Here is a 54,513-nt window from a genome sequence, read left to right as displayed (position 1 = left end):
CGCCTGGGCTGACGCAGCTGTCGCTAGCGGGCTATGGCGCTAGACTCTTGATCGGCAACGGCAACGGCAACGGCAACGGCAACGGCAACGGCAACGGCACAGCGCCGAGCTTGCCTCGGGGGGACGCCGGCGCGTCTCAAGCCACCTTGCGTAAGGCCTCGATCAATTCTCCCTTGCGCATGCTCGAGCGCCCGGCAATGTGCCGCTTGCGCGCACGGTCCATCAGTTCAGCCTTGGTCATGTCCTCCAGCCGCTGTCCGGGGCGAGGCACGCCATGCTTGGTCGCCACCGCGCGCCGGGCCGATGAAGCCCGCGCCCGCGCCTGGGCCTTGGCCGCAGGGCTTTTCTTCTGCCCGGAACCGCCTTTGCGCTCGCCGCCTCCGGACTGCTTGTTGACCGTGGCCCAGGCGCGGGCTTCGGCTTCGTCCTTGGACACGCCCTTGTCCTCGTAGCTCTGCTCGATGTGCTCGGCCTTGCGTTTCTGCTTGTCGGTGTACTTGTCTTTGTCTCCACGTGGCATGGTCGTTCTCCTCTGCGTCAGTGAGTCTGCCAGACCCCGTTGTTGCGCTCGCAATCGCTGCGCGCCTGGCCCAGGCTCGGGGTGTCGTAGTAATAGGTGATGATCCGCGCATCCTTGGGCACGGCTGGGCGGGTAGAGGGCTCACCACGTCCGGCGGCATCGGGGTTGGCCAGGGTCTCCTGGGTCAGCGGCGCGATGCAGCTGCCGACGCTGCCGTCGGCGCAACGCTCGACCCGGCGCTTCTGGCTGTTGAGCATTTCCTTGCTTTCGTTGCTGCACGACCAGGCGATCGCTTCGGCCGGCATGTTGCCGTAGCTGTAGCACGTGTGCTGCTGTACCGGCTTGACCGCCTCGCTGGAGGAGCGGGTGACCACATCACAGCCTTCGGCCAGCACCTGCCCGCTGGCCAAGGTGCCCAGCAGTGCCATGTACAGAATGAACCGCATGATGTACCTCCCGGGCGATGGCCCATCAGCGCTTGTCGAGGGCCGGCCTGGCCTGTTGGCGCAAGGCCTTGGCGCGCTTCTCGAGGATCAGGTAGGTGAACACCGCCAACAACAGCGGAATCAGGTAGTACAACGTTCGATAACCCAGCAGCGCGGCGACCAGCTCGCCCTGACCGAGCTGGCCATGGAGCAGGGCGAGGAACACGGCCTCCAGCACGCCGAGCCCTGCGGGAATATGGGCGACCACGCCCGCCACGCAGCTGATCAGCAGCACGCCCAATACCGACGGATAGAACAGGTCTGGTGGCAGCAGCAGGTGGATCAGTGCTGCCATCAGTGCCCAGTTGCTCGCGCCCAGGGCCACCTGGCACAGCGCCAGGCGCAGGCCCGGCAGGGTGACTTCGTGCCCGCGCAGGTCCCACGTTCGCCGCTTGGCGAAGGCGCAGGCGAACAGGTAAGTCAACGCGACCGCCATCATCAGTACGCCGATCAGGCGCAGACCCCCAGCCCCCACCGCCCAGTTTTCCGGCAGCTTGACCATGCCAAGGGCGAACACGGTGCCGGCCAACAACAGGTAGCCCATCCAGTTGGTCAACAGACCCAGGGTGAGGATGCGGGTGATGGTTGGCGTGTCGAGCCCCAGCCTGCCGTACAGGCGATAACGCAGGGCCACGCCACCGACCCAGGTGGTGAAGTTGAGGTTGAACGCATAACACACGAACGCCACCGGCAGCACCTGGCGGGCCGGCAGGCGATGGCCGGTGTAGGCCCGGGCGAGCAGGTCGTAGCTGGCGAACACCAGGTAGCTGCACAGGGCCAGCAGCAACCCCAGGGCCAGGGTCGAGGGTCGGTAGGCCAGCAGCGACTGGCGGACTTCGTTCCAGTCCAGGTTACGCGCCAGGGTGAACAGCAGCACCGGGACCAGCACCAGGAACAGCACGGTCAGCAGGCGTTTGCCCCAGGTCTTCCAGCGTGGCGTGGCCATCAGGTCTTACCCCCGTGGTAGCCGGCCGGGGCCTCGCTGTCGGCTTGCAACGACTGCAGGCGTTGCCGGTGCGCCGGGAACCAGCCGGCGATACGCGGGAAATAGCGGGTGATGTGGAAGCCCAGGAAGATCAAGGGTGCGCGCCACCAGTAGCCACGCACCATGCGCTCCAGCGTCACGGTCTTGCAGTGTTCGCGGGTGAGCTCGCTCAAGTGTTGGTAGAGCACATCGTTGAACGCACGGTCGCGAACCAGCAGGTTGGCCTCCAGGTTGAACGACAGGCTCAGTGGGTCGAGATTGCTCGAGCCTACGGTGGACCACTCGTCGTCCACCAATGCCACCTTGCCGTGCAGCGGGCGCTGGCAGTACTCGTGGATGTGCACGCCATCGCGCAGCAGGTAGTTGTAGAGCAGCCGCGAGAGCGCGCGCACCCAGCGCATGTCGGGCTGCCCCTGGAGGATCAGGGTCACCTCGACCCCGCGCCGAGCGGCGTTGCGCAGCTCGCGCAGCAGACGGTAGCCCGGGAAGAAGTAGGCATTGGCCACGACGATACGTTGCCTGGCTTCACGGAAGACCTGCAGGTAACAGACCTCGATATCGTTGCGATGCCGCCGGTTGTCGCGCTCCACCAGCACGGCGCTGGCCGGGCCCGCATCAATGCCGGTCGGCCGGACCTGGCTGGCGGTGTCCAGCACCGGTGCAAGCAGGCGGCAGGAGGATGCATGTACCTGGGCAACCACCGGGCCGGCGACCTCCACGGCGTAGTCCTGCTTGGCCTGCGGACCGAAGTCGCCGAGATGGTCGGCGCTGTAATTGATGCCGCCGATGAACGCGCGCTGCCCATCGATCACCAGGATCTTGCGGTGCAGGCGGCGGAACAGGTTGGTGCGCATGCCGGCCAGCCGGGGTTGCGGATCGAACGCATGGAAACGCACCCCGGCCTCGGTCATCGAGGCGATGAAGTCGTCGGGCAGGTCCGCGGTGCCATAGCCGTCCACCGCCACCTCGACCCGCACCCCGCGCCGCGCGGCGTCGATCAGGGCCTGGCGCAAAGGTTGGCCGACCTTGTCGTCATAGATGATGAAGGTCTCCAGGAGGATCTCCTCGCGTGCCTGGCCCATGGCCTCGAACACACGTGGGTAGTACTGCTCGCCGTTGATCAACAGTTCGACACGGTTGCCGTTGCTCCAGGACTGTTTCATAGCGTCACCTGCGCCACCAGTGGGGCATGGTCGGAGAGGTGTGACCAGGGGTATCGGGACAACACCCGCGCTTGGCAGGCTTGCGCATTGCGCAGGTAGATGCGGTCCAGGCGCAGCAGCGGCAGGCGGGCGGGAAAGCTGCGCGCCGGCCTGCCAAAGGCCTCGACCAGGTATTCTGAGAGCCGCGAATCCACTTTCAGGCGCCAGTCGTTGAAGTCACCGGCGATGATGACCGGCTCGTCCGGCGGCAGGCTGTCGAGCAATGCCAGCAGCAGGCCGACCTGGCGCTGGCGATGGGCCTCGCGCAGCCCCAGGTGCACGCAGATCGCGTGTACCTGCTCATGGCCAGGCACTTCGAGCAGGCAATGCAGCAGGCCGCGTTCCTCGTTGCCGTGGATTGTCACGTCGAGGTTGTCGTGGGCGCGGATCGGAAACTTGGACAGCAGGGCGTTGCCATGGTCGCCATGGGGATAGACCGCGTTGCGCCCGTAGGCGAACTGCGGCCACATGCTGTCGGCGAGGAATTCGTACTGAGGCGTCGTCGGCCAGGTCGGGTGGCGTTCGGCATGCCCGTGGTGGCTGCCATGCACCTCTTGCAGGAACACCAGGTCGGCCCCGGTGGCGCGCACCGCCTCGCGCAGCTCTGGCAGGATGAAACGGCGATTGAACAGGGTAAAGCCCTTGTGCACGTTGAGGGTCAGCACCGTCAGGCGGTGCACGGCGGTCACCTTGTCGATGATGCAGCGGGGAGTGGGCAGGGTCCCGTTCATAGAGGCTCCTGCGGCTCGACGCCAGGCTCGGTCACCAGCTCGCCGTCAAGGCCGAGCTTGGCCAGCAGGCGGCGGGCATCGTAGGGGGCATGCACTTTCTGGTCGTTGTCGAAGTAACAGTACACGTCACGGGATGCGCGTTTTGCAGGGGCCCGGCGTACGACGCGCCGGGCATCTTCCGGTTGGCCGCCCGCAGCCCAGGCCTGGATGCGCAGGCGCCAGCGGCGCAGTGCGCTGGCGGTGTAGCCGCTGCTGTAGAGCTCGACATCGCCATGCAGGCGCAGGTACACGAAATCGGCCGTGATCTCCTCGACATAAGGCCATTTGCCCGCGCTGTCAGCGACCACCAAGGCAATCTTGTGCTTGCGCAGCAGGTTGATAAAGGTGTCGCAGAGGAAGCTGGGGTGGCGAATTTCCACGGCGTGGCGCAGGCGCTGGTTGCCGCGGATGGCCGTGCCGCCGTTTTCTTGCAGGCGCTCGGCCGCCTGGCGGGCAAGGAGGCGGGCAGCGTTGCGATCACGCGGCAGCTTGGCCAGGAAATCGCTGAAGCGTTGCGCATCAAATTTCAGGCTCGGCGGAAACTGCCACAGGAATGGCCCCAGCTTGTCGCCCAGCATTAGCGGGCCCGATGCGAAGAAGTTGGCAAGCGGCTCGTCGATCTCTCGAAGCCTGCGCACATGGGTGATATAACGCGGCGCCTTGACCGAGAACACGAAGCCCTGGGGTGTTTGGTCACGCCAATGACCATAGCGTTCCGGTGTCTGCAGCGCGTAGAACGAACCATTGATCTCGATGCTGTTGACCGCTCGCGAGGCGAAGGCCAGTTCGTCGTCCTGGCGTAGCCCCTTGGGGTAAAAGTCCTTGCGCCATGGGCCATAGCGCCAACCGGAAATACCAATACGGATCTCGCTCACGAGAGCCCCCTGTGTTCGTGTACTTATCAGTAGCGACTGGTAGCGGCGCGAGAGGGTTCATCAGGATTGACGAGTGGCGCTGGCGGCCCTGGCGGAGCTTTGTTGGCGACAAGGCACCGCCGTTTGGTTCTTTCTATGACTGATAAGTCAGCGATCAGCCTCTCAACGTGTTGAAAGGGTTCCAAAAAAACGATCGGTGGTCAGCCTAGTTTCCGACAATGTGTCTTACTTAGATCTCAACGTGGGAGAACGTGATGAGAGAAAGAGGTCAGACGTATTGGGATTGGATGGATGCGCAGCTACATTGCCGTACGCACACTGAAATACTTGATACCGGCTGGACTATAGATGTCCAGGTGCGCCTTTCACGTGTTGGAACCACACAGTTGTTCATGGGCATCTATCGCCAGGACGGTGCATTGATCCACGAAGAAGCCTATGGGACGCGCCCGGGGCAGTCCATGACGACCGCCCTGCTATGGGGTGTTGCCAGGGCGCGTGAGCTGGCCTGTTCTCAATCCTCTTCCGATGCCGCTTCCCACTGACGGAACGAAGGACTGCCTAGCTACCGGCCAGCGCCTTGATCAACTGCTCGTTGAAGGCCGGAATATCGTCTGGCTGGCGACTGGTAATCAGATTGCCGTCCACCACCACTTCTTCATTTACCCAGTTGCCGCCAGCGTTGCGATTATCATCCTGCAAGGTCTTGTAGCTGGTCATCCGTCTGCCTTTGGCCAGATCACTCGATACCAGCAGCCAAGCGCCATGGCAAATGACCGCCAAGGGTCTGCTTGCCGAGTCGTGGCTTTTCACCAATTTCTGCGCTGCAGGCATCAGGCGAATGGTATCGGAGTTCTGTACGCCCCCCGGCACCACAATGGCATCGTAAAGATCAAGGTGGGCGCTCTCGAAGGTGGCGTCCACCGCAAACTCATCGGCAGGCTTGTCATGGTTCCAGCCGCGAACGGTTCCCTCCTTGTCACTCAGAATGTCGATTACCGCTCCATTTGTTTCGAGCGCTTCGCGAGGCCCCGTCAGTTCCACCTGTTCAAAACCATCAGTGACCAGGAAGGCAACGCGCTTGCCATTCAGTTGAGCAGTCATTTTTCGATCTCCGTTTTCGATGGGCCCTGGGAGGCGAAGGGCTGTGCTCCCGCCGCCCAAGGTCAAGGTGCGGTCATCCGTCAGATTGTTCCTCGGGTGCCACTTGGCCTTCCGGCCAGTCGGGTGCCTCGTGTTTCGGATCGGGCGGCGGTACCTTGTCGCCGGGGTCGTGCGGTATTTCATCGACATAAGGATCTGGATGATCGGGGCCTATCATGGGCTTTACCTCGTCAGCTAAAGCGCGGCCTTGCTTCGTGCTTGTACCGCAACTGTCCAATACCTCCCCAGGGCGAACGCTGTCGCCCTGGGGAACGCCTTTGCAATCAGCGTTCCTTGTCCATGCGTTGGCCTGGGTCACGTTGTTGGCCGCCGACTGTTCCGGTGTCGGAGAGGTTTTCCTTGTCCTCAGGCTGCTCCAGCGATTGCCCGCCTTGTCGCCCGGTGTCCTGGGATTGCGCCCACTCCTTGTCGGTCTTGTCATCAGGTCGTTGGCCACCTTTTTGCCGGTCGGTCATGTCGCCCGCCGAGCCGTGGCCCCCTTGCTGGCCGGCGTTGCCCACGTTGGTGTCGGCGCTACGGTCGCCGCCCTTGTCTTGATTGTTAGCCATGATGGCTTACCTCTGGTCGAACACAGGAAGGTCTGTGTTCAGTTATGACTGGGCCGTGAGTCATCGCACTGCAATGATTTTCCGATTTTCGGACCGGTTGCCTGAAGGACTGCGAGGCAAACATTTAGCGGGTGAACAACCGCGGTACAGTGCGTGGTTGGCGAGAAAAACTGGAACTTTGCTCGCCTTGCGCGCCTCCACCGCATGCCGGCGCGCAAACCGAGGTGAGCCATGAACAGCGAAAATGCTTTTGACGACGATCAACCGCAAGCCACGGTGCAACCGGGTGAGGGACAACCGCAAGTGCAGCCGGACGACCCGGACATCGAGGGACTGCCCGGTGAAACCAGGCCACCGGCCTGGAGGAGACCCAACGCATGAAATTCGACCGGTTTGCCCAATGGCTGGCCAGCCACAGTGGACGCCCGGTGACCTTCGTCATCGCATTGATGCTGATCATCGCCTGGGGCGTCAGCGGGCCATTGTTCCACTTCAACGACACCTGGCAACTGGTGATCAATACCTCGACCACGATCATCACCTTCCTCATGGTGTTCCTGATCCAGAACACCCAGAACCGCGACAACGATGAGCTGCACATCAAGATCGACGAGCTGCTGCGCACCACCAAGCGGGCGCACAAGGCCCTGCTCGACCTCGAAGACATGGGGCCGGCCGAACTGCATGCGCTGCGCAAGCATTACCAGCAGATCGGCGAGCACGACCTGGCGGCGCCGGGCAGTGACCTTGCGCAAAAGCACACGCCTGACTGACCCTGGAGGACGACATGGCCAGACATATCATCCACTACACCGGCCCGATCAACTCCGCGACCTGCGGCAATCTGATCAATACCTGCTCCAAGGCCCTGCAGCAGGGCGCCGAGCTGTTGCAAGTGAACATCGCCACCATGGGCGGCGAATGCAGCTACGGCTTTACCCTGTACAACTTCCTGCGCGCCTTGCCGGTGCCGGTGCATACCCACAACCTGGGCACGGTCGAGTCGATGGGCAACATCCTGTTTCTGGCCGGTGTTCACCGTACCGCCTGTGCCTGCAGCAAGTTCCTGTTCCATCCCTTCCACTGGACCTTGCACGGCTCGGTGGACCATGCGCGCATGGCCGAATACGCCATGAGCCTGGACTACGACCTGCGCCTGTATGCGCAGATCGTCGCCGAACGAACCGAAGGCGCCAGCGACGTGCTGGACGTGCCGCGTTACTTGATGGCCTATCCGCGTATCCTGGGGCCGGAGGAGGCCCTGGTCAGCGGGATGATCCACGCCATCGACGAATTGCCCATCGCTGCGGATGCGGTGCAATGGAGCGTGCATGCGTGAGTGGGGCAGGGGGCGATGGAATGCGTCTTGACGACGCTGTGCCAGCCCAAGCTCAATAGGGCTCCGATCCGCACAATGTCTCTATGGCCTCGACCAGGTCGTCGTACCCCACCGGTTTGCTCAGGTGCCGGTCGAAGCCTGATTGGCGTGAGCGGTACTGGTCGGCGCTGGCACCATAGCCGGTCAGGGCAATGGCCGGCGTGTAGCGCAGGTGCCCCAGGGCACGCAGCGCCTTGATCAGGGCGTGGCCGTCCATCACCGGCATGCCGATATCGGACAGGATGATATCGTAGCGCCCGCTGGCGGCGGCCTCCAGCGCCGCTTGCGGATAGCTATAGGCCTCGACTTGCGCGCCTTCCATCTCCAGCAACTGCTGCATGACCTCGAGTATTTCCACCGAGTCGTCCACCAGCAGCACCTTGACGCCGTCCAGGCGGCCGTCGCTGGTCTGCCCGGATGCCTCGTTCGGGGCCTGACGCCCGGGCGCGCACAGTGGCAGGCAGACCGTGAAGGTCGTGCCGCAACCCAGCCCCGGGGAATACGCCGCCACCGTCCCGCCATGGGCCTCGACCAGCTGGCGCACCAGTGACAGGCCGATACCCAGGCCGTCGCGGTTGCCGGACAGCTGTGGGGCGGCCTGGGTGAACAGGTCGAAAACGCTCTCCAGGCTGTCCTCGGTCAGGCCGACACCCTGATCGATCACCTCCAGGCGGGCATGGGCGTCCTGTCTGGCGAGTACCACGCGAATCTCGCTGCCTGCGGGGCTGAATTTCAATGAGTTGTTCAGCAGATTCCAGATGATCTGCTCGAGCCGCGTGCCATCGGCCTCCACGTGAACAGGCGCGCCATCCGCAGGCAGTGCCAGGCGCACGGCGCAAGGATGCTGTTCGTTAAGCACCACGGCATGGATCCCCTGAAGTACCGTGCCCAGGTCGATCACCTGGGTCTTGAGCTTGAGTTTGCCGGTGCGGATGCGAGCGACATCAAGCAGATCGTCGATGATCCGCGCTTGACTGGAGACCGCGTCGCAGATAACGCCGATGGCCTTGCTGGCAGCGCTGGCGGCTTTCACCGACGGCGACCGCCGCAGGATCTCGGCGTTGAGCTGGATCAGGTTCAGCGGGTGCTTGAGTTCATGGGACATGACGGCGAAAAACTCGTCCTTCATGTGACTGGTGCTCTGCGACTCGGCCAGTTGCTTGCTCTGCTCGTCGTGCAGGCGCTTGTGGCCGGTGAGGTCGCGGGCGATCTTGACGTAGCCCCGCAAGCTGCTGCCCTTGAGGCGCGACACCTCGCCGCTGCAATAGAAACGGCTGCCATCCTTGCGTACGTGCCAGCGCTCGTCCTGACCACGACCATGGAGGCGGGCGCTGCGCAGTTCACGCTCCGGCACGCCGCTGGCCTGGTCCTGCTCGGTGAAGATCAGCTGGTAGTGACGGCCGAGAACCTCGTCCTTGCCATAGCCGAAAATCAACGCGGCCCCCGTGTTCCAGTCGGTGATCAGGCCTTGTTCGTCAAGCAGGATGATGGCGAAGTCATGGGTGCTTTCCGCCACCAGGCGCATGCGTTCCTCGCCCTGGCGCAGGCGTTCCTCCGCGGCGCGGCTCTGGCTGATGTCGATGAAGGTCAGTACGGTGCCGTCGACGTGGCGCTCGCTGGCCCGGTAGGGCAGCAGGCGGGCCAGGTACCAGTGCTGGTTGTGGCCGAGCACTTCGCGTTCGATGGTGGTCTCGCGTTCGACCACCGCACGGGCATCGTCAGCCAGGCCTGGGTAGTCCAGGCGATGGGTGATGTCGAGCAGCGAACGGCCGGTGTCCACCGGCAACATGCTGAAGATGTCGGTGGCTCGGGGGGTGAACCAGCGGATGCACAGGTTGCGGTCGACGAACACCGTAGCGATGTCGGTCGAGGCGATCAGGTTGCTCAGGTAGTCGTTGACCTTGTCGGTCTCCTCGACCTTGGTCTTGAGCTCGTAGTTGACCGTCAGCAGCTCTTCGTTGATCGACTGCAGCTCTTCCTTGCTGGTTTCCAGTTCCTCGCTGGCCGAGCGCAGCTCCTCGTTGATCGCCTGCATTTCCTCGTTGGAAGCGGTCAGCTCCTGGCTGGAAAACTCCGATTGCTCGATGGTTTCCTGCAATTGCAGCCGTGTGCGATGCAGTTCCCGCTCCAGGTTGGTCAACAACATGCCTTCGCTCTGCTCGAGAGCAGGGCTGGGGCCTGCATTGCCGTCGACTTCGATGCTCTGGAACACCACCAGAAGGCAGTCGGTGCCACTGGGGTCATCCTGGTGGGGTTGGATCAGGATCTGCACCGAGGTCGAGTATTCGTCGAGGTTGACCTCGACCCTGCGCGAGGTCACCGCCTGGCCGCTGCCTTGCGCTTGCAGCAAGGTGCTGCGCAGGGCGGGTCGTAACGGGGCGATGACCAGGTTGAGCAGGTTGTGGCTGAGCTCGCCACCCGCGTGACGCAGGAAGCGTCCGACGCCTTCGCTCATGTGCAGGATATTGCCCTCGGTATCGACCACCAGGCTGGGCGGCGTGCAGCGGGCGAGGGCGCGGTGATGGATCTCGGCGTAGGACAAGCGGCGACTGCTACGTGCCCGGGCAGGTGACGCGAGCGCAGGTTCCGGGGCCTGCAGGCGCGCCGGATGGCTGGTGGTCTGCACCTCCCGGGCGCGGAAGATGCGGTTGCGTTTGTCCACGGCGACGAACAGGTCGGCCGCAAGGTCCGTCGACTCGGAGCTGCCCAGGAACAGATGGCCGCCTGGACGCAGGGCGAAATGGAACAGGCGCAGGATGTCGCGTTGCACATCGCGGTCCAGGTAGATCAGCAGGTTGCGGCAAACGATCAGGTCGAGTTGGGAGAACGGTGGATCGGATAGCAGGTTATGACGGGCGAACAGAACCTTTTCCCGGATTTCCTTGCGCACCCGGAAGTGCTGATCCTCCTTGATGAAGAACTGGCGCAGGCGCGCCGCCGACACGTCGGTGGCGATGGCGTCTGGATACTGCCCGGCACGGCCGAGGCCGATGGCGCGTTCGTCGAGGTCGGTCGCGAATACCTGCACCTGGACGCTACGCTGCTCCACCGCCAACTGTTCGGCCACCAGCATCGCCAAACTGTAGGCCTCCTCGCCGGTAGAGCAGCCCGCCGACCAGATGCGCACTTCGTGCGCCGCCTCTTCAATGGCATCCATGTTGACCAGGCCGGGCATCACATGGCGCTGCAACGCTTCGAACGCCTCGCGGTCGCGGAAGAAGTTGGTCACCCCGATCAGCATGTCGGCCAGCAGCGCCCGCGATTCCTCTGGGTGGCGTTGCAGGAAGTCGAGATAGCCGGCCAGGTCTGTCTGGCCGGTCACATGCAGCCGGCGCTCCAGGCGACGCAGCACGGTGGCACGCTTGTAATGGCTGAAGTCGTGGCCGGTCTCGCCTTGCAACGTCAGCAGGATCTCATCCAGCAACGGGTCACTCGCGGCCGGGTCGCCCTCTCGCTCTCCCAGTGGCGGCGGCAGGCTGTCGTCTTCGATTTCCGGTAACTTCACCTGGCGCGCCGTACGCCACAACTCGACCAGGCGCGCAGGCATTTCATCCACCGGCAGCAGCAGGTCGACCATGCCGGTGGCCAGCGCCGCACGGGGCATGTCGGGGTACTCGGCATCCTCGGGTGCCTGCACCAGGGTCAGGCCACCTTGCTCCTTGATGCGCGACAGGCCTACGGCGCCGTCGCTGCCGGTTCCCGAGAGCACCACGCAGAAAGCGTGATCCTTGTGCACGTCGGCCAGGTCGCGGAAGAACAGGTCGATGGCCACATGATCGCCGCGGTTGCGCTTGGCCGGGCTGACCCGCAGGTAGCCGTCGTTGGTCGACAGGCGATTGGCCGGCGAGATCACGTAGACATGGTTGCGTTCGATCGGCACCGGCTCGCTGACCTGGCGCACCGGCATGCGGGTGACGGCCTGGATGATCCGGTCGGCCTGGCTCTGGTGGTCCGGGGACAGGTGCAGCACGACGACGAACGCCATGCCGGAATTGTCCGGGGTGTGCTGGAAGAACCGGCGGATCGCCTCCAGGCCGCCGGCCGAGGCACCGATGCCGACCACGGGGAAGTCCAGGTGGCTGGGGCTGAGCGCCGGATTGTGCGGCGAGGCGAGGGGCGATTTGCTGGACGACTTCATGGCATCAGCCTTGTACGGACCTGGAAATGGCCCAGGGTGAATCGCCGGGCACTGGGCGCAGATTATAGGCTGCCGCTCACTTTGGCGACGAGCGGGTACCTTGAATCAGTGCAAGGTGTTCGATGGCTTCCTGATAGCGTACAGCAGCCTTGCGTCGTAGTTTCTGATAATGGTCGAAGCGATTGGCGTCGAGCCCATCTCCTTCGAGCAGGACAATGGCGGCATGGTCGAGTTGGTAGGCGCTGGCGAACAGCCGGCGATTCTGCTCAAGCGCGAGCGCCTGGCAGCTGTGTATCATGGGCATGGGAGCTCCGTTGTGCGAAGTGGGCATTCAGTGGTGTGACCGCCGGCCACGCGAATAAGTGCAAATGATTTGCCCGGTGTCGAGCCCATGCACCCCGCACGCTGGTTAACGTTGGCCAGAGCAGGGCAACAATGGGTGAGCTGTGGCGGATTGCGACGGCTCAAAACGGTTGCACGGTGACACGGCCTCCACCTCCAACCCAGCCATGGGGCGGCGGCGATGCGTAATGGGCTGGCCCTTCCTTCACCGTGTCTGGCATTTTTTTTGAATTTTCATGGCGCACCACGATCAGTCAAAGAGTCATCCATGGAGAAGAGGAGGGCCTGCGGCGATGCCTAGTCCCCAGCTGTACACCATTGAATACCGGCTGCACGGAGAGCCACGGCGGTTCATCATCCGCCAGGAACACATGGACAATGCCGAAGCCTGGCACTGGGCCAGTTGCGATGCGGGGTTGGGGATCATTCCGAAGTTCGGGCGGGAAAAGATCAAAAAGGTCAGCCGACCGCTGGCCGAGCGGCACGGCATCACCGATGTGCACTGGCGGGTCTGATTCGCGCCCTTGGTAGTGCACATGCCCTTGGCCAGCGAGCAAGTCCGCGCCAGGTCCTAGGCCCCGGATTCCGGATCGATGGCCGGCACGCCGGGGCGGTTTTCTTCCTCGGTAAGGTCAGGGGCGGCATCCGCATCATCGGGATCGGGCTGGTCGTTGCGTCGGTCTGGCTCCAGTTCCGGCCAGTCGCTCTGCACGTCACCACCACCCATCCGGTGTTTCTCGTTCATGCCGGCATCCTCCTTCAACGCGTGCGGCGGAACATTCGCTGCTCATGCATGGGGATCGTGCAGGGGGTGGGAAGGTCTATCTCATCCCTTGCTTGGCGACAAGCGGTCGTTCAGTTTCCGGAATACTTCACGGCCGCCGCCGTGCGGGTCGGTACGTTGAGGGTCTTGAGCAGGGACGACACATGGATGCGTACGGTAAACGGCGAGATATCCAGCGCCCGTGCGATCTCCTTGTTGGTCTTGCCCTGGGCAATCAGGCGCAGCACGTCCTGCTGGCGTTCGGTGAGCTGTTCCAGTTCGCTGGAGGCCTCCCGTTGCGGCAGCAGGCCGCTGGGCACATAGTTGACCACCACCTCGCCGGCGCGAATGGCGAGGATGGCCGCGCCGATTTCCCCAGGGCTTACGCTCTTGCCGATGAAGCCATCGACCCCCGCAGCCATGACTTCGCAGATGACCTGCGGGTCATCGACCATCGACACCACGATCAGCGTGGTGCGCGGCAACTGCCGGCGCAGCTCGGCGAGGCGACCGATGCAGGTAAGGCCGGGAAAGCGCAGGTCGAGGATCAGGGTGTCGGGCGTCTCGCCCAGTGTGGCCAGGCGCAGCACTCCGGCCAGGCTGCCGGCTTCCTCCAACCGGGCGTCGGGCAGGATGCGCCGCACGGTGTTGACCATGGCTTCCCTGAACAGCGGATGGTCATCCGCCACGATGATGCGGCAACTCACGTCGAGGAACTCCCTGTCGTCCGGCACATGCTAATTTAGCAGTCAACTGCGGCATTTTCTTATGATGCATGCCGCAAATGCCGACTGGCGCACAAGGACGTTACCCCATGAGGTTCGAGAAGAACAACGAACTGGACCAGGCCAACCTACGCATCATCGTCGCCTCCTGCGCGATCAGCTACGTGGCGCTGCTGGGCTTCCTGCCGGGACGCTCGCCGGCCACCTACCTGCCGGTACTGCTCTACTACGCAGGTTTTGTAGTGGTGTCGATCGGCATGCGCCAGGCCATCAAGCGCTGGCCGGGGCATTACCCGGCGCGGCGGATCTTCGGCATGCTCGGCGACTACACCGGTACCTGCTTCGGCCTGGTGGTCGGCGGCGAGACCGCATTGCCGCTGTATGCGGTGATGGTATGGATCAACCTGGGCAATGGCATGCGCTTCGGCTCGCGCTACCTGGCCATCGCCACGGTGCTGGCCCTGGCCGCGTTGCTGGTGGTGTGGCGGCTGACGCCTTACTGGCAGGAACAGCCGTTCCTGCTGCCGATGCTGCTGACCACCAGCACCTTGATCCCGTTCTACGCCCACCTGCTACTGGAGCGCACGCGCAAGGCCACGGCCCTGGCCGAGGCCGCGACCCGCGAGAAATCCCGCTTCCTGGCCCAGGCCAGCCATGACCTGCGCCAGCCGATCCACTCCATCGGCCTGTTCACCGCCTGCCTGCGCGAGGCGCGCCTGGGTGAGGAGGAGCGGCGCCTGGTGGACAGCATCGACCGTTCGCTGCTCAATGTCTCGCAGCTGTTCCGCTCGATCCTCGACCTGTACACCCTGGACAACGGCCGGGTGCAGCCGAAGTGGGAGGCTTTCGCGGTGGACGGCTTTCTGCGCGAACTGCTGCGCCAGAACAGCGAGGCGGCGCGCTGGGCCGGGGTCGAGATGCGCCTGGTGTCCAGCCATCACTGGATTCGCGCCGACCCGGGCATGCTGGCGACCATGGTGCAGAACGTGCTGTCCAACAGCTTCAAGTACGCCGCCGGACGCCCGCTGCTGATCGGCGTGCGGCCTCGCGGCCAGGGCCTGGCCATTGTCGTCTGCGACCAGGGCAGAGGGATCGCCGAGGAGCACCAGGGCCGAGTGTTCGAGGAGTTCTACCGGGTGCGCGAAGTGCGCGACAAGGATGTTGAGGGCGTTGGCCTCGGCCTGGCCATCGTCAAGCGGCTGGGGCGGTTGATGGGCCTGGAGGTCAGCCTGCGCTCGCGCCTGGGGCATGGCACCTGCGTGACCTTGAAGGGGCTGTCCAGAGCCTGCGCGCAGGTGTCGCGGGCCACGGTCGACCAGGCCGTGCAGGCGGGCCTGCTCACGGGGCTGCGGGTGTGCCTGGTGGAGGATGACGACAACGTGCTGCAGGCCACTAGCGCCTTGCTGCAGCGCTGGGGATGCGAGGTGCAGGCCGAGTGTTCGCCCTTTGGCCTGATCAGTGACTGCGATGTGATCGTCGCCGACTACGACCTGGGCCCGCAGGCCACCGGCATCGACTGTATCGACCAGCTACGCGCGCAGCGCGGCGCCGATGTGCCGGCGCTGATCATGACCGGTCACGACATCGACAGGCTGCAGGGCGCCTTGCAGGCACGGGGCATCGCGGTGCTGGCCAAGCCGGTGCGACCTGCCGAGTTGCGCGCGGCGTTGCGCGCCCTGCGCGAGAGGGGAACGGCACCGGTGGTTCAGGCTGATGCCTGAGCGTCACTGGAAGACGGGGGCTTGGCCTTCTTTCCAGCAGGTCGGTGACGGGGTGATAAGGCCCATGCCAGCGACCGCGACCAGGCCTCCGCTGGCCACCTGGCAGTCATACTGGCCCTTGGCGGTGCTGGCGCTGAAGTAGGTGGTGTTGGAGTCGCTGCGCAGGTTGCTGACCTTGTTCACCGGCACGCCAAGGGTGACTTCGGCGCGTTGCTTGAGGGTGTCGGCGCTGGGGCTGGCGGTCTGGCAACCGGTCAGGGCGGCGAGGCCGGCGAGCAGGAACAGGGACTTGAAGGGGAGGGACATGGGGATCATCGCGTTGCTTCCTTGGCATTGTTCTCGGTACGGCGCACCCACCGCCAGGAAGGGGGGCTGGCGGTGGGGCGGTGGGGCGACTATAGCGCCGAGGGGCGTTGCACGATGTAGGGCGGATGTGCGAGGTGGCATATTGCCTTTAGTGTCGGGGCTTTCAATGTGTTGAGTAGTGACGTCAGGCTTGGACATGCCGGGGCTGCTTTGCAGCCCTTTCCGACCGGTCCGGCGCCCCGGCAAGGCCGCTCAGGGAGCGCGAATCGCCACCCAATCGCGCTTACCGCTTCACCACCAATGTCAAGATGTCATAACTGGCCACCAGCTCGTCTAGCTGGTTGGTCACTTCCACATCCCAGGCCACCACCCCTTGCGCCTGCCCTTGCGGGCTGGTCTTGCCCTGGTCGATCTTGCGCTTGCAGGTCAAGCGCGCCTGGATGGTGTCGCCGATCCCCACCGGTGTGATGAAGCGCAGCGTGTCCAGGCCATAGTTGGCCAGCACCGGCCCTTCGCCCGGGCTGACGAACAACCCGGCCGCCGCCGACAGCACGAAGTAACCGTGGGCAATGCGCTTGCCGAACTGCGACTGCTTCGCCGCGATCTCGTCGAAGTGCATGTAGAAGTGATCGCCCGACAGGCAGCCGAAGTTGACCAGGTCGGCCTCGGTCACGGTGCGACGGTGGGTCAGCAGCGATTCGCCGATGTGCAGGTCGTCGAAATGGCGACGGAACGGGTGCACCTCGGTCTCGATCACCTCGGCGCCGCGCACGTATTCACCGGTCACCGCCATCAGCATGCTTGGCGAGCCTTGCACGGCGGCACGTTGCAGGTAGTGCTTGACCGCGCGCAGGCCACCCAGCTCCTCGCCGCCACCCGCTCGGCCGGGGCCGCCATGCTTGAGCTGCGGCAATGGCGAGCCATGCCCGGTGGATTCCTTGGCTGCCTCGCTGTCGAGTACCAGCAGCCGCCCGTGCCAGGCCGCCGCCACCGGGATGGCCTTGGCCGCTACAGAGCGGTCAGCGGTCACCAGCGATGCCACCAGGCTGCCCTTGCCTCGCGCGGCCAGGGCCAGGGCCTCGTCGAGGTCGTCGTAGGCCATCAGTGTGCTCACCGGGCCAAACGCCTCGATGTCATGGGCGCCGCCTTCGGCATGCGGGTCGCGGGCCAACAGCAGGGTCGGGGCGAAAAACGCGCCCTCGGCCACGCCATCGCCGAGCGGGGTGAAACCGTCACTGGCGCCCAGCAACTGGTCGCAGCTGTCCAGCAACTGGCGCACGCGCTCGCCGACATCGCGCTGCTGGTCGTGGGAGGCCAGCGCGCCCATGCGCACGCCCTCGACCGCAGGGTCGCCCACCACCACCTTGCGCAGGCGCTCGCGCAAGCGGGTGGCCACCGCGTCGAGGTGTCTGGCCGGGACGATGGCGCGGCGGATCGCCGTGCATTTCTGCCCGGCCTTGGTGGTCATCTCCCGCGCCACTTCCTTGATGTACAGCTCGAACTCCTCGCTGTCGGGGCTGACGTCCGGGCCGAGGATGGCGCAGTTCAGCGAGTCGGCCTCGGCGGTGAAGGGCACCGAATGGCGGATCAGGCTCGGGGTCACGCGCAGCTTGGCCGCCGTGTCGGCGGAGCCGGTGAAGGTCACCACGTCCTGGCCCTGCAGACGGTCGAGCAGATCGCCGGTGCTGCCGATCACCAGTTGCAGGCTGCCAGCGGGCAACAGGCCTGATTCATTCATCAAGCGCACCACGGCTTCGGTCAGGTAGCTGGTCGCGGTAGCGGGCTTGACGATGCACGGCATGCCGGCGAGGAAGGTCGGGGCGAACTTCTCCAACATGCCCCAGATCGGGAAGTTGAAGGCGTTGATATGCACGGCCACCCCGGTGCGTGGCACCAGGATATGGCTGCCGGCGAAATGGCCTTGCTTGCCCAACGGGATCGCCGGCCCTTCATGCACCAGGTTGCCCGACGGCAGTTCGCGCCGGCCCATGCTGGAATAAGCGAACAGCGTGGCGTTGCCGCCCTCGATGTCGATCCAGCTGTCGGCGCGGGTGGCGCCGGAATGGTGGGACAGGGCGTAGAGCTGCTCCTTGCGCTCGGCCAGGTACAGCGCCAGGGCCTTGAGGCGGGCGGCACGCTGCTGGAAATCCATGGCCAGCAACTGCTTGAGGCCCTGGGCCCGGGCGAAATCCACGGCCTCGGCGAAATCCGGGCGCTCTTCGTGGCTGTAGGCCAGGACGTGGCCATCGAGGGCGCTGCGCAGGGCCTGGGCGCCATGCTGGCCGATCCAGCGGCCGGCAATGAAGCTTTGCAGGGTAGGGGCGGCGGACATGCTGTTCTCCTTTGAAGGGGCGCGGTTACCAGAGCGCCAGGGTGTAGCCGATGATCAGGCGGTTCTCGTCCACGGCGTTGGTCAGGCCGTTGCCGGAACGGAAGGTGACGTTGCGCCAGCGCAGGCTGACGTCCTTGAACGGGCCGCTCTGGATGACGTAGGTGATGTCGGTGTCGCGCTCGCGCTCGCGGCCGTTGCTGAGCGTGGCGGTTTCGGCGTGGCGGCCGTCGGTGTAGCGGGTCATGAAGCTCAGTCCGGGGATGCCCATCGCCACGAAGTCGTAGTCGTAGCGCACCTGCCAGGAGTCGAGCCCGGCGCGGGTGAAGGTGTTGTAGGTGACCAGGTTGACGGTGTAGGGATCGCCGCCATTGAGGAACGGGAAGGCGCTGTCACCGGACATCTGCTGCCAGGTGGCGGTGAACTTGTGGGCCTTCACGCCCAGGGTGAACATGGCGTTGAAGTTGCGGTTGTCGATGCGCCCGGCGCGCTCGGCGCCGTCGCCGCGGCTGTCGAAGTAGCGCAGGTCGCTGCGCAGGCTGACACCTTCGGCCAAGGGTTGGGTATGCAGAAAACCGAGGTATTGCTGGCGGTAGATGTCCTCGAGCTTGGCGTAGTAGTAGCTGACGCTGGCCTGCGGGGTGATGGCGTAGCTGCCGCCACCGAAATCGAAGTGGTCGCTGCTGGCGGCGCCGTAGCCGATGTCGTCGCGCCCGGAAGAGTCGCGCAGATTGGCCTTGGTCAGGCGGCCGCCGTTGAAGGTCAGGCCGTCCAGCTCCTGGCTGGTCAGCAGGCCGCCCTGGAAGGTCGAGGCCAGCAGGCGGGTGTCGTTGTACACCACCACCGGCAGGATGGGCTGCAAGGTGCCCAGGCGCAGGGTGCTCTTGGACACCCTCAGCTTGCCAGTCAGACCCAGTTCGCTGTAGTCGTCCACCGGCTCCAGGCTGCGCGGTCCGTACGGCAGCAGGCCGGTGTTGCGCCGGTCGCGGCTGGAGTCGAGCTTGATGCCCAATTGGCCCATCGCGTCCACCCCGACACCGACCGGCCCCTCGGTGAAACCCGACTCGAAGCGGGCGGTGAAGCCCTGGCCCCATTCCTCGGCCTTGTTCTGCGGGGCGTTGCCCTGGCGGAAGTCGCGGTTGATGTAGTGGTTGCGCAGTTCCAGGCGTGCGTGGCTGTCAGCGATCAAGTCCGCCATGGCTGGCAAGGGCAGGGCAAGGGTGGCCAGCCAGGCGGCTGACGTGAGGTGCGTGCGGTTCATTGTGGTTGTACCCGACATTGTTATTGTTCTTGAGGTCAGTGCTTGCTGGCGCCAGCGGCGCCGATACCGGTCATCGAGCGGATGAACTGGGCCAGGTAGCGCCCACGTTCTTCGCGCGCCCGCTCCGAGCCGTCGGTGACCGAGAAGGCCCAGGCGGCGAGGAAGGCCAGCGACATGGAGAACAGCGCCGGGTTGCTGTAGGGGAACAGCGCCCGCTCGTTGTGCAGCACGTTGACCCACACCGCCGGGCCTAGCACCACCAGGACGATCGCCGAGACCAGCCCGGCCAGGCTGCCGCCCACCGCGCCGCGGGTGGTCAGGCCTTTCCAGAACATCGAGAGCAGCAGCACCGGGAAGTTGACCGAGGCGGCCACCGCCAGCACCAGGCCGGAAAGGAAGGCGATGTTCTGCGACTCGAACAGCAACCCCAGCAACACCGCGAACAGGCCGATCCCCAGCGTGGCCAGGCGCGACACGCGCATCTCTTGCTGCTCGCTGGCCTGGCCCTTGCGCACCACGCAGGCGTACAGGTCGTGGGACACCGCCGAGGCGCCGGACAGCGCCAGGCCTGCAACCACGGCGAGGATGGTGGCGAAGGCCACCGCCGAGATGAAGCCGAGGAACAGGTTGCCGCCCACGGCCTGGGCCAGGTGCACCGCGACCATGTTGCCGCCGCCGATGATCGCACCGGTGGCGTCGCGGTAGGACGGCTCGGTGCCGACCATGACGATGGCGCCGAAGCCGATGACGATCAGCAGCAGGTAGAAGTAGCCGATGAAACCGGTGGCGTAGAACACGCTCTTGCGCGCTTCCTTGGCGTCGCTGACGGTGAAGAAACGCATGAGGATATGCGGCAGGCCGGCCGTGCCGAACATCATGCCCAGGCCCAGGGAGATGGCGTCCACCGGGTTGGACAGCAGCGCCCCCGGCGCCATGATCGCCTGGCCCTTGGCATGCACGGCCACGGCGCTGGCGAACATCGCCTCGGTGCTGAAACCGAAGTGCCTGAGCACCATGAAGGCCATGAAGGTGGTGCCCGACAGCAGCATCACCGCCTTGATGATCTGCACCCAGGTGGTGGCGAGCATGCCGCCGAAGGTGACGTACAGCACCATCAGCACGCCCACCAGCATCACCGCGTATAAGTAGCTGATGCCAAACAGCAGCTCGATCAGCTTGCCGGCGCCGACCATCTGCGCCACCAGGTACATCAGCGCCACGGCCAGGGTGCCGAAGGCCGAGGTCAGGCGCACCGGGGCCTGGGCCAGGCGGTAGGACACCACGTCGGCGAAGGTGTACTTGCCCAGGTTGCGCAGGCGCTCGGCGATCAGGAACAGGATGATCGGCCAGCCGGCCAGCACACCCAGGGCGTAGAGCAGGCCGTCGTAGCCGTTCATGAACATCATCGCCGAGATGCCGAGGAAGGACGCGGCGCTGATCATGTCGCCGGCGATCGCCAGGCCGTTCTGCATGCCGGTCAGGCCGCCGCCGGCGGTGTAGAAGTCGCTGGCCGAACGGGTGCGCAGGGCGGCCCAGCGGGTCACCAGCAGGGTGAAACAGACGAACACCAGGAACATCGAGATGGCAGTCCAGTTCATCGCGCGCACTCCTGCTTGACCACTTCGTTGAGCGGGTCGATGACGCGGTTGGCGCGGTGCATGTAGACGCCGGTGAGGGCGAAGGACAGCAGCACCATCAGCACGCCCACCAGCATGCCGACGCTGGTCACCCCGCCGCTGAGGGACTGGCCGAGCACGCCGGGGGCGAAGGCCACCAGCAGGACGAAGCCGTAGTAAGCAACGAGCATGGTCAGGGTCAGCGAGCCATTGAGGCGGCGCTTGCGCTGGATCAGTTGCACGAAGGCGGGGTGCTTGCTGATGGATTCGAGGTGTTCGGGTGTCATGGGGAGCGTTCTCTCTGGCTGTTGTAATTGTTTTTTCAGGTCACGCGGTATTGCTGCTTGCACCGTCCCTGTAGGAGCGGCCTTGTGTCGCGAAAGGGCTGCGCAGCAGCCCCGGCAATCTTTGCAATGTTGCAGATCCCGGGGACCGCTTTGCGGTCCTTTCGCGACGCAAGGCCGCTCCTACAGGGATGCAGGCGCCTCGATCTCAAAGCTGATCGAAATCGAGCACCACCTTGTCGCTCAGCGGGTAGGTCTGGCACGACAGCACATACCCGGCCGCCACTTCGTAGTCCTCCAGGGCATGGTTGCTGTCCATCTCCACCTCGCCCTCGATCACCTTGCACTTGCAGGTCGAGCACACGCCGGCCTTGCATGACCAGGGCAGCTCGGCGCCGATGGCATTGCCGGCCTCGAGCACGCTGCGGGTGTTGCGCGGCAGGTCGAAGACCAGGGCGCGGCCGTCGCTGATCACGGTGACGTGGCTGACCGCCGAATCCACCTGGCGTGCCGCCTCGCGAGCTTCGCGACGGGCCTCGCCACCGGCGGCGGCGAACAGTTCGAAGTGGATGCGCTCCCTGGCCAGGCCATTGGCCTGCAGGCTGTAGCGTACGGTCTCGGTCATCGCCTGCGGGCCACAGATGAACGCGGCGTCGAGTGACTGCACGTCGAGCCAGCGGGCGAACAGCTGGCCGCACTTGTCGGCGTCGATGCGGCCGTTGTACAGGTCGACATCCTGCTGCTCGCGGCTGAAAACGAAGATCAGGTTTAGGCGGTCGAGGTACTGGTTCTTCAGGTCTTCCAGGCGATCGCGGAACAACGCGCTGTTGCTGGCGCGGTTGCCGTACAGCAAGGTGAAGCGGCTGCGGGGCTCGCAGGCCAGGGTGGTGGCGACCAGCGACAGGATGGGAGTGATGCCGCTGCCGGCGGCCACGCCCAGGTAATGACCCCGGCGCGCCGGGTCCAGCGGCACGAAGAAGCTGCCCGACGGCGGCATCACCTCCAACTGCTGGCCGGCCTTGAGCACTTCGTTGGCGAAGGCCGAGAAACGACCGCCCGGCACGCGTTTGACCGCCACGCGCAATTCGCCGTCCTGCACCGCGCTGCAGATCGAGTAGGAGCGGCGTACCTCTTGGTCATCCAGTCGGGTGCGCATGACCAGGTACTGGCCCTGGGTGAAGCGGAACTCTTCGCGCAGGTGCGCGGGCACGTCGAAGGCGATGGACACCGCGTCGCGGGTCTCCTGGCGCACTTGCCGGACGGTCAGGCTGTGAAACTGGCTCATGGCGTTCTCCACGGCTCAAAGGCATTTGAAATAGTCGAACGGTTCCAGGCACGCACGGCAGCGGTACAGGGCTTTGCAGGCGGTGGAACCGAACTGGCTGAGCAGTTCGGTATCGCGGCTTGCGCATTGCGGGCAGCACACCGTGGGCGAGGCCCCGCGCAGGCTGGCACTGCCGGCGGGTGGAGCGATGCCGTAGGCGCGCAGGCGCTCGCGGCCCTGGTCGCTGATCCAGTCGGTGCTCCAGGCCGGGGTAAGCCTGCGCTCCAGCTCGGGCTCGGCGAACCCTGCTTGTTCTAGCGCCTGGCGGATGTCGCCCTCGATCACCTCGGTGGCCGGGCAGCCGGAGTAGGTCGGGGTGACCACCAGGTGCAGGTGGCCGGCGCGCCAGTCGAGGTCGCGGACGATCCCTAAGTCGACCACGCTGACCACTGGCACCTCCGGATCCATCACCTCGGCCAGCACCGCCCAGGCCTGGGTCAGGTCGCCGTCGCGCAGGGCGCGGGCGCCGCGGTCACCCACGATCAGTTCACCAGGTCGCATCGGGGTAGGCTCGCGGCAAGAACTGCATCTCGGCCAGCAGCAGGCCCAGGTGCTCGGTGTGCAGGCCCTTGCGCCCGTCCAGGTAGAAGTGGCTGGCGGCGTTGGGCAGCGGCAGCTCGACCGAGGCGAAGATTGCCTCCACAGCGGCGTGCCAGCGCTGGGCGACCTGCGTCGGGTCGGCGGCAATGCCGGCGTGGGCCAGCTGTACTTCGCTGTCGCTGGCGACCGTCAGCTCGACGGTGAAGCGCCACAGCATCGGAATGGCCTCGAGCATGCGTCGACGGCTTTCCTCGGTGCCGCCACCCAGGCGCTGCACCCACTCGCCGGAACGGCGCAGGTGATAGGTCACCTCCTTCAGGGCCTTGGCGGCGATGCCGGCGATACGCTCATCGCCCGAGGCACTCAAGCCATCGAGCATGGCGTGGTGCCAGGCGTCGTAGAGGAACTGCTTGAGCATCGTCACGGCATAGTCGCCGTTGGGCTGCTCGACCAGCAGCAGGTTGCGGTAGGCGCGCTCGTCGCGACGGAAGGCCAGAGCGTCGGCATCGCGGCCGTCGTCCTGCAATTCGGCGGCATAGTCCAGCCAGTTGCGGGCTTGGCCGACCATGTCGAGGCCGACGTTCATCAGCGCCAGTTCTTCCTCCAGCGCCGGGGCCTTGCCGCACCACTCGCACAGGCGCTGGCCCTGGACCAGGGCGCTGTCGCCGAGCAGCAGCAGGTATTGAATCAGTCCTTGCTTGTGCATGGCGTGCCTCACATGTGTCCGACTTCGGCCGGCAGCTCGTAGAAGCTGGCGTGGCGGTAGACCTTGTCATCGGCCGGGGCGAACAGCGGGTCCTTCTCGTCGGGGGAGGAGGCGGTGATCAGCGCCGAGGGTACCACCCACAGGCTCACTCCCTCGCTGCGGCGGGTGTACAGCTCGCGGGCGTTCTCGATGGCCATGGCGGCGTCGGCGGCGTGCACGCTGCCAACGTGCTTGTGGTTCAGGCCGTGCTTGCTGCGCACGAAGACTTCGAACAGGGTCCAGACAGACATTGGGGATATCTCCGCATCATTCGCCGCTTCAGGCGGCGTTCTTGTTCTGTTGCTTGCGGGCATAGGCCACGGCGGCCTCGCGCACCCAGGCACCGCTTTCGATGGCGTTGCGCCGGGTGGCCAGGCGTTCCTGGTTGCACGGGCCGTTGCCCTTGATCACTTCGTAGAACTCGTCCCACTGGATCTGGCCGAAGTCGTAGTGGCCGCGGGCCTCGTTCCACTTGAGCGCCGGATCTGGCGCGGTGCAGCCGAGCAGTTCGAGCTGGGGCACGGTCTGGTCGATGAAGCGCTGGCGCAGTTCGTCGTTGGTCTGGCGCTTGATCTTCCAGGCCATGGACTGGGCGCTGTTGGGCGAGTGCTCGTCGCTGGGGCCGAACATCATCAGCGCCGGCCACCACAGGCGGTCGATGGCGTCCTGGACCATGTCCTTCTGCGCCTGGGTGCCGTGGCGCATCATGGTCAGCAGCAGTTCGTAGCCCTGGCGCTGGTGGAAGCTCTCTTCCTTGCAGATGCGGATCATGGCGCGGGAGTAGGGGCCGTAGGAGGTGCGCTGCAGCACCACCTGGTTGACGATCGCCGCGCCGTCCACCAGCCAGCCCACCGCACCCATGTCGGCCCAGCTCAGGGTCGGGTAGTTGAAGATGCTCGAGTACTTGGCCTTGCCACTGTGCAGCTTGGCGATCTCTTCGTCGCGGTCGGCGCCGAGGGTTTCCATGGCGCTGTACAGGTACAGGCCGTGGCCGGCTTCGTCCTGGATCTTGGCCATCAGTTGCAGCTTGCGCTTGAGCGACGGGGCGCGGGTGACCCAGTTGCCTTCCGGGAGCATGCCGACGATTTCCGAGTGGGCGTGCTGGGAGATCTGGCGGATGAGGGTCTGGCGGTAGGCCTCGGGCATCCAGTTCTTGGCTTCGATCTTGATCTCGGCGTCGATCTTCTCCTGGAAGGCGCGCTCTTCGGGCGACATCTCCTCCAGGGACTTGAGGCGCTTGACGCCGGTTTCTACGAGCTGTGCGTACATGTTCAGGCTCCCGGTTGTGGGCTGCTTGGGGCGTGGGTCATTTATAAGCGATACAAAACACAACATCAAACAGTATTTGATGTATCAAATAAGATTTGTGTATCGCATTGGGGTTGCTGGGGCTGCTGCGTAGCCCTATCCGACCGGTCCGACGCCTCGGCAAGGCCGTTCCTACAGGGCAACGCGCCCCCGGCTTTCTCGAGGCAAAAAAAAGCCCCGGACCATGCCGGGGCTCCATTCTCAGTGCTTGCCGTCAGCCAGCAAGTCGCTTGTCATACACATGACAAGCCTTGCCCTCCGAACGCTTCAGCGTGCCGCAAGGCTGCAACTGGATCTGCGTGCTGATACCGATATAGGTCTTGATCTGCCGCGCCAGCTCGCCCACCACCTGCTTGCGCTGGCCCTCGTCGAGGTACTGGCTGTCGCTGCGCAGTTCCACATGCACCTCGACGCTGTCGAGGTTTCCATTGCGATACAGATGGATCTCATAAAGCTCTGAAAGCTGTTTTATCTTCAGTACCTGCTCCTCGATCTGCGTCGGGAACACATTGACCCCGCGGATGATCAGCATGTCGTCGCTGCGCCCGGTGATCTTGCCGATGCGCCGCATCGGCCGTGCCGTGCCGGGCAGCAAGCGGGTCAGGTCACGGGTGCGGTAGCGCACCATGGGCAATGCCTCCTTGCTCAACGAGGTGAACACCAGCTCGCCAAGCTGGCCGTCCGGCAGCACGTCGCCGCTGACCGGGTCGATGATCTCGGGGTAGAAGTGGTCCTCCCAGATGGTCGGGCCGTCCTTGGTCTCGAGGCATTCCATGGCCACGCCCGGGCCCATGATTTCCGATAGCCCGTAGATGTCCAGCGCATCGATGCCCAGGCGCTGCTCGATTGAGCGGCGCAGTTCGTCAGTCCAGGGTTCGGCGCCGAAGATGCCCAGGCGCAGCTTGAGGTCGTGCGGGTCGATGCCCTGGCGCTCGATCTCGTCGGCCAGGTTGAGCATGTAGGACGGCGTGACCATGATGATGTCCGGCTGGAAGTCGCGGATCAGCTGCACCTGCTTCTCGGTCTGGCCGCCGGACATGGGGATCACCGTGCAGCCCAGGCGCTCGGCGCCGTAGTGCGCGCCCAGGCCGCCGGTGAACAGGCCGTAACCGTAGGACACATGTACCTTGTCGCCACGGCGCCCGCCGGCGGCGCGGATCGAGCGCGCCACCACGTTGGCCCAGGTGTCGATGTCGTTCTGGGTGTAGCCGACCACCGTCGGCTTGCCGGTGGTGCCGCTGGAGGCATGCAGGCGCACCACCTGGTCCTGGGGCACGGCGAACATGCCGTAGGGGTAGTTGTCGCGCAGGTCATTCTTGCCGGTGAAGGGGAACTTCGCCAGGTCGTCCAGCGACTTCAGGTCATCGGGGTGGGCGCCGCAGGCATCGAAGCGCTGGCGATACAGCGGCACGTTGGCGTAGGCGTGGTTCAGGCTCCAGCGCAGGCGTTCCAGCTGGTGCTGGCGCAACGCGTCGAGGCTGGCGGTTTCCATCGGGTCGAGCAGGGCGCGGTCGGCATCGTGGTAGAGGTTCATGGTTTCACTCGAGTTGTTCTTGTCGTGGGCCGAAGCCCTGAGTGTCATGGCAGGCAGCATACTGCCCGCGTCGCGTGGCGTCTCTGGCGGCTGATCAGAGGCGTTCGAGCACCAGGGCGATGCCCTGGCCGACGCCGATGCACATGGTGCACAGGGCGTAGCGGCCGCCGGTCTGCTCCAGCTGGTACAGGGCGGTGGTGACCAACCGTGCGCCGCTCATGCCCAGCGGGTGACCCAGGGCGATGGCGCCGCCGTTGGGGTTGACCCGGGGATCGTCGTCGGCCAGGCCCAGCTCGCGCAGCACGGCTAGGCCCTGGGCGGCGAAGGCTTCGTTGAGTTCGATCACGTCCATGTCGGCCAGGGACAGGCCGGTCAGTTCCAGCACCTTGCGGGTGGCTGGCACCGGGCCGATGCCCATCAGTCGCGGCTCGACGCCCGCCACGGCGAGGCCAAGGACCCGGCCGCGAGCCTTGAGGCCATGTAGCCGGGCTGCCGCGGGGCTGGCCAGGAGCAGGGCGCAGGCGCCGTCGTTGACCCCCGAGGCATTGCCGGCGGTGACGCTGCCACCGTCGCGGAACGGCGTGCCCAGGCGCGCCAGTTGCTCAAGGGTGGTGTCGCCCCGTGGATGTTCGTCGTGCTCGACGCGCTTGGCCGGGCCTTTTCGTTGGGGGATATCCACCGCGACGATCTCCCGGGCCAGGCGGCCATTGGCCTGGGCGGCGGCGGCCTTGAGCTGGCTGCACAGGGCGAAGGCGTCCTGGTCCTCGCGAGAAATGGCGAAGCGCTCGGCGACGTTCTCGGCGGTCTCGGGCATCGAGTCGATGCCGTATTGCGCCTGCATCAGCGGGTTGACGAACCGCCAGCCGATGGTGGTGTCGAACAGCTGCGCGCTGCGACCGAAGGCCTGTTCCGACTTGCCCATGACGAAGGGCGCCCGCGACATCGATTCGACGCCGCCGGCCAGCATCAGCCCGGCCTCGCCGCAGCGCAGGGCGCGGGCGGCGTTGCCGATGGCGTCCAGGCCCGAGCCGCACAGGCGGTTGATCGTGGTGCCGGGCACCTCGATCGGCAACCCGGCCAGCAGGCCGGCCATGCGCGCGACGTTGCGGTTGTCTTCGCCGGCCTGGTTGGCGCAGCCGAGGATCACATCGTCCACGGCCCTCCAGTCCAGCTCGGGATGGCGCGCTATCAGCGCCTTGATCGGCACCGCGGCGAGGTCGTCGGGGCGCACGCTCGCCAGGGCGCCGCCATAGCGACCGATGGGCGTGCGCACGGCATCGATGATCAGCGCGTGGGGCAGGGTGGCATCAGTCATGGGAGGTCTCCGGCGACAGCACGGTGCCGCGTACTTTGTAGGATTTGCCGTGAAACAGGGCGATCAGCTCGCCCTGCTGGTTCTCGATGCGCACGTCGTAGTTGCCGGTGCGGCCCTTGCGGCTCTGCTCGCCGGCGGTGGCCAGCAACTGATCGCCCAGGCGTGCCGGCGCCACATAGTCGATGCTGCAACCCAGGGCCACGGCGGCTTCATCGTAGCTGTTGCAGGCAAAAGCGAAGGCCGAGTCGGCCAGGGCGAACAGGTAGCCGCCGTGGCAGGTGCCGTGGCCCTGGATCATGTCGGCGCGCACGCGCATGCCCAGCCGGGCGCTGCCGGGGCCGGCGTCGAGCAGCTCGATGCCCAGGCCCTGGCTGGCGGCGTCGCGGGCGAACATGGCCTGGGCACAGGCGCGGGCCAGGGTGTGTGCGGATTGTTCAGCCATGCAGATGGCCTCCTTCGGCGTGGGTGCGGCGCAGCAGCAGGGACGGGCGGTAACGCTCCTCGCCGTAGCTGCGTTGCAGGTTGTCGAGTACGTCCAGGGTGAAACCGACCCCCAGGTCGTCGGCCCAGGCCAGCGGGCCGCGTGGGTAGTTGACCCCGGCGCACATGGCCAGGTCGATATCGCCGGGCGTGCCGACGCCCTGCAGCACGGCGTCGGCGGCCTCGTTGGCGAGCATCGCCACGGTGCGCAGCACCACCAGGCCGGGCAGGTCGGCCACCGGGCAGATGCTCAGCCCGGCCTGGGCGAGCAGGGCGACGGCCTGGCCAAGGGCCTCGGCACTGCACTCGGCGCCGTGACTGATGGCCAGGCGCGTGGCGCTGGCGTAGTCCAGGGCCAGGTCCAGCAGCACCAGGTTGCGCAAACCGTCCTCGCGGGCGCGCTGGCTGGCCAGGCGGCCATCGGACAGCGCCAGGGTGGCATCCCCCACCCGCAGCACGCCGCTGCCAGCGCGCTCGGTGACGCCGATACCCTTGGCGCGCAGGCGCTCGACCAGGGGCTGCAGGACGCCCAGGTCACCTTCCACGGTGCAGCACTCGACAGGCGCCTGGCTGGTGATTGCCGCGGCCTGTGGCCGCTCGGCGCCTTCGGCATAGCTATAGAAGCCCTGGCCAGACTTGCGCCCGAGGCGCCCGGCATCGACCAGCTCTTTTTGCACCAGCGATGGCTGGAAGCGGAAGTCGCCATAGAACGCCTCGAACACCGAGCAGGTCACCGCGTAGTTGACGTCGTGGCCGATCAGGTCGGTCAGCTCGAAGGCGCCCATGCGAAAGCCCCCGGCGTCGCGCAGCAGGGCATCGAGGGTGGCGCAGTCGGCAGCGCCCTCCTGCAGCAGGCGCAGGCTTTCGGCGTAGAAGGGCCGAGCCACGCGGTTGACGATAAAGCCCGGCGTCGAACGGGTGTGCACCGGTTGCTTGCCCCAGTTCCGGGCGGTGTCGTACAGGGTGCTCGCCAGTGTCGGCGCCGTGGCCAGCCCGGACACGACCTCCACCAGCGCCATCAGCGGTGCCGGGTTGAAGAAGTGCATGCCGATCACCCGTTGCGGGTGCCGGAGCCCGGCGGCAAGGCTGGTGATCGACAGCGAAGAGGTGTTGCTGGCCAGGATGCAGTCGTCGGCGCACCGGGCTTCAAGTTGGCGCAGCAGTTCTTGCTTGATCGGCAGGCTTTCGACGATGGCCTCGATCACCAGGCGGGCATCGGCCAGGTCGTCGAAGCTGTCGATCGGTTGCAGGCGAGCGCGGATGGCGCTGTGGTTGTCAGGGCTGAGCCTGCCTTTCTCGACCAGCCGGCCGAGCTGCCGGTCGATACCTTCGATGGCCTGCGCGGCGGTGCCGGGGCGGTTGTCATAAAGGCATACCGGGTGGCCGGCCTGGGCCGCCACCTGGGCGATGCCGGCACCCATGGCGCCAGCGCCGATCACCGCCACCAGGGCATGATTGTCGAGTGCGGCCATGGTCAGCGCCCCTTGAACACAGGTGTGCGTTTGTTCATGAAGGCGCCGACGCCCTCGCGGTAGTCCTCGCTGCGCCCGGCCAGGCGTTGCAGGTCCCGCTCCAGTTCCAGCTGTTCGTCGAAGCGGTTGTCGAAGCTCTGGTTGAGGGCGCGCTTGATCAGGGCCAGGCCATAGGTGGGCTGGGTCGCCAGGTGGCGGGCGAGCTTGAGCGCTTCGTCGCGCAGCGCGGCATCGTCCACCACCCGGTGGATCAGCCCCCATTGCTCGGCCTGCTCGGCGCTCAGGCGCTCGCCTAGCATGGCCAGTGCCTTGGCCCGGGCCATGCCGATCAAGCGCGGCAGTAGCCAGGTGCCGCCGGAGTCCGGCACAAGGCCGATCTTGCAGAACGCCTGGATGAAGCTTGTCGAGCGCGCCGCCAGCACCAGGTCGCAGGCCAGCGGCAGGTTGGCGCCAGCGCCGGCGGCCACGCCATTGACCGCGCAGATCACCGGCAGCGGCAGGTCGCGCAGGCTGCGCACCAGCGGGTTGTAGAACTGTTCGATGGACTGACCGAGGTCCGGTAGCTCCGCGTCGGGCGCGACGTTGCGGTCGGCCAGGTCCTGGCCTGCGCAGAAGCCACGGCCTTCGCCGGTCAGCAGCAGCACCCGGGCGGTTTCGCTCTGGCGCACCTGCTTCAGCGCCTCGCGCACTTCCAGGTGCATGGCGCTGTTGAAGCTGTTGAGCTGCTCGGGCCGGTTCAGCGAAAGCAGGGCGACGCCGTCGTCGCCAATGGAAAACAGGATGTGCTGGAAGGACATGACTGGCTCGCTCCGTCAGTCGGTGGAAGGCTTACAGCCCTTGGAATCGGGCCGGGCGTTTGGCCTGGAAGGCGCGGATACCCTCGTCGCGGTCGGCGGTGCCGGCCAGCAGGGTGAAGGCGTGGCGTTCGAAGCGCAGGCCGCAGGCCAGGTCCATGTCCTGGGCCTTGAGCAGCGCCTCCTTGGCCAGGCGCACCGCCAGCGGTGCCTTGGCGGCGATGGTGGCGGCCACCTGCAGGGCGCGCTCTACGGTGAGTTCGGGCTGGGTGACTTCGCCGACCAGGCCTGCCTGTAGGGCATGACGGGCATCAATGGCTTCGCCGCCGAGGACCATCTGCATGGCCAGCGGCTTACCCACGGCGCGCAGCAGGCGCTGGGTGCCGCCGGCGCCGGGGATGATGCCGAGGTTGATTTCCGGCTGGCCAAAACGGGCGTCGCTGCCGGCGATGACGATGTCGGCGCACATCACCAGTTCGCAGCCGCCACCCAGGGCAAAGCCGTTGACGGCGGCGATCAGCGGTTTGCCAAAGGCGGCGATGCGCTGCCAGTGGGCCACACGCGGATCGTTGAGGATGCCGACCAGGTCGCGCTGGGCCATCTCGTTGATGTCGGCGCCGGCGGCGAAGGCCTTGCGGCTGCCGGTGATGACCACGGCGCGGATCTCTGGATCCTGGTCGGCGGCGTCCAGTTCTGCGGCCAGCTCTTCCAGCAGCGCCGTGTTCAAGGCATTGAGGGCTTGCGGGCGGTGCAGGGTGATCAGACGGACGCCGTCCGCCGGGGCCTGCACGATGAGGTTGCTTGGCATGGGGATACCTCAGGCTGCACGTTCGGCGCCGGCTGGGGCCGGCTTTTCTTGGAATTGTTCGTGGTGCTGGTGCAAGTATATGTACAAAGCGATACGCAAAATCAACATTGAAATTGTAATTGCGTATCTGTATTTGAGGCGAGTGACGCTATCGCGGGGCAAGCCCGCTCCCACGCTGTCTCGCTGCTATAGCCATTTGTGGGAGCTAGCTTGCCCAGCAATTAGGTCATCACTGTCCTGAAGCTTTGTGAAGAAAGCGATACATCAGGTTGGCATTGACTAAGTGATTTGATCTGATACAGGATCATTTGGTCTTCTGAATCATATCGAGCCCCAGCCCATGCCCTGCTATCGCCTCGAAGGCCTCACCCCAGTGGTTCATCCCAGCGCCTATGTACACCCCAGCGCCGTGCTGATCGGCGACGTGCTGGTCGGCCCCAACTGCTACATCGGCCCTTTGGCCTCGTTGCGCGGCGATTTCGGGCGAATCATCCTGGAAGAGGGCGCGAACCTGCAGGACACCTGCGTGATGCACGGTTTCCCCGGCGGCGACACGCTGGTCGAGCGCAACGGCCATATTGGCCATGGCGCGGTGCTGCACGGCTGTCGGATAGGCGAGGACGCCTTGGTGGGCATGAACGCGGTGGTCATGGACGGCGCGCATATCGCCCCACGCTGCATCGTTGCCGCCACGGCCTTCGTCAAGGCGGGGTTCACCTGCCCGGAGCAAAGCCTGGTGGTTGGCGCGCCGGCCGAGGTCAAGCGCCCGCTCAGCGACCAGGAGCTGGCCTGGAAACAGCGCGGCACCGCCGAATACCACAGCCTGGCCCGGCGCTGCATGACCGCGCTGGTGGAGTGCCCGCCGCTGACCGCGCCCGAAGCCGACCGCCCACGCATGGGCGACTCCGGCTTCAGGCCCAAGGCCGAGGGCGGTGCATGAGCCTTGCGCGGTCGCGGCAGGCAGGTATAGTCGAGGCTTTAGCCGCGCCTCGTTCCCCCATGAGCAGCCTTGCCCCCCTGAATCACCTGATCACCCGTTTCCAGGAGCAGACGCCGATCCGCGCCAGCTCCCTGATCATTACCCTCTATGGCGATGCCATCGAACCCCATGGCGGCACGGTCTGGCTGGGCAGCCTGATCAACCTGCTGGAACCGATGGGCATCAATGAACGGCTGATCCGTACCTCGATCTTCCGCCTGACCAAGGAAGGCTGGCTGACCGCCGAGAAGGTCGGCCGGCGCAGCTACTACAGCCTTACCGGCACCGGCCGGCGGCGTTTCGAGAAAGCCTTCAAGCGTGTCTACAGCGCCAGCCTGCCGGCCTGGAACGGCGCCTGGACCTTGGTGCTGCTGTCGCAGCTCGACGCCGGCAAGCGCAAGGCCGTGCGCGAAGAGCTGGAATGGCAGGGCTTTGGCGCCATGGGCACGAACCTGCTGGGCTGTCCGCGTACCGACCGCGCGGACCTCGCCGCGACCCTGCGCGAGCAGGACGCCGAGGACGACTGCATCGTCTTCGAAACCCACGCCCAGGAAGTGCTGGCCTCCAAGGCCCTGCGCGCCCAGGTACGGGAAAGCTGGAACATCGAGGAACTGGGCCAGCACTACAGCGAGTTCATCCGTCTGTTCCGCCCGCTGTGGCAAGCCATGAAGGACCTCGAGGCGCCGAGCCCGCAGGATTGTTTCCTGGCGCGCACGCTGCTGATCCACGAATACCGCCGCCTGTTGTTGCGTGATCCGCAACTGCCGGACGAGTTGTTGCCGGGGGATTGGGAAGGGCGCGCGGCCCGGCAGCTGTGCCGCAACCTGTACCGGCTGGTGCAGGGCAGGGCGGAGGAGTACCTGGCCAGCGCGCTGGAGACGGCGGATGGGCCTTTGCCGGATGCCAATGAGAGCTACTTCAAGCGCTTTGGTGGGCTTGGTTGAATTGAGGGCGTTGGCGACCTGGCAATTCTGCCAGTTGCCGGCATTGCGATCCGTTGCAAGGATTGCCTGCGTATTCATGGCAGGCGGCATTTCTAATATGAGTCGGGCACGGTGGCGGCACCCCCATAGCATCTCCTCGATTCTGGCCACAGATCGGCAAGGTTCGATCCTGCTCTCCAATGACCAGCCAAATCGATACACCGGCTATGGCGACAATAGTCAGAGCGCCGCCCGGCTCGGCTTCACCTGCCAGTATTGTGAGACGAGTGCGGGTGTCTATTGTCGTCCGAGGGCAACCCATCGAGCACCGCCACCTCCCCGCCGCCCCTCAACCCCGCTGATCGAAGAAATGCCCCATCAGCTGCAACAACGGCCGGCGCCGGTTCTTCACCGCGAACGCCCACTCATGGGTCTGCGACGGCGCATGGCCGACCTCATGTTCGCTCAGCAGCTTCTGCACCTGGGCCAACCGGTACCACGGCACCGAGGGGAAGGCGTGGTGGACGATGTGCAGGTTGAAGTTGAGGATCACATAGCGCGACCACAGCGGCAGGTCCTTGCAGTCGTGGGACACCCCATCCTGCTCCCAGAACTGCAGGCGGTCGGCGTCCCTTGGCAGCAACGGCGCCTCGGCGTGGTGGGGCAGGTTGAGCAGCTCGACCATGAAGAACAGGAACACCCACGTGATCCCGTAGAACAGCACCAGGTCCAGCAGGTGCCCAAGGCTCCAGGCCAGCACGGCCGCCGCCAGGTAACCGGCCAGGTACAGGCGGGCGAAGCGGATCTCCTTGAGAATCCTCGGCGAACTGTCGCCCTTGGCCCGGGCAATGAACGGCGCGCGCCAGTTGAGCAGGAAATGGTTGGCGGCGATCATCGGGATCCAGTGCTTCCAGACGAACTCCAGGGTGCGCTCCTGTTTTTTCGTCATCACCGAGAAGCGCTCGATCATGCCGCGGTTCTCCGGGTCGTTCACCGGGTGCGCGGTCCAGGTGTGGTGAGCCATGTGGAAGCGCCGGCGGACCAGGAACGGCAAGGCGATCAGCCAGCCATCGCAGTGGCCGATGAAATCGTTGAGCCGGCGGTTGGCCGAGGCGGCGCCGTGGGTCGCCTCGTGCATGATCAGGTAGAGCTGCGCGGTGGCAAGGCCTGCCAGCGCCAAGCCCAGCAACTGCAAGGCGGTGGAGTCGGCGAGCCACAGGTTCCAGGCCACCGCCAACAACAGCAGGTCGGCGACCCAGAGCATCACGGTCCAGGGTTCCCGGGCGCCGTCGGGGATCTGTTTTCTTACACTAAGCCATTGGTCCTTGGTCACTTGCAAAAACTCCGATCGGTTAGCTGGCGGCCCGGGAAGCCGGGTCGGCGGGAAGGCTGCAAAGGTTGTTGGCCAGGTGCGCGTAGGCCAGGTCGAATCGGGCGATGTCGTCGTCGAAGCCGTGGCTGCGCGGGGGCACGGCGAAGTCCTGGAACACCAGCTGGATGCAGTCGTAGCGCACGCCGTTCTCCAGGTGCCAGGCCGGCAGGTAGGCGGTGATGGCAAAACCCAGGCGGCGCAGGCTGGCCAGCAGCTCCAGCTTGTCTGCCAGGATCACCAGGCTGACGTACTCCGCCTGCGCATGTTGGCGCAGCAGCGCGCCCAGCTCCGCCAGCACAGCTTGGCTTGACAGGTAGCGACCGCACTGGCCCGACAGCATCAGCGCGCCGACCTGGGGATCGTGGGTGTAGCTGAGCTGGCCATGGCGTTCGGCGCCGGTGGGACCGCTCAGAAAGGTGTCCGGGTAGCTGCCGGGAGTGACGCCGAGCCGCAGGGCGGGGTAAAGCAGGCGGCGGACGAATTCGGCGGCGCGGGCGGTCACGTACCAGGGCGCCACATGGACAAAGCCGGCCTGGAGCACCGGCTGGATGGCGGTCAGGTGATATTCGCGCAGGCCGTCGACCGTGTCCGGGCCGCCGTCATGCCCCACCAGCACGGCGGGGCGGATCTTGTTCATGACGCTGTGGCTTGCGATGTTGCGGGTGATGTAGAAGCCCAGCTCCATGGGTTCGGGCCGGTGGGTCTCGAAACCGAGGCGGATCAGGCTGGAGATGGCGCCGGTCCTGCGTGCATCGGGGTGGATCACCCCGTGGCAGACTTCCCACGAGCGGTTCCAGGGGCGGCGGGCGATGCAGCAGCATCCGAGCAGTTGGCCCTGGGCCTGGGCGACAAACCACTGCTGCTGCCCGCTGCGCAGCGAGTGACGGATATAGTCCGGGCTTTGGCAAGGGTGGGTGGTCTGCCCATAGACCTGCTGGAACAGCGCGGCGAGGGCTTCGATATCGGCGGGGCTGGCCGGGCGACAGCGCAGTGTTTCGGTTTCCAGCAACGGCGCAACGGCCGTTTGCGGCGAACGGGTCGCAGTCATGACGCACCTTTTGTCTTTATTGAAGGCGAACGAAGGCAGTGACCGCCCAGGGCAGGTCACGGGCACGTGGCGGGGCTGGGGTCAGTGACGGAAATGTCGTCGCAGGTCGGCGCGGCTGGGTGATGTGTGTGAAGGGTGAGGCGAGAGTGCGTCATCCGTGAGCATGGCCATCATGCGACTCCTGTACATGGCGGGTTCTTGTCCAAGGCCAGCGCAACTCCTTGGCGCTGCCAGGAAACGGACTATAGAGTCACGCGATGGGCCGTCAAACGGCCATAGGCAGGAGACTGCAACGTGTTGTGCGGTCAAGGTGCCGAGGGGGCGGGCAGGCCCGCCCCTGTTTTTCGGTACGCCAGGTCCCGGAGCAACACGCTGTAGGAACAGGCTTACATGTAAATGGCTGTAAAGACGACTCGGTGTTCAGATATCGCTGCCCTTGAGGCGGGCAAGGCCGCTGTCACGTGCGAGTCTGGGATGGCCCGGCAGCGGCTCCGGCCGAGGATGTCCTGCCGTGCTGTAGACCCGGGTACGACTGCCCAGGCCCTCCACCAGGGGCGCCTGCAGCGGGTATCGGGGGCGGGCCTTGAGGTCGGCGATCAGCTCGTCGAGCAGCGCGTCGATCTGCGTGCTGTCCTGGTGGTGGGCGGTGGTGATCAGGTGCGCGGTGTCGCCCGAGGTGGCCAGGCAATGGCGTTTCCACACGCTGGCCGAGGGGCAGGGGAACACCACGGTGATCGAGTTGGGGTTGCGCCAGGCCTCGATGCCGGCCGCCCGCAGCCGGTCCACCGCATGTTGGGCCAGGTCCAGGCAGCGCTGGATGCGTGCGCGCCAGTCCTCCCGCGACCGGCTGCACAATGCGGCCCACATCATCAGTGGCGTGTGGCCGTTGCGCGAGCCGCTGATGGTCTGGTCGCGGGCACTGATGTAGTCGATTTCCACCGAAATGCGCTCGACGTTGTGGCGCCAGGCCACGACGATGCCGCAGGGCATCGGCGAGCCGATCATCTTGTGCCCGGAGACGCAGATCGAGTCGATGCCGTCGGCGAACGAGTAGGGCTCGGGGGTATCGACGAAGGGCAGGATCATGCCGCTGAGGGCCGCGTCGGCATGCAGGTAGTAGTCCTCGCGGCGGATGCCGGCCTGGGCCAGGCGCTGCTGAATGGTGGCGATGTTGTCGGTGGCGCCGCGCAGGGTGGTGCCGATATTGGCGAAGATGATCGGGTGGCGTTCACCGTCGGCGGTGATTCGCGCGACCAGGTCGTCGTAGTCCATTTCGCCGTTGGCCTGGGATTCCACCACCTGGGCCTTGATGCGCAGCAGGCGGACGATCTTGGCCACCGAGTAGTGGGTGTCCTTGGAGTAGTAGAGGGTGGCGTCGGGAAACAGCTCGCGGGCCAGGTAGCAGCCGAACATGTTGCCTTCGGTGCCGCCGTTGGTGACATAGCCCCAGCTGTCCTCGAATGGGATGCGGAACAACTCGGCGAAGAAGCGCATTACCTCGCGCTCGAAGTCGAAGGAGTTGAGCAGGTAGTTGCTGGGCTCGTTCCAGTCGCCGCAGTTGTTGATGGAAAAGCGCATGAAACGGTGCAGCAGGCTGTAGTCGAAGTCGGCCGACTCGGGGTAGCCGACATTGAAGTACTGGTGGGTAAGGCAGTACTGCCAGAAGGCCTCGAGACGCTTGTGGTCGGCGGGTGAGAATGTCATGTCCAGCTCCATGGTGCGCGCTCGGCCGGCCAGGGCCGAGCGCGGTGCGGGTGAAAGTCCTTGTCAGTGCCGCATCAGGCTCAGGCGGCCAGGGTGGCGCCGCCGTCGACCACGATATCCTGCAGGGTCACGTGCCCGGCCTGCTCCGAGGCCAGGAACAGCACTACATTGGCGATGTCGTCGGGCGTGGCGATCTTGCCCAGCGGCACGCCGAGCTTGTACTGCCCGGGCAGGCCGTCGACCAGCTGGCGTTCGCCCGCCGGGTCGCCGAGCATGCCGGCGAGCATCGGCGTGCGCGTCGAGCCTGGAGAAACCACGTTGCAGCGCACGCCGTAGGGCGCCAGCTCCAGGCCCACGCAGTGGCTCAGGCTGACCAGTGCGGCCTTGGAGGTGCAGTAGGCGGCCATGTTCAGGCGCGGCACGTGGGCGGCGTTGGAGGCGACGTTGACGATGGCGCCGCGGCGCTGGCGGCGGAACACCGGGGTCCACTGGCGCATCAGGTAGAACGGCGCGCTCACGTTGACATCCAGGCAGCGCTGCCAGTCTTCGCAGGACACCTCGTCGCTGCGCCCCAGGCGCAGCACGCCGGCGACATTGACCAGCACGTCGAGGTACTGCGCCTGCTCCTTGAGGCGGTCGCAGACCCGTTGCACGTCGGCCGGATCGGTCAGGTCGACATGCAGCAGCGCGAAGGGCACGTCGGCCTCCTCGCAGTCCAGGCCGATGACCTCGGCGCCTTCCTCGAGAAACTGCTGCGCCACGCAGCGACCGATGCCGCTGGCGGCGCCGGTGACCAGCACGCGCCGGCCGGTGAAGCGGGCCATGGCCATCAGGCGGCCCCCCGCGCTTGCATTAGCGACCACCAGCCATCCAGGGTCGGCGCGTTGGCCAGTTCCTCGAAGCTGACGGCGATGCCGCGCTGCTTGAGCTCGGCGGCCAGCTTCATCACCTGCAGCGAGTCCAGGCCGTAGAAGATCAGGCTTTCCTGCGGGTCGAGGTCGCTGTCGTCCTCGATCATCTGGCGCACCCGGCCATGCAGCCAGTCGCGTGTGGTCTCGCCCGCGGGTTGGGTCAACAGGGCGGTGGTGTCGGTGACATGGCCGCAGCGGGTGGCGACGTACTTCAGGGCCAGGCGGTGCTCCTCCTCGGAGAAGTCGGCCACCGCATCGCCCACCAGGAACGCCTGGATATCGTTCATGAAGGCGTCGGCGGCGGTGATCATGCAGCCGATATGGGCGTACACGCCGCCGATCAGCAGCTGGTCGCGTTGCCAGGTGCGCATGCGCTCGAGCAGGTCGGAGCGCTGGAAGGCGCTGTAGCGCCACTTGGTCAGCACCGTGTCGCCCGGCTGCGGCGCCAGGGCGTCGATGATCGGTTGCTGCTCGGGGCTGGCCGCCGGCAGGCCCGGGCCCCACATGGCGTTGAGCAGGGCGCGGTCCTCGGGTGGCTGTTCATGGGGCTGGGCGGTGTAGACCACAGGGATGCCCTGCTCGCGGGCCCAGTGGATCAGCCGCGACAGGTTGTGCACCAGGGCGGTGAGCAGGGCGCCGTCGGGTTGGTAGAAGCGCAGGAAGTAGCGCTGCATGTCGTGGATCAGCAGCACGGCGCGGGCCGGGTCGGGTTGCCATTGGGTCTTGTTGGCCGGGTAGCTGGCCCGTTGCGGCATGGCATAGTCGTGGATGGTTGGAATGGTCATGTCGGGTCCTTGGACGGTCAGGCGGTCTGGGCGACGGCGAGCAGCGCGCGCAGTTGCTTCTTGTCGATCTTGCCCACCGCGGTCAGCGGCATGGCGTCGATCAGCCGGATCCGGTCCGGGAGCTTGTATTCGGCGATACCCAGGCCCATCAGGTGGCGGCGCAGGGCGATCGGCTTGAGCTGCGGGTTGCGCGAGACGATGAAGGCGCAGCTTTTCTCGCCGAGCAGTTCGTCGGGCAGCGCCACCAGGGCGGCATGGGTCACGTCCGGGTGCATGACGATCAGGTTCTCGATCTCCTCCGAGGCGACCTTCTCGCCGCCGCGGTTGATCTGGTCCTTGACCCGCCCGACTACCCGCAGGTTGCCATCGGCGCTGCGCTGGACGATGTCGCCGGAGTGGTAGAAGCCGTCCTGGTCGAACACCTGGGCGTTGTGCTCGGGGCTTTGGTAGTAGCCGCAGAAGGTGTAGGGGCCCCGGGTGGCGAGCATGCCTGGCTCGCCGTCGGCGACCGGCTGGCCCTGTTCGTCGAGGATGCGCACTTCGTCCAGCTCGCTGATCGGCCGGCCCTGGGTGGTGAACACCTGCTCGTCGCTATCGTCCAGGCGGGTGTAGTTGACCAGGCCCTCGGCCATGCCGAACACCTGTTGCAGGCGGCAGCCCAATACCTCGGGGACCTGGCGCGCCAGGGCCTCGGCGAAGCTCGCACCGCCGACCTGCAGCAGGCGCAGGCTGCGCAGCTTGGCCGCGTGCCCGGGGGCGGCCTGCAGCCACAGGGCCACGGCGCTGGGCACCAGGGCGGCCATGGTCACGGCGTGGCGTTCGATCAGGGCGAAGCAGTTGAGCGGCTCCGGGTTGGCCGCCATGACGATACAGCCGCCGGCGTGCAGCACGCCCAGGCCGCCGGGGGAGCTGAGGGTGTAGTTGTGCGCGGCGGGCAGGGCGCAGAGAAAGCGCGTGGCGCTGTCCAGGGCGCAGATCTGCGCGCTGGCCCGCACGCTGTAGGCGTAGTCGTTGTGGGTGCGCGGGATCAGCTTGGGGGTGCCGGTGCTGCCGCCGGACAGCTGGAACAGCGCCACTTCGCCGGCCGGGCTGGGCGCGTAGTGGGTGCCACGCACATCGGCGCTGGCGCTCCATTCTTCGAGGGCATCGAGCATCAACGTCAGCTTCGGACGCAGGCCTTCCTTGGCCAGGTCGTCGAGGAACGCGTCGTTGCGGAACACCTCATGCTCGGCCGAGGCAATCAGCAAGGCGGGGTGGATCTGCCGGGCGAAGGCGCCCAGCTCGTGCTGGCGGTGGCTGTAGAGCGCGTTGACCGGGGCGATGCCGGCCTTGAACAGGGCAAACAGCACGATGTAGAACTCGGCGACGTTGGGCAACTGCACCAGTGCCGTGTCGCCCTGGCCGAGGCCGTGGGCGGCCAGGCGCGAGGCAAGGTTGGAAGCGCGCCGGTCCAGTTCGCCGTAGCTGATGCAGCGTTCGCCGCAGAGGATCGCCGGGGCCTGTGGCTGCGCGGCGGCGCGCTCGATCAGCAGTTGGCTGAGCGGCTGGTCGTTCCAGTAGCCGGCGGCGCGATAGCGCTGCGCCCGGTCCGCGGGCCAGGGGGTGAATTCGATGGTCATGGGCATCTCGGAAAGCGGGTTTGAGGTCAATGGTCCAGGCCGCAGGCACGCAGCATGGTGCCGAGCTTGGTCTGCACTTCGTTCCATTCGGTATCGGGGCTGGAGGCCTCGACGATGCCGGCGCCGGCGAACAGGCGCACGCGCTGGCCGCTGAAGGTGCCGCAGCGGATGGTCACCACCCACTCGCCGTTGCCCTGGGCGTCGCACCACCCGACCATGCCGGTGAACAGGCCGCGCTCGAAGGGCTCGACGAAGCGGATCAGTTGCCGAGCCCGCTCGGTGGGGTAGCCGCACACGGCGGGAGTCGGGTGCAGCCGGCAGGCCAGTTGCAGGGCGTCGATATCGGCCGTGGCCAGTTCGCCCTCGATACGAGTGGACAGGTGCCACAGCGCGGCGGTGCTGATCAGCGACGGTCGCTCGGGGACCTGCAGGCGGCTGCACAGTTCGCCGACGCGCTGGGCGATGTCCTCGGTGACCAGGCGGTGCTCGTAGTGGTCCTTCTCCGACGTCGCCAGCCATTGTGCATTGGCGCGGTCGGCCTCGGGGTCGGCCATGCGCCGCACGGAGCCGGCCAGCGGGTTGCTGACGAAGGCCGTGCCTTGCTTGTGCACCAGCAGCTCCGGGCTCACCCCCAGCAGGGTGGCGCCGTTGGCCAGGGGCACGCGGAAGTGGTAGCCCTCACGGTTCAGCGCCTTGAGGTTGGCCTGCACCTGTGCCGGGTCCACGGGCGTGGCGAAGTGCAGTTCGCGCTGCACCGAGAGCACGGCCTTGCGCACATCGCTGTGCTGGAAGTTGACGATGGCATGGCGCACGGCGCGCTTGAAACCGTGTTCGTCGGGGATGTTGGCCTGGCTGAGCAGCGCCGGCAGCGCGCCGGCCTGGGCGGGCGCCGCGGTGCGTTGCTGCCAGGCATAGGCCTGGGGAACGTACAGACTGGATGCCTGAGTGGTGTCGAAGGGGATGGCGCCGACCACGATCGGGTTGTCCTGCCCGGCCTGGCGGGCGCGCTCGAAGGCCTGGTCGATGCTGCGCCGCAGCGCGCCGCCGGCCAGGTGGCTGCCGTGGGCCGGGGTGTCGATCCGCTCACGCAGGCCGCTGACGCTCAGCTCGCGGTCGCCGGATGTGAATGAAAAGCTCGAGTCCTCTTGGCTGAGCGGCACGGTGTCCCTGTCTTGCAAACGCAGGGTGCCTGTCTTCATGGGTAGCCTCCTTGGCCGATGGGTGAGAAAGAAAACCTTGAAATATAATCATTCTCGTTAGTAAATATGAGGACGCGAAACACATGGATTTGTCAACTACGCGGGTAAGCGATGAGAGAGTTAACTTCGATGCAGGCCGCCTGTTGGATCGGGCGGGATGCACATGCGGCACTGGGTGGCGTCAGCGCTCACCTGTATGCCGAGTTCGATGGCCAGGCCATCGATGTGGCGCGCCTTGAAGTCGCACTTGAGGGGCTGTACCGGGCACACCCGATGCTCAAGCTGCGCATCGACGGACAGGGACGGCAGAGCATCGACGAGACGCTGCGCCCCCAGCTGGAGCTGGAGGATTTCAGCGATCTGGACGGTCCAGCCGTGGAGCGACGCCTACTGGAGAGACGCCGCCAGTGGAGCCACCAGCGCCTGGACCTGAGTACTGGCCAGGGTGCGCGCTTCGGCCTGAGCCTGTTGCCGGGCAATGCCGCTCGGCTACACGTGGACACCGACATGATTGCGGTGGACCCGTCCAGCTTCCGGGTGCTGATGGAAGACCTGGCCCGGCTGTACGACACCCCTGAAACCGTGCTGCCGACCACGCCGAGCTACTTCGACTGGCTGGACCAGGTGCGTGCCGATGCCGACCTGCGCGACGCTCGCAGCCGCGACCGCGCCTGGTGGCGGGCACGCCTGGCGCAGATCGCCCCGGCGCCGACGTTGCCCTTGCTTGCCCCGGGCCCGGCGCGCAGCGAGCGCTTTGCCGCCCGGCTCGAACCCGAGCAGTACCGCGCCTTGCAACAGGCGGCGCGGGCGCAGCGGATCACTTCGTCGGCGTTGCTGCTCGGGCTGTTCGCCACCGCCCTGGGAGAGCACACCGGGGACCGCCGCCTGCGCCTGAACGTGCCGGTGTTCTGGCGCGAGCCGGTGCTGGAACCGGTGCAACGGATCGTCGGCGAGTTCGCCAACCTGGTGCTGGTCGATGTCGACTTCACCGGCGTCGCCAGCCTTGCCGCGCTGTGCCAGGACCTGCACCGGCAATTGGTCGAACGCCTGGCGCACAGCGCCTATCCAGGCGTGGACCTGATGCGCGACCTGTCGCGCCACCACGGCACGCCGCAACTGGCGCCGGTGGTGTTCACCGCAGGGCTGGACCTGCCCGGTGGCGAGCTGTTCTCCGAGCGCGTGGGCCGGGTGTTCGGGCCGATGGACTGGGTGATCTCCCAGGGTCCGCAGGTGGCGCTGGACGCGCAGGTGGCCCAGGTCGATGGCGGCCTGCTGGTCAACTGGGATGTGCGCCTGGACGCACTGCCGGCGGATTGGGTCCAGACACTGTTCGAGCGCTTCATTGCCCTGGCCGTCGCGGTGGCTGCCGACATGGGCGCGCTGCACCAGCCTTTGACGATCGCGGCCAGCCGGGATCGCCCTTTGAACGCCCTGCAGCAGGCCTACCTGCTGGGGCGTGGCGAGCATCTGCCGCTGGGCGGCGTGGCCATGCAGGAGTTTCGCGAATACCGCGGGCACATGGACCTGGCGCTGCTGCGCAGCCGCCTCACGGACATGGTGCGCCGCCACGACAGCTTGCGCACCCGCATCGACGCCCAGGCACTGACCCAGTCGTTGAGCGACCAGGTGCAGGTCAACCTGGAGGTGATCGACCTGCGCGCGTTGACGGGTGAGCAAGCCCAGGCGCAGCTCGAGGTCCGTCGCGAGGCCTATGCCCACGCGTTGTTCGACCTGGCTGGACCGCCCTGGAATGTCACCGCCTTCCAGCTGCCGCAGGGCGAGCTGGTGGTGTTCGTGCGCTTCGATGCGCTGATCCTCGATGGACGCGCCATCGCCACCCTGATGATCGAACTGTTCGACGGGCACTGCCAGCCGCTGACCGCCAGCGAGCCGACGGCGGCTGTCGACGACCAGAGCGAGGTGCGCAAGGCCGATACCGAGTATTGGAAGTCAAAGCTGGCCGAGGTCGATGGCGCGCCACGGCTACCGTGGCGCTGCGCCCTGGACAAGGTCGGCGTGGCCCGATACGCACGCCAGCGTCAAGTGATCCCGGCCCCGGCGTTCAAGGCATTGAGCCGCGCCGGCGCACGCGAGGGGTTGTTCAAGAACTCGACGATCATGGCCGTGGTACTGGAAGTGCTCGGCCACTGGCTCGACGAGGGCAGCCTGTGCGTGGCGGTGCCGGTGGCGCCGCCCCAGGACGGCGCGTTCGCCAACCGTTCCAGCTTCATCGCCCTCGACTGGCAACACAAACTGCCCACGTTCGCCGAGCGCGCCAAGCGCCTGCAGGCCGATGTGCTGGAGGGCCTGCAGCACCTGGCGTTTTCCGGCGTGGACCTGGCCCGCCTGCTGTACGACAGCAACGGCCCGGGCCCGGCATTGCCGGTAGTGTTGACCAATGGCCTGTCCTGGCCGGTGGGCGCGCTCGATGGTCCGATGACCTTGAGCGCGGGCCTGACCCAGACGCCCCAGGTGGCCATGGACATCCGTTTCTGCAACACCGCCAAGGGCGGCTTGGCGTTCGAGATCGACTATGCCCGCGAAGCGGTCGATGGCCGCTGGGTCGGGCAGCTGCTCGCAGCCTTTGGCCAGGCGGTGGCGCAACTGGCCGGGCAGGGCGCGTTCGAAGTCCAGGCACGGCAGTTCATCGACCTTGGCCACTACCGCCTCAACAGCAGCGAGGCGCAGGCCGCACCTGTCGATTTCCTCGGCCGCATCGCCAACAACCTGTTCGGCCCGGACAGCGGACGCATCGCCTTGCTGCACGGCGAGCGGCGGATCAGCTACGCCGAACTGGGCGAGGACGTCGCCCGCATCGCCCAGGCTTTCAAGGCCCGGGGCCTGCAGCCTGGCCAGGTGGTCGCGATCTGCCTGCCGCGCGGCCCCGAGCACAGCATGACGACCCTGGCCTGCGCCCTGAGCGGGCTGGTCTGGGTGCCGATCGACGCGGCGGCGCCCGAAGAGCGCCTGCGCTACCTGCTGGACAACTGCCAGCCGGCGCTGGTGGTCGACAGCGCCGCGCCACTGCTGGCGAGTCCGCCGGCCGCCCTGGACCTGACTGGCCTGGCGGCGTTGTCGGCCAGCACCGCGCCGGCCTACTACCTCTACACCTCCGGCACCACCGGCAAGCCCAAGTGCGTGGTGCTGAACAACCGCGCCACGGCCAACGTCATCGGCAGCACCCTGGCGCAGTGGCAGGTCAGCCGTGATGACGTGTTCATCTCGGTGACCCCGCTGCACCACGACATGTCGGTGTTCGACGTGTTCGGCAGCCTCTGCGCCGGGGCGGCGCTGGTGCTGCCCGAGCCCGGCGAGGAAAAGGACGCGCTGCGCTGGAACCAGCTGGTCAGGCGGCACGGCGTGAGCCTGTGGTGCTCGGTGCCGGCCATCCTCGAAATGCTCCTGGCCTGCCGCCAGGGCGATGGCTTGCGCAGCCTGCGCCTGCTGGCCCAGGGCGGCGACTACATCAAGCCGGCGGTGATCGCCGAATTGCGCGAGCTGTTGCCGGCGGCGCGGCTGGTGTCCCTGGGCGGGCCGACCGAGACCACCATCTGGAGCATCTGGCACGAGATCGGCGACCAGGACCGCGCCAGGGTGCCCTATGGACGCCCATTGCCGGGCAACCGCTACTGGCTGCTGGACGAACACGGCGAGCATTGCCCGCAGGGCGTCGCCGGGCGTATCCACACCAGTGGCGTGGGCCTGGCCCTGGGCTACCTGCAGGAAGGTGAGCTGGTGCAGAACGACTTCGTCAGCGTGCTCGACGAGCAGGGTACATCGGTACGGGCCTTCCGTACCGGCGATCGAGGTCGCTACCGCGAGGACGGGGTGCTGCTGTTCGACAGCCGGGTCAATGGCTATGTGAAGGTGCGCGGTGTGCGCGTATCGCTGCCGGACGTCGAGATCGAGCTGATCCGCCATCCGGCGGTGCAGCAGGTGCTGGTGGTGGACTATGGCGATACGCAACAGGGCGAGGCCTGCATCGGCGCCCTCTATGTGCGCCGCCACGACGCGCCACCCGGCGCCGTGGCGCTACGCGAGCATGCCCGGGCGTTGCTGGCGCAATCCCATGTGCCCACGCGCTTCGTCGAGGTAGCCGAGTTGCCGTTGACGGCCAATGGCAAGCCGGACCGCCGCCGCGCCCGCACGTTGCTGGAAGGCGAAACCGAGCAGCCGCCGGCAGCGACGCCCAGTGACCCGCAGCGTTGCGCCCAGGTGCTGGCGATCTACCAGCAGGTGCTCGGCGCCACGCAGCCGGCCCGGGACTTCCTCGCCATGGGCCTGCGGCCGCAGCACCTCAAGCCCCTGGCGGCACGACTGGGCGAAGCCTTCGCGGTGCGCTTGTCGCCCGCACAGTTGTTGGCGTGCCGCACGGTCGAAGACGTCGAGCGCCTGCTTGCCGCCACACCTGCCTGAATCAACCGCCCTGGGCCCGGCCCGGGGCGCCATCCGTAGTTTTTGGGAAATCATCGAGCATATGGACATAGCAACCGTAGACATCGCCGGCATCGGCATCGGACCGTTCAACCTGGGCTTGGCCGCGCTGCTGTCGCGCCACCCGGACCTGCGCTGCGCGTTCCTTGAGCGCAAGGCGGAATTTCGCTGGCACGAGGGCCTGCTGCTGCCGGGCACCACCTTGCAGGTGCCGTTCCTCGCGGATCTTGTGACCCTGGCCGACCCGTGCCACCCGTTGAGCTACCTCAACTACCTGCACCAGCACGACCGCTTGTTCCAGTTCTACTACTACGACCACTTCCAGGTGCCCCGGCGTGAATACGATCACTATTGCCGCTGGGCCGCGCGCCAGTTGCCGACCTGCCACTTCGGCGAAGAGGTCACCGGCGTGCGCTACGATGGCGGCAGCGAGCGCTTCGTCATCGACAGCGTGTCGGTGTCGGGCCTGGAGCGGCGCTACAGCAGCCGGGACCTGGCCATCGGCCTCGGCACCCGGCCGTGGCTGCCGGCCTGGGCGCGCACCCGCAGCCAGGCGCCGGTGCTGCACTCGGCGGAGTTCGGCAAGCGCCAGGGCGAACTGGAGCAGTGCCGGCGCGTGGTGGTGGTCGGCTCCGGGCAGAGCGCGGCGGAGTGCGTACTGGCCTTGTTCAATGCGTTGACGCCGGAGCAGGTGGAGGCGGGAGCTTCGATCCACTGGATCACCCGTTCAGGGGGCTTCCATCCCATGGAGTACTCCAAGCTCGGCCAGGAATGCTTCACCCCGGCCTATATGAACTACTTCCACACCCTCGACCGGGACAAGCGCCGCGAGATCGTGGCCGAGCAGGGCCTGCTGTACAAAGGCATCAGTTTCTCCACCATCGGCGCGATCTACGACCTGATCTACGAACGCTCCATCGGCGGGCGCGAACCGGGGCTGACGCTGCTGTCCAGCTGCGAGGTGGAGACGGTCGAGGACCTGGGGTCGGCGGGCTTGCGCATGACCTTCCGTCACCGCCAACTGGACCAGCGAGCGACCCTGGACACCGATGCGATCGTCGCGGCGACCGGCTATGCCCATGCCTGGCCGCAGTGGTTTGAGCAGCTCAAGGGCACGGTGCTGGCCACCGACGCGCACGGCGACTGCATCGTCGGCGAGGATTTCACCGCGCAGCGCTGCGATGGCGGCAGTGGCCGGGTGTTCGTGCAGAATGCGGAGATCTTCCAGCATGGCGTCGGCTCGCCGGACCTGGGGCTGGGGCCGGTGCGCAATGCGGTGATCCTCAACCAGTTGCTGGGCCGGGCGCAGTATCGGGTGCCGCAGCGGTCGTCGTTCCAGCGCTATGGGTTGCCGCAGGGTTGAACGATGGGGCTGCTTCGCAGCCCTGATTTAAATCGGACTGCGTGGGAGCGGGCTTGCCCCGCGATCACCGGCGAAGCCGGTGCTGTACTGCATCGCGGGGCAAGCCCGCTCCCACGCTGGTGATGCTTACAACGCCACGTCGCCCAGCGCCTGTTGGCCAGCCCCCACCTCGGCAAATACCCCAAACGCCGCGGAAATCATCGCGCACAGGCGCTCGACCTGGGCGGCGCTGTAGCGATCGCTGCGGTAGGTGACCACCAGGCGCAGCGAGCGCTGGCCGTCGAACACATCCTCCATGATCTCGAACTGCAGGCCGAACATCGACTCGCTCTTGTCCGGGTCGATCTGCTTGTAGCGAATGGCCTGGCCCTCGGGCGTGTGCAGGGCGCCATTGAGGGCATTGTTGGCGTGGATCTGCACGTACACATCGAACATCAGGCCCTCGGCGGGCGTCATGCCCAGCGCCTGCTGGATGGTCTCCATGGGCACGTCGGCGTAGGCCATAGAGTCGTTGATCATCCGCGTCACATCGCCCAGCAGCTCGCCCAGCGACTGTTCCGGGACGAACTGCACGCGGTGAGCGACCATGGTGGTGAAGTACCCAACGGTGTCGAAGAACGCCGGATCCGTACGCCCCGAGGCCGAGGTGCCGATTACCAGGTCCGACAGGTTGCCGAGCTTGTGCAGCGACAGGGCGATGGCGGTGTAGATCACGCTGAACAGCGATGACTGGTGCTGCCGGGCACTGGCGCCGAGTTGCTCCAGCACGCCGGGCTCAGGACGCAGCTCCAGCCAGCGCGCACGGGTGGTCGCCTGGTCGGCGGGCAGCAGCGTGGCGTCAGCGGGCAGGGCAAGACCGCGGGTGGCGTCGCGCAGCAGTTCGGTCCAGTACGCCAGGTGGCGCGGGTTCGGGCCCTGGGCACTCTGGGCGAGGGCGAATTCGTGGAAGGTGCGCGCCGGCGCCGACCATTGCGGCGCCCGGTCCTGGGCGCGGGCCAGGTAAGCCTCGGCCAGTTCGGCCATGATCACGTTCAGCGACCACTCGTCGATGGCCATGTGGTGGACCAGGAACGACAGCACCTGATGGCCGCTGTGCGGGTCACGCAGCAGGCGCAGCCTCAGTGGCAGCTCGCGGGCCAGGTCGAAGCGGTGCTTCGCCTCGCTGGCAAGGCTTGCGCCGGTGCTCTCGGCGCTGGTCCAGAACCACTTGTAGCGGCCCAGTTCGGCCAGCGGCACGATGCGCTGGCAGGCGCTGTCGCCTTCGCCATGGTAGGTGGTGCGCAGGCTGGCGTGGCGCTCCAGCAGGTCGCTGAAAGCTTGCTGCAGCAGCGCTTCGTCCACCGGGTCGTGGAAGTCCAGGGCAAAGGGCAGGTTGAACAGGGTGCCGTAGTCGAACGCCGCGCAGGCGCGCCACAACGACGCCTGGGCCAGGGCCATCGGTGCCTGCTGGATATCACCGGGCTGATCGCTGGCCTGACTGGCTTGCCCTTGGCTCAGCTTGGCACGGGTAGCGAGCGCCGATGCGTTGGGCGAAGCGAAGAAGTCGCTGAAGCGCAGTTCGATGCCGTGCTCGCCCTGCAGGCGCCCGATGATGCGGGTGGCCAGCAGCGAGTGGCCGCCCATGTCGAAGAAATCATCCTCCAGGGTCATGCCAGGCTCCGCCAGGGCCTGGCGGAACGCGTCGAGAATGCGTTGCGCGATGTCCGTCGAGGGCGCCTGGGACAGCGGCTCGAACTGCAGTGGCTGGTCGCCGGCCAGGGCGTCGTATTCGGCACGAATGCGCTCGAGCAGGGCTTGCGGCGACTGGCGCAGCACCGCATGGCAGAGCAGGCCGAGCGCGGCCTGCTGGTCGCCGGCCAGCAACAGGGCCTCGAACGGCGGCTGCGTGGTGGAATCCCAGGGCGCCGCCTGGCGCGCCCGCAGCAGGGCGTCCATGCCCTCGGCCGCGCTGTGCTCGATGCGCAGGCACGGGTACCAACCGGGTGCCTGGGTCTTGTACAGGTCGCCGTCGTCGCTGAAGTGGTAGCGGCTGTTCAGGCCCGGCGTGGCTTCGACCACCGTCTGCACGGCCAGGGCGAGCAGCGACAGGTCGGCCCGGGGGCCAAGGCGCCAGGCGCCCAGTTGCCGGTGCAGCTGCTCGGGTTGCTGCTGCTGGGCGAACCAGGCGAGTTCCTCGTGTTCGTCCAGGGCCTGGGGCGAGGGTGGGGTGGTGTTGCGTTCCAACATAGCTAGCTTCCTGCTGTTCGATCGTTCAAGGCCCGCGTCGGCCTTCACTGCCATCCATGGATCGCGGTGAGTGGCCGCGCAGAGGGGGTGCACCACCGGGGTGCATTGCGTGAATCCAAGGGATTCGTTATGGTGTGAGAGATGCAAATAATTATCATCTAGATTGGCGTACGTCAAAGCAAGCCGTCTGGAATGCACCACGCTCAGGGAGAGGTACCGTGGACAACGGAACGTTCGCGCTTCGTCAGCAGCTGCACCAGCTGTATCAGGATCATCACGGCTGGTTGTGCGACCTGCTGCGGCGCAAGCTCGGCAACTCGGTGGATGCGGCGGACCTGGCCCACGACATCTACCTGCACCTGATGAACAAGGGCCAGGTGCCCAGCGCCGAGCAGTCGCGCTGCCACCTCACGCAGATCGCCAACGGCAAGGTCATCGACCTGTACCGCCGTCGCCAGCGCGAAACACGCTACCTCGAAGACCATGGCCAGCAGCCCGAGCCGTGGGTGCCCTCTGAGGAGACGCGGGCGTTGGTGATCGAGGCCCTGGGGGCGATCGACAGGGCCCTGCAGCGGCACTCGCCCAAGGCGCGCCAGGCCCTGTTGCTGTGCCGCCTCGACGGCATGGCCCACCGCGCCATCGCTGACGAGCTGCGGGTCTCGGTGTCCTCGGTGGAAAAGTACATCGCCGCCGGCCTGCGCACCTGCAGGCGCTATCGGCTGGGCGGCGCCTGAGGGCGCGCAGATTTTCTTGCGGGTTTGCCCGCCTCGTGCGGAATACAGGTTGAGAAGGACATGCGGGCAGGGCGCCCCTGGGACGGCCCGGCCCGCGCCTCGTGCTGAAAAGGAGCATTCATGAGTGTTGAACAAGGGGTGGCGGACCCGTCCGCCCGTGGACCGGTCGCCGCGGTGCTTGCGCCGATACGCGGCCGATTGATCGTTGCCGGGCTGCTCGCCGCCCTGGGCGCCATGCTGACCCTGGCGCCGCTGGCGGCCATCGCCGAAGTCGCCCGCCTGGCCCTGGCCGGCGGGCAGGGCCTCGACCAGGCCTGGCCGGTCATCGCCATGGGGCTGGGTTGCCTGTTCGCCGGCATGGCGCTGATCTCGCTGGGCGATCTGGTCGCGCACCTGGCCGACAACCACATCACCGGCACGCTGCGCCTGGCGATCATCCGCCGCCTGGCGCGGGTGCCGCTGGGCTGGTTCACCAGCCGCGCCTCGGGCGAGGTCAAGCAGGCCATGCAGGACGATATCGGCATCCTGCACAGCCTCACCGCGCACTTCTATACCACCCTGGGGCGCAGCGCCGGGGCGGTGCTGGCTTCGATCGTCTACCTGTTCGCCATGGACTGGCGCATGGCGATCGTGTCGATGCTGCCGTTCCCGCTGTTCTTCCTGTTCTTCGCCCGCGCCCACCAGGCCAGCGCCCGCAACATGCAGGCCTTCGGTGCAGGCATGGGGCGGATCAACCAGGCGGTGGTCGAGTTCGTCAACGGCATCCCGGTGGTCAAGGCCTTCGGTGGCCAGCGCAAGGCCCATGGCAGCTACCGCGAGGCGGTGGACGCCTTCGCCGCGGCCTTCACCGACTTCACCCGGCCGCTGGTCAGCGCCATGGCCAACGCCAACGCAATGATCGCCCCAGTGTCGGTGCTTGGCGTGGTGCTGGCGTTCGGCACGCTGTTCGTCGGCCTGGGCTGGATCACCCCGGTGCAGGTGCTGCCGTTCGCCCTGGTGGCGCCGGGCATCTGCGCGCCGCTGCTGTTGCTGGCCTATATCACCCACGACCTGAACAACGCCACCGGCGCCGCCCAGCGCGTGCAGACGCTGCTGCGCACGCCGCTGCTGGAGACCGACGGCCAGGGCGCCGGCAAGCTGCCGGCCGATGCACGGATCGAAGTGCAGGGTCTGGGCTATCACTACGACCCGCGCAATCCGGTGCTGAGCGAGGTGTCGTTCACCCTCGAGCCTGGCACGGTGACCGCGGTGGTCGGCGCCTCGGGCGCCGGCAAGTCGACCCTGGCGCGCCTGCTGCTGCGCTTCTTCGACCCCAGCGCCGGGCGCATCACCCTGGGCGGCGTCGACCTGCGCCAGATCGACAGCGCCCAGCTGTACCGGCGTATCGGCTTCGTTCTGCAGGATGTGCGCCTGATCCATGCCAGCGTGCGCGAGAACATTGCCCTGGGCCGGCCTTCGGCGAGCCAGGAGCAGATCGAGGCGGCGGCACGGATCGCCAATATCCACGAGCGCATCCTTGCCCAACCGCGTGGCTACGACGCGGTAATCGGCGAGGACGTGCAGTTCTCCGGCGGCGAGCTGCAGCGGCTGAGCATCGCCCGCGCGGTGCTGCTCGACCCGCCGGTGCTGGTGCTTGACGAAGCCACCGCGGCAGCCGACGCCGAGAACGAAGTCAAGCTGCAACAGGCACTGTCGCGCTTCGCCCAGGGCCGCACGCTGCTGGTGATCGCCCACCGTCTAGACACGGTGATGCACGCCGACCAGATCCTGGTGCTGGATCAGGGCACGGTCGCCGAGCGCGGCAATCACGACGAACTGCTGGCTCGGCGCGGCCTGTACGCCCGCTTGTGGGCTGCCGGGGGTTATGCGAAGGCGCGGGCGACCGCGCAGGTGGAGGAGCACTGATCATGCTGGAGATTTTCGTTCGACTGCTCGGCGCCGACGCCGTGTTCCTGCGCCGGTACCTGCGCCTGGCGCTGGTGTATGGCGTGCTCTGCGGGCTGACCATCGTCACCTTGGTGCCGATCCTGCGCCACCTGCTGGGCAACCAGCTGGAGGCTGCCGGCCAATGGCTGGCGCTACTGGCCCTGGGCGTGGTGGTGTGCTGGTACCTGCGCCGGCGGGTGGAGAAGGCCGGCATCGCCGTCGGCATCGCGGTGCTGCGCGGTGGCCGCCAGCGCCTGGGTGAGCATGTCGGCACGCTGCCGGTGGGCTGGTTCAGCGCCGCCAACACCGCGCGCCTGAGCCACGTCACCACCCAAGGCATGATGGAGATCGCGCAACTGCCGGCCCATGTGTTCACACCGCTGTTCACCGGGGTGGTGACGCCGCTGGTGATCCTCGTCGCGCTGTTGCTGGTCGACCTGCGCCTGGGCCTGGTGGCCCTGGTCAGCCTGCCGCTGCTGGCGCTGGTGATGCTGGCGACCATGCGCCTGGGCCAGCGCGCCGACCAGCGCTACCAGCGCGACACTGCGCAGACCAGCCAGCGCATGGTCGAGTTCGCCCAGGCACAGTCGGTGCTGCGCGCCTTCAATGGCGAGCAGGGCGGCACGCGTTTCCTGGAGCAGGCCGTGGCCCAGCAACAGCAGGCGGCGCGCAAGCTGATCCAACTTTCGGCGCTGTCGTCGGTGCTCAATGTCTGGGCGGTGCAGGCCAGCTTCGCCGCCTTGCTGGTGGTCGCCACGCTGTGGCTCGGCGAGCAGGCCGGTGCAGCCTTCGACAGCGCGGCGGTGATCGCCACCCTGGTCGCGCTGGTACTGGCGACCCGCTTCATCGACCCGTTGCTGGATGTGGCCGGCTACAGCGAGGTGCTGCGCGGCACCCGTGGCCAGTTGCAGGCCGTGGCCGAATTGCTGGCCGTCGAGCCGCTGCCCGAGCCCGCCGCACCGCAGGCGCCGGTCGACGGTTCGGTACAGCTGGAGCAGGTCGTTTTCCGCTACGGCGATGACCAACCCGAGGTGCTGCGCGAGGTCAGCCTGGATATCGCGCCCGGCAGCATGACCGCGCTGGTCGGCGCGTCGGGGTCGGGCAAGACCACCCTGGTACGCCTTATCGCGCGCTTCTTCGATGTCACCCAGGGCCGGGTCAAGGTTGGCGGGGTGGATGTGCGGCAGATGTCCGCCGAACAGCTGGCCGGGCAGATCAGCCAGATCTTCCAGGACGCCTACCTGTTCCAGGGCAGCATCGCCGACAACATCCGCCTCGGCAAACCCGACGCCAGCGAGGTCGAGGTGCTCGAGGCGGCGCGGCTGGCCGGGGTGCAGGAGATCCTCGAACGCCTGCCCGAAGGTTTGCACACGCCGGTGGGCGAGGGCGGTGCACGGCTGTCCGGCGGTGAACGCCAGCGCATCTCGATCGCCCGGGCGCTGATCAAGGACGCGCCGATCCTGCTCATCGACGAGGCCACCGCGGCGCTGGACGCCGAGAACCAGGCGGCCATCGCCGAGGCACTGGCACGGCTGCGCGGCAAGCGCACGCTGATCGT

The 54,513-nt window shown here is 66.5% G+C and carries 46 protein-coding genes and 1 pseudogene (1 of these 47 only partly in view); 11 read left to right on the top strand and 36 right to left on the bottom strand.

The window, feature by feature from the left end; genetic code table 11:
• Positions 1-136: 136 nt before the first annotated feature.
• From AC25MA_RS18220 to AC25MA_RS18185, 8 genes are all read right to left on the bottom strand, one after another.
• Entirely contained in the window at positions 137-520 is a 384-nt protein-coding gene (locus tag AC25MA_RS18220) for a Rho termination factor N-terminal domain-containing protein (protein ID WP_486972274.1), read from the bottom strand.
• A 17-nt stretch (positions 521-537) separates the two neighbouring features.
• Entirely contained in the window at positions 538-966 is a 429-nt protein-coding gene (locus tag AC25MA_RS18215; RefSeq protein WP_182324303.1) for a hypothetical protein, read from the bottom strand.
• 25 nt (positions 967-991) lie between these two features.
• A complete protein-coding gene (locus AC25MA_RS18210; protein WP_463402202.1) occupies positions 992-1,951 on the bottom strand; it encodes a lysylphosphatidylglycerol synthase domain-containing protein in 960 nt (319 codons plus the stop codon).
• Entirely contained in the window at positions 1,951-3,153 is a 1,203-nt protein-coding gene (gene clsB, locus AC25MA_RS18205) for a cardiolipin synthase ClsB (protein ID WP_028688905.1), read from the bottom strand. Before clsB ends, AC25MA_RS18210 begins: the two co-directional genes overlap by 1 nt.
• Positions 3,150-3,923 (bottom strand): endonuclease/exonuclease/phosphatase family protein, encoded by a 774-nt coding sequence (locus AC25MA_RS18200; RefSeq protein WP_028688904.1) that lies wholly within the window; start codon positions 3,921-3,923, stop codon positions 3,150-3,152. The genes clsB and AC25MA_RS18200 overlap by 4 nt, the downstream gene beginning before the upstream one ends.
• Positions 3,920-4,837 (bottom strand): DUF72 domain-containing protein, encoded by a 918-nt coding sequence (locus AC25MA_RS18195; protein ID WP_486972273.1) that lies wholly within the window; start codon positions 4,835-4,837, stop codon positions 3,920-3,922. The genes AC25MA_RS18200 and AC25MA_RS18195 overlap by 4 nt, the downstream gene beginning before the upstream one ends.
• A gap of 561 nt (positions 4,838-5,398) precedes the next feature.
• Positions 5,399-5,941: a type 1 glutamine amidotransferase domain-containing protein gene (locus tag AC25MA_RS18190; protein WP_486972272.1), complete on the bottom strand. Its 543-nt coding sequence runs from the start codon at positions 5,939-5,941 to the stop codon at positions 5,399-5,401.
• A 323-nt stretch (positions 5,942-6,264) separates the two neighbouring features.
• Positions 6,265-6,549: a hypothetical protein gene (locus tag AC25MA_RS18185; RefSeq protein WP_028688900.1), complete on the bottom strand. Its 285-nt coding sequence runs from the start codon at positions 6,547-6,549 to the stop codon at positions 6,265-6,267.
• A gap of 377 nt (positions 6,550-6,926) precedes the next feature.
• Between AC25MA_RS18185 and AC25MA_RS18180 the strand changes: the two genes are divergently transcribed.
• Both AC25MA_RS18180 and AC25MA_RS18175 read left to right on the top strand, forming a co-directional pair.
• A complete protein-coding gene (locus AC25MA_RS18180) occupies positions 6,927-7,322 on the top strand; it encodes a low affinity iron permease family protein (protein ID WP_028688899.1) in 396 nt (131 codons plus the stop codon).
• A gap of 14 nt (positions 7,323-7,336) precedes the next feature.
• Positions 7,337-7,888 (top strand): ATP-dependent Clp protease proteolytic subunit, encoded by a 552-nt coding sequence (locus AC25MA_RS18175; protein WP_028688898.1) that lies wholly within the window; start codon positions 7,337-7,339, stop codon positions 7,886-7,888.
• A 52-nt stretch (positions 7,889-7,940) separates the two neighbouring features.
• Here AC25MA_RS18175 and AC25MA_RS18170 read toward each other — a convergent pair whose 3' ends face one another.
• Entirely contained in the window at positions 7,941-12,065 is a 4,125-nt protein-coding gene (locus AC25MA_RS18170; RefSeq protein WP_486972271.1) for a CheR family methyltransferase, read from the bottom strand.
• A gap of 76 nt (positions 12,066-12,141) precedes the next feature.
• Positions 12,142-12,369 (bottom strand): hypothetical protein, encoded by a 228-nt coding sequence (locus tag AC25MA_RS18165; protein WP_280060795.1) that lies wholly within the window; start codon positions 12,367-12,369, stop codon positions 12,142-12,144.
• 331 nt (positions 12,370-12,700) lie between these two features.
• On the opposite strand from AC25MA_RS18165, the gene AC25MA_RS18160 reads away from it, so the two are divergent.
• On the top strand, positions 12,701-12,922 hold the full coding sequence (locus tag AC25MA_RS18160; protein ID WP_028688896.1) for a DUF6555 family protein: 222 nt from the start codon (positions 12,701-12,703) through the stop codon (positions 12,920-12,922).
• Positions 12,923-12,978: 56 nt separating this feature from the next.
• On the opposite strand, the gene AC25MA_RS18155 is transcribed toward AC25MA_RS18160, so the two are convergent.
• The gene (locus tag AC25MA_RS18155) at positions 12,979-13,152 is read right to left on the bottom strand and encodes a hypothetical protein (RefSeq protein ID WP_280060794.1); all 174 of its coding nucleotides are present in this window, start codon (positions 13,150-13,152) and stop codon (positions 12,979-12,981) included.
• Between the two features lie 110 nt (positions 13,153-13,262).
• Complete coding sequence (locus tag AC25MA_RS18150) at positions 13,263-13,877, bottom strand: LuxR C-terminal-related transcriptional regulator (RefSeq protein ID WP_280060793.1); 615 nt, start codon at positions 13,875-13,877, stop codon at positions 13,263-13,265.
• A 107-nt stretch (positions 13,878-13,984) separates the two neighbouring features.
• Here AC25MA_RS18150 and AC25MA_RS18145 point away from each other — a divergent pair, with 107 nt between their 5' ends.
• Positions 13,985-15,616, top strand: coding sequence for an ATP-binding response regulator (locus AC25MA_RS18145; protein ID WP_486972270.1), 1,632 nt, complete (start codon positions 13,985-13,987; stop codon positions 15,614-15,616).
• Between the two features lie 3 nt (positions 15,617-15,619).
• Here AC25MA_RS18145 and AC25MA_RS18140 read toward each other — a convergent pair whose 3' ends face one another.
• The 16 genes and pseudogenes from AC25MA_RS18140 to paaF form a co-directional block, all read right to left on the bottom strand.
• Positions 15,620-15,922: a hypothetical protein gene (locus AC25MA_RS18140; RefSeq protein ID WP_036985759.1), complete on the bottom strand. Its 303-nt coding sequence runs from the start codon at positions 15,920-15,922 to the stop codon at positions 15,620-15,622.
• 283 nt (positions 15,923-16,205) lie between these two features.
• Positions 16,206-18,254: a phenylacetic acid degradation bifunctional protein PaaZ gene (gene paaZ, locus AC25MA_RS18135; protein WP_463402206.1), complete on the bottom strand. Its 2,049-nt coding sequence runs from the start codon at positions 18,252-18,254 to the stop codon at positions 16,206-16,208.
• A 25-nt stretch (positions 18,255-18,279) separates the two neighbouring features.
• The gene (locus tag AC25MA_RS18130) at positions 18,280-19,512 is read right to left on the bottom strand and encodes an OprD family porin (RefSeq protein ID WP_486972269.1); all 1,233 of its coding nucleotides are present in this window, start codon (positions 19,510-19,512) and stop codon (positions 18,280-18,282) included.
• A 35-nt stretch (positions 19,513-19,547) separates the two neighbouring features.
• Positions 19,548-21,116 (bottom strand): annotated as a pseudogene (locus AC25MA_RS18125) (cation acetate symporter); the annotation flags it as partial.
• On the bottom strand, positions 21,107-21,415 hold the full coding sequence (locus tag AC25MA_RS18120; RefSeq protein ID WP_028688889.1) for a DUF485 domain-containing protein: 309 nt from the start codon (positions 21,413-21,415) through the stop codon (positions 21,107-21,109). The gene AC25MA_RS18120 and the pseudogene AC25MA_RS18125, both read right to left, overlap by 10 nt.
• Before the next feature lie 205 nt (positions 21,416-21,620).
• A complete protein-coding gene (gene paaE, locus AC25MA_RS18115; RefSeq protein ID WP_247282886.1) occupies positions 21,621-22,697 on the bottom strand; it encodes a 1,2-phenylacetyl-CoA epoxidase subunit PaaE in 1,077 nt (358 codons plus the stop codon).
• A gap of 15 nt (positions 22,698-22,712) precedes the next feature.
• Positions 22,713-23,237 carry a 1,2-phenylacetyl-CoA epoxidase subunit PaaD gene (gene paaD / locus AC25MA_RS18110; protein ID WP_241413323.1) on the bottom strand — a complete coding sequence of 175 codons (525 nt, stop codon included), beginning with the start codon at positions 23,235-23,237 and terminating at the stop codon, positions 22,713-22,715.
• Positions 23,224-23,982 carry a 1,2-phenylacetyl-CoA epoxidase subunit PaaC gene (paaC, locus tag AC25MA_RS18105; RefSeq protein WP_486972268.1) on the bottom strand — a complete coding sequence of 253 codons (759 nt, stop codon included), beginning with the start codon at positions 23,980-23,982 and terminating at the stop codon, positions 23,224-23,226. Before paaC ends, paaD begins: the two co-directional genes overlap by 14 nt.
• Before the next feature lie 8 nt (positions 23,983-23,990).
• Complete coding sequence (paaB, locus tag AC25MA_RS18100) at positions 23,991-24,272, bottom strand: 1,2-phenylacetyl-CoA epoxidase subunit PaaB (RefSeq protein ID WP_011533969.1); 282 nt, start codon at positions 24,270-24,272, stop codon at positions 23,991-23,993.
• Between the two features lie 28 nt (positions 24,273-24,300).
• On the bottom strand, positions 24,301-25,290 hold the full coding sequence (paaA, locus tag AC25MA_RS18095; RefSeq protein ID WP_236179678.1) for a 1,2-phenylacetyl-CoA epoxidase subunit PaaA: 990 nt from the start codon (positions 25,288-25,290) through the stop codon (positions 24,301-24,303).
• Between the two features lie 253 nt (positions 25,291-25,543).
• Positions 25,544-26,863: a phenylacetate--CoA ligase PaaK gene (paaK, locus tag AC25MA_RS18090; RefSeq protein WP_050705733.1), complete on the bottom strand. Its 1,320-nt coding sequence runs from the start codon at positions 26,861-26,863 to the stop codon at positions 25,544-25,546.
• A 94-nt stretch (positions 26,864-26,957) separates the two neighbouring features.
• Positions 26,958-28,178 (bottom strand): 3-oxoadipyl-CoA thiolase, encoded by a 1,221-nt coding sequence (gene pcaF / locus AC25MA_RS18085; protein ID WP_486972267.1) that lies wholly within the window; start codon positions 28,176-28,178, stop codon positions 26,958-26,960.
• Positions 28,171-28,620, bottom strand: coding sequence for a hydroxyphenylacetyl-CoA thioesterase PaaI (paaI, locus tag AC25MA_RS18080; RefSeq protein WP_062574089.1), 450 nt, complete (start codon positions 28,618-28,620; stop codon positions 28,171-28,173). The genes pcaF and paaI overlap by 8 nt, the downstream gene beginning before the upstream one ends.
• Positions 28,613-30,130 carry a 3-hydroxyacyl-CoA dehydrogenase PaaH gene (gene paaH / locus AC25MA_RS18075; protein ID WP_486972266.1) on the bottom strand — a complete coding sequence of 506 codons (1,518 nt, stop codon included), beginning with the start codon at positions 30,128-30,130 and terminating at the stop codon, positions 28,613-28,615. The genes paaI and paaH overlap by 8 nt, the downstream gene beginning before the upstream one ends.
• A gap of 2 nt (positions 30,131-30,132) precedes the next feature.
• Positions 30,133-30,927, bottom strand: coding sequence for a 2-(1,2-epoxy-1,2-dihydrophenyl)acetyl-CoA isomerase PaaG (paaG, locus tag AC25MA_RS18070; RefSeq protein ID WP_486972265.1), 795 nt, complete (start codon positions 30,925-30,927; stop codon positions 30,133-30,135).
• Between the two features lie 31 nt (positions 30,928-30,958).
• On the bottom strand, positions 30,959-31,732 hold the full coding sequence (gene paaF / locus AC25MA_RS18065; protein ID WP_207852733.1) for a 2,3-dehydroadipyl-CoA hydratase PaaF: 774 nt from the start codon (positions 31,730-31,732) through the stop codon (positions 30,959-30,961).
• A 340-nt stretch (positions 31,733-32,072) separates the two neighbouring features.
• Here paaF and paaY point away from each other — a divergent pair, with 340 nt between their 5' ends.
• The gene (gene paaY / locus AC25MA_RS18060) at positions 32,073-32,672 is read left to right on the top strand and encodes a phenylacetic acid degradation protein PaaY (protein ID WP_028688878.1); all 600 of its coding nucleotides are present in this window, start codon (positions 32,073-32,075) and stop codon (positions 32,670-32,672) included.
• Positions 32,673-32,731: 59 nt separating this feature from the next.
• The gene (paaX, locus tag AC25MA_RS18055) at positions 32,732-33,655 is read left to right on the top strand and encodes a phenylacetic acid degradation operon negative regulatory protein PaaX (protein WP_088852804.1); all 924 of its coding nucleotides are present in this window, start codon (positions 32,732-32,734) and stop codon (positions 33,653-33,655) included.
• 328 nt (positions 33,656-33,983) lie between these two features.
• Here paaX and AC25MA_RS18050 read toward each other — a convergent pair whose 3' ends face one another.
• The 7 genes from AC25MA_RS18050 to AC25MA_RS18020 form a co-directional block, all read right to left on the bottom strand.
• Positions 33,984-34,967, bottom strand: coding sequence for a fatty acid desaturase family protein (locus AC25MA_RS18050; protein WP_486972264.1), 984 nt, complete (start codon positions 34,965-34,967; stop codon positions 33,984-33,986).
• A 19-nt stretch (positions 34,968-34,986) separates the two neighbouring features.
• Positions 34,987-36,054 (bottom strand): GNAT family N-acetyltransferase, encoded by a 1,068-nt coding sequence (locus AC25MA_RS18045; RefSeq protein ID WP_486972263.1) that lies wholly within the window; start codon positions 36,052-36,054, stop codon positions 34,987-34,989.
• Between the two features lie 420 nt (positions 36,055-36,474).
• Positions 36,475-37,758, bottom strand: a complete 1,284-nt coding sequence (locus AC25MA_RS18040) for a histidine decarboxylase (protein WP_486972262.1) — start codon at positions 37,756-37,758, stop codon at positions 36,475-36,477.
• A gap of 80 nt (positions 37,759-37,838) precedes the next feature.
• Positions 37,839-38,621, bottom strand: coding sequence for a 2,3-dihydro-2,3-dihydroxybenzoate dehydrogenase (gene dhbA, locus AC25MA_RS18035; protein WP_356948732.1), 783 nt, complete (start codon positions 38,619-38,621; stop codon positions 37,839-37,841).
• Positions 38,588-39,454: an isochorismatase gene (locus AC25MA_RS18030; RefSeq protein WP_182324330.1), complete on the bottom strand. Its 867-nt coding sequence runs from the start codon at positions 39,452-39,454 to the stop codon at positions 38,588-38,590. Before AC25MA_RS18030 ends, dhbA begins: the two co-directional genes overlap by 34 nt.
• Positions 39,455-39,471: 17 nt before the next feature.
• Positions 39,472-41,073 carry a (2,3-dihydroxybenzoyl)adenylate synthase gene (locus AC25MA_RS18025; protein WP_096050133.1) on the bottom strand — a complete coding sequence of 534 codons (1,602 nt, stop codon included), beginning with the start codon at positions 41,071-41,073 and terminating at the stop codon, positions 39,472-39,474.
• A gap of 26 nt (positions 41,074-41,099) precedes the next feature.
• A complete protein-coding gene (locus tag AC25MA_RS18020; RefSeq protein WP_069017583.1) occupies positions 41,100-42,272 on the bottom strand; it encodes an isochorismate synthase in 1,173 nt (390 codons plus the stop codon).
• Between the two features lie 129 nt (positions 42,273-42,401).
• On the opposite strand from AC25MA_RS18020, the gene AC25MA_RS18015 reads away from it, so the two are divergent.
• Together AC25MA_RS18015 and basC are read left to right on the top strand one after the other, a co-directional pair.
• Complete coding sequence (locus AC25MA_RS18015; RefSeq protein WP_486972261.1) at positions 42,402-46,688, top strand: amino acid adenylation domain-containing protein; 4,287 nt, start codon at positions 42,402-42,404, stop codon at positions 46,686-46,688.
• A gap of 61 nt (positions 46,689-46,749) precedes the next feature.
• Positions 46,750-48,069 carry a putative histamine N-monooxygenase gene (gene basC, locus AC25MA_RS18010; RefSeq protein WP_486971045.1) on the top strand — a complete coding sequence of 440 codons (1,320 nt, stop codon included), beginning with the start codon at positions 46,750-46,752 and terminating at the stop codon, positions 48,067-48,069.
• 126 nt (positions 48,070-48,195) lie between these two features.
• On the opposite strand, the gene AC25MA_RS18005 is transcribed toward basC, so the two are convergent.
• Positions 48,196-50,295 (bottom strand): condensation domain-containing protein, encoded by a 2,100-nt coding sequence (locus tag AC25MA_RS18005; protein WP_486972260.1) that lies wholly within the window; start codon positions 50,293-50,295, stop codon positions 48,196-48,198.
• A gap of 218 nt (positions 50,296-50,513) precedes the next feature.
• On the opposite strand from AC25MA_RS18005, the gene AC25MA_RS18000 reads away from it, so the two are divergent.
• The 3 genes from AC25MA_RS18000 to AC25MA_RS17990 all read left to right on the top strand — a co-directional run.
• Positions 50,514-51,029, top strand: coding sequence for a sigma-70 family RNA polymerase sigma factor (locus AC25MA_RS18000; RefSeq protein WP_028688867.1), 516 nt, complete (start codon positions 50,514-50,516; stop codon positions 51,027-51,029).
• 120 nt (positions 51,030-51,149) lie between these two features.
• On the top strand, positions 51,150-52,934 hold the full coding sequence (locus tag AC25MA_RS17995; RefSeq protein ID WP_182324342.1) for an ABC transporter ATP-binding protein: 1,785 nt from the start codon (positions 51,150-51,152) through the stop codon (positions 52,932-52,934).
• Positions 52,935-52,936: 2 nt separating this feature from the next.
• Positions 52,937-54,513, top strand: partial view of an ABC transporter ATP-binding protein gene (locus tag AC25MA_RS17990; protein WP_486972259.1) — the 5' portion only. Its footprint extends 193 nt past the window's final position; only the first 1,577 of its 1,770 coding nucleotides appear in the window; the start codon lies at positions 52,937-52,939; its stop codon lies beyond the right edge, outside the window.

This window comes from Pseudomonas sp. P65(2024) (assembly GCF_057480955.1).
The sequence above is the reverse complement of the archived record's forward strand: the minus strand, read 5'-3'. Positions and strand labels throughout refer to the sequence as shown.

What these genes read in the sequence shown, in the direction of transcription:
- AC25MA_RS18220 (WP_486972274.1), bottom strand. Translation starts at nt 520, where the DNA reads ATGCCACGTGGAGACAAAGACAAGTACACCGACAAGCAGAAACGCAAG.
- AC25MA_RS18215 (WP_182324303.1), bottom strand. Translation starts at nt 966, where the DNA reads ATGCGGTTCATTCTGTACATGGCACTGCTGGGCACCTTGGCCAGCGGG.
- AC25MA_RS18210 (WP_463402202.1), bottom strand. Translation starts at nt 1,951, where the DNA reads ATGGCCACGCCACGCTGGAAGACCTGGGGCAAACGCCTGCTGACCGTG.
- clsB (WP_028688905.1), bottom strand. Translation starts at nt 3,153, where the DNA reads ATGAAACAGTCCTGGAGCAACGGCAACCGTGTCGAACTGTTGATCAAC.
- AC25MA_RS18200 (WP_028688904.1), bottom strand. Translation starts at nt 3,923, where the DNA reads ATGAACGGGACCCTGCCCACTCCCCGCTGCATCATCGACAAGGTGACC.
- AC25MA_RS18190 (WP_486972272.1), bottom strand. Translation starts at nt 5,941, where the DNA reads ATGACTGCTCAACTGAATGGCAAGCGCGTTGCCTTCCTGGTCACTGAT.
- AC25MA_RS18185 (WP_028688900.1), bottom strand. Translation starts at nt 6,549, where the DNA reads ATGGCTAACAATCAAGACAAGGGCGGCGACCGTAGCGCCGACACCAAC.
- AC25MA_RS18180 (WP_028688899.1), top strand. Translation starts at nt 6,927, where the DNA reads ATGAAATTCGACCGGTTTGCCCAATGGCTGGCCAGCCACAGTGGACGC.
- AC25MA_RS18175 (WP_028688898.1), top strand. Translation starts at nt 7,337, where the DNA reads ATGGCCAGACATATCATCCACTACACCGGCCCGATCAACTCCGCGACC.
- AC25MA_RS18170 (WP_486972271.1), bottom strand. Translation starts at nt 12,065, where the DNA reads ATGAAGTCGTCCAGCAAATCGCCCCTCGCCTCGCCGCACAATCCGGCG.
- AC25MA_RS18165 (WP_280060795.1), bottom strand. Translation starts at nt 12,369, where the DNA reads ATGCCCATGATACACAGCTGCCAGGCGCTCGCGCTTGAGCAGAATCGC.
- AC25MA_RS18160 (WP_028688896.1), top strand. Translation starts at nt 12,701, where the DNA reads ATGCCTAGTCCCCAGCTGTACACCATTGAATACCGGCTGCACGGAGAG.
- AC25MA_RS18155 (WP_280060794.1), bottom strand. Translation starts at nt 13,152, where the DNA reads ATGAACGAGAAACACCGGATGGGTGGTGGTGACGTGCAGAGCGACTGG.
- AC25MA_RS18145 (WP_486972270.1), top strand. Translation starts at nt 13,985, where the DNA reads ATGAGGTTCGAGAAGAACAACGAACTGGACCAGGCCAACCTACGCATC.
- AC25MA_RS18140 (WP_036985759.1), bottom strand. Translation starts at nt 15,922, where the DNA reads ATGTCCCTCCCCTTCAAGTCCCTGTTCCTGCTCGCCGGCCTCGCCGCC.
- paaZ (WP_463402206.1), bottom strand. Translation starts at nt 18,254, where the DNA reads ATGTCCGCCGCCCCTACCCTGCAAAGCTTCATTGCCGGCCGCTGGATC.
- AC25MA_RS18130 (WP_486972269.1), bottom strand. Translation starts at nt 19,512, where the DNA reads ATGAACCGCACGCACCTCACGTCAGCCGCCTGGCTGGCCACCCTTGCC.
- AC25MA_RS18120 (WP_028688889.1), bottom strand. Translation starts at nt 21,415, where the DNA reads ATGACACCCGAACACCTCGAATCCATCAGCAAGCACCCCGCCTTCGTG.
- paaE (WP_247282886.1), bottom strand. Translation starts at nt 22,697, where the DNA reads ATGAGCCAGTTTCACAGCCTGACCGTCCGGCAAGTGCGCCAGGAGACC.
- paaD (WP_241413323.1), bottom strand. Translation starts at nt 23,237, where the DNA reads ATGCGACCTGGTGAACTGATCGTGGGTGACCGCGGCGCCCGCGCCCTG.
- paaC (WP_486972268.1), bottom strand. Translation starts at nt 23,982, where the DNA reads ATGCACAAGCAAGGACTGATTCAATACCTGCTGCTGCTCGGCGACAGC.
- paaB (WP_011533969.1), bottom strand. Translation starts at nt 24,272, where the DNA reads ATGTCTGTCTGGACCCTGTTCGAAGTCTTCGTGCGCAGCAAGCACGGC.
- paaA (WP_236179678.1), bottom strand. Translation starts at nt 25,290, where the DNA reads ATGTACGCACAGCTCGTAGAAACCGGCGTCAAGCGCCTCAAGTCCCTG.
- paaK (WP_050705733.1), bottom strand. Translation starts at nt 26,863, where the DNA reads ATGAACCTCTACCACGATGCCGACCGCGCCCTGCTCGACCCGATGGAA.
- pcaF (WP_486972267.1), bottom strand. Translation starts at nt 28,178, where the DNA reads ATGACTGATGCCACCCTGCCCCACGCGCTGATCATCGATGCCGTGCGC.
- paaI (WP_062574089.1), bottom strand. Translation starts at nt 28,620, where the DNA reads ATGGCTGAACAATCCGCACACACCCTGGCCCGCGCCTGTGCCCAGGCC.
- paaH (WP_486972266.1), bottom strand. Translation starts at nt 30,130, where the DNA reads ATGGCCGCACTCGACAATCATGCCCTGGTGGCGGTGATCGGCGCTGGC.
- paaG (WP_486972265.1), bottom strand. Translation starts at nt 30,927, where the DNA reads ATGTCCTTCCAGCACATCCTGTTTTCCATTGGCGACGACGGCGTCGCC.
- paaF (WP_207852733.1), bottom strand. Translation starts at nt 31,732, where the DNA reads ATGCCAAGCAACCTCATCGTGCAGGCCCCGGCGGACGGCGTCCGTCTG.
- paaY (WP_028688878.1), top strand. Translation starts at nt 32,073, where the DNA reads ATGCCCTGCTATCGCCTCGAAGGCCTCACCCCAGTGGTTCATCCCAGC.
- paaX (WP_088852804.1), top strand. Translation starts at nt 32,732, where the DNA reads ATGAGCAGCCTTGCCCCCCTGAATCACCTGATCACCCGTTTCCAGGAG.
- AC25MA_RS18045 (WP_486972263.1), bottom strand. Translation starts at nt 36,054, where the DNA reads ATGACTGCGACCCGTTCGCCGCAAACGGCCGTTGCGCCGTTGCTGGAA.
- AC25MA_RS18040 (WP_486972262.1), bottom strand. Translation starts at nt 37,758, where the DNA reads ATGACATTCTCACCCGCCGACCACAAGCGTCTCGAGGCCTTCTGGCAG.
- AC25MA_RS18030 (WP_182324330.1), bottom strand. Translation starts at nt 39,454, where the DNA reads ATGACCATTCCAACCATCCACGACTATGCCATGCCGCAACGGGCCAGC.
- AC25MA_RS18025 (WP_096050133.1), bottom strand. Translation starts at nt 41,073, where the DNA reads ATGACCATCGAATTCACCCCCTGGCCCGCGGACCGGGCGCAGCGCTAT.
- AC25MA_RS18020 (WP_069017583.1), bottom strand. Translation starts at nt 42,272, where the DNA reads ATGAAGACAGGCACCCTGCGTTTGCAAGACAGGGACACCGTGCCGCTC.
- AC25MA_RS18015 (WP_486972261.1), top strand. Translation starts at nt 42,402, where the DNA reads ATGCAGGCCGCCTGTTGGATCGGGCGGGATGCACATGCGGCACTGGGT.
- basC (WP_486971045.1), top strand. Translation starts at nt 46,750, where the DNA reads ATGGACATAGCAACCGTAGACATCGCCGGCATCGGCATCGGACCGTTC.
- AC25MA_RS18005 (WP_486972260.1), bottom strand. Translation starts at nt 50,295, where the DNA reads ATGTTGGAACGCAACACCACCCCACCCTCGCCCCAGGCCCTGGACGAA.
- AC25MA_RS17995 (WP_182324342.1), top strand. Translation starts at nt 51,150, where the DNA reads ATGAGTGTTGAACAAGGGGTGGCGGACCCGTCCGCCCGTGGACCGGTC.